Here is a 57,671-nt window from a genome sequence, read left to right as displayed (position 1 = left end):
CATGCTGTGAAGTAATAATAATTACTGTTTGCTTGCCGTCAACCGGGAAAATCAATCGATTATGCGTAACGAGAGAGCGAGTTTTGAAGTAACATAAATGAAGGCTGGGGAAAAGGGCAAAATAAGGGCTTGTGTTGTGCGGATTAAGGTGTTGAAAAATAAAGTAAAATAATTGAGTTTTGTTCTCATTCATTGATGTCTAAAAATGAAAAACCTCCCCGGTCGGTGTGTATTTCTTAGGTGAGGAGGTGTTGCCCAATAAATATGAGTTGTTAGTCTTTATTGAATTTACGAGCGAACCGATTGAATTTAGGGACCCTACGGTTTTTTCTTGTGTCACTGGATTTCAAGTGTTTACGGTAGATATTTCGTTCCGGAGTGTCACTGCGTAATATTTTTTTAAATTCAGGATTTGGTTCCAAGTATTCAACGAGGTCTTTATGGTAGCGGATAGCATCATAGTCTGAGTTTCTTAGTTCTTGTGTGAGCTCATTGCTTCTGATTACGCACACATCTTCCTGAATTGTTTTTGTAGGTATGCTCTTGGGGATTGGGTGTATATACACCAGCGAACTGGCCGGAATAGGGCGCAGATGTCTTCTGGAGTCATCGCCAGCTGATATTATGCCATGTAGGGTCAGGGAGTTTTTGCTGACAATTTCCTCAGGAGAATTGGTGATGATGACTACTATTTCTCTGAAATCTTCGCTTTCAAGGAAGAAATAAAGCTTGCGGCTGATGATAAAAGCGACACCTTTGTACTTGGTTGCGGGGGCATCTTTTTCAATCTTCCAAGTGCAGTCGACTGAGAAGTTGTGCTTGTTAATAGTGTGGATTGACATATGTCCACGGGCAATGCGTCCGTTTCCAGAAAGGCTGTGGTGGTAAATGTAAAAGTTTCCAAGAAGGTTTTTGACCCACCCTTCAGACGGAATAAGTTTTGGATTGTGTTGAATCATGCTCGGAATATATAGTGCCTCATCCGGTGCTTTGCTTCTTTCGGATATTTTGTAGAGTTCTTTTTTTCTGTCTTCTGATAATGTGTGATTGTTGTTTATTATGCTGTTTATAAAGAGGGGGACGCCTACAGATGAGGCGAAGTCTTCTGGTTTGAGATTTGTGGCTTGAGCGAGGAATATGATACTTTCTTGTTTTGGAGATATTTCCTCTTTCCGGTACTTGTCGAGAGAGTGAATTGTTATGCCCTTTACTCCATTTCTCAAATCAGATTCGGTGTGTTTGAGTTTATGGGCGAGACCGTTGCGTGAAAATGCTTTATAGAGAATTTTTATTTTGTTCGCGAAGTCGTGTTGGGATATGTCTAACATAATTTATAAATAATTAATGTTGTAGTATTGATTCGGAGATCAAATTGATGCTCGTGTATGTAAAGTTAATGTTAATATTAATGTTCAATTTTGAAAATATTATACATTTTCGAATATCACCGTCGGTGGTCTTAGTCAATAGTTGTGGCGAGTGTTTTCGTTATTAGTAGTATATATAGAGTTTTTTGAGTTTTGTACAAATATTGTAGTGTAATAAAATCAGAGAGTTACGCTTTGCGCGAGGTGTCTTTTCGTATTGTGAAAAAAAGGGCTCGTATTTTTCGTTGACCGACGGGTCAATCTGTTTTAAATAATAATCAACGGTTCGGATTAAGGGTGCTTAGTCAGGCCGAAAGGTTGTATAACAAATGAGGATAAATATGCGTAGGCTACTAATTTTAAAACCAGGGTTTCTTATATAGAAAGACCATAGAGCTTTGCATGTTTTGTGAAGGGAGGGGATGGTCAGTGTGCACACCATTTCTCCTTTTTTTTTGTCCAAGATGCGCCACTTCAAAGGAGGTAGATATGAAAAAAGTATCAAAAAACTAAAGGGGCCGCATAATGAAGCGACCCCTCGACATACCTAGTCGTGATCTCTGAAATCGAAGTTCCAACCAAAATTGTCAGAATCACGCTGGGAGACGCGATATTTAATCATAAACGCCTCCCGTGTCAAGCATGTCCTTCAAAAAATATCCTTTCTGCGGTTTTCCTTCATAATATAGTTACCTGTCTGACAGTTCGGGTGTTGGCCCGTGTACGGATTGGTTTATCCTAGTTGTTTAGTTAATGCATTGAAATAATTAACAATTTTAGGAGAAGGTGATGTCTATAATTAATAGACTTAATCAGTTGATTGATAAGGGGCAGGGGGATTTTGTCAATTGTGTAACTATCTCTAACATTAAACGGACTTCCCGGTTAGTTGCAGTCTGTGCTAACAGACTGATCAGGATTAACATCTATTGCGACATTACTCCTGTTGCACTGGGTGAGCTTGGCGGGGACTCCTTGGAAGAATTCTTTTGGAAAGTATCCTTTATTTCTTCCAGTCATTTGCTTTCATACTGTATGAAAGTTGCACGGACTGATAGGTTCGTCTGGGTCAAGGATGTACTTCCAATGATATTCTGCACAGGCTGGAAGGTTTTATTTTAAAGCTTTCTGCCGTTTAAGCTAATCAATTCGCCCCGCACGTTTACGTGCGGGGCTTTCTTATTATGGCGCGATAGAAACCTGTACCCGTCTGTTGAGTAGTTTATTGTACTTGCTCGTATTGGGCACCAGCGGGTTGGACTCGCCGAAACCTGTTGTGCCGATGCGTTGCTGCGCGATGGGAAAGTTGTCGGTCAGGTATTTCTTGACCGCTTCCGCCCGCTCCTTGCTCAGTTTGGTGTTGTATTCCGGGCTGGCATCTGAATCGGTATGACCACCGATGATGACTCTTTTATTTTTTAGTCTTTCGCTAATCAGTGCTTTGCCCAGTTCGTTCAGCAGCGGATATGATTCCGGTTTGATCTGGGAAGAGTCCACGTCGAATTGCACAGCAAGGTTGATGGAACGAGGTTTGGCTTGTTTTTCGGGAGCCTGTGCAGGGGGTGTTTTCGGTGTAGCTTTCCTTGCTGTTACGGTCTGCTTTTGCTGTGGTGCTGTGCTTTGCTGCATGGGCTGTCCGTTTTGCGGGGGGGCCTGCATTTCTACCATATTGGGCATCAGTGCGGCGACCATGCCTTTGTTGGTTTTTTCGTAACGTGCCCACGAGGTGAGTGGCACGGCCATATCTGTGGCAATGGCTTGAATGATTTTATAGAAGGCTGAGTCCGGCATGCGGTGTTCGCGTTTCACTATGATGAAGTCGTCATCCATTTTCTTTTCAATGCGTCCGCTTTGTTCAAAGGAGCAGACCAGCTGTCCGCGTTTGGTCTCGTAGATCTTAACTTGAACAGAGACAGCGGAATCGTCCATGGTGTGTCCCAGATAGAGATAGGGCACAAAACCGACTACCAGCAGGTCGTAGCCGCGTGAACGGGCGGTGAAAAGTGCTTCGTCCAGCCCCCGGTAGGTCAGGTTGTCGTCATAGACCATGGATGGGAAAACTTGCAGGCCTGTCCAGTTTTGCCAGATGCCTTTAGCTACCCGTTGTCCCCAATCACTTCCTTTGTACATGGTCTGGGTAACATGAAAGGGATAGAAAAGAGCGGAAAGCGGTCCGTAGTGCGGCTTTTCAGGCCTTGAGTAGACCATTAGCTGCGACAGTGACACCTCGGCATCCTGATAGTAGATGGATTGGGTGGCGAGCTGCGGTTCAAAATGGGTGCAAGCTGACAAGGCCAGCAGAAGGATCAGCAAATATTTTTTCATATCAGCAACCGGGGTTGGGTTTAAAAAAGTGTCTGAAAATTGACCATAAAATAGTTGCTAAAATAACAGCAATATTTATGCCGTGTGATTTACGGTAATGAAAAAGCGGTTCTTCTTTCGAAGAACCGCTTTTGATTTTTACTGTATCAGTTTGGTCGGGGATGGTGCCTCTTGCATGGATTCAAGTATCTGCTCTTTTGACTGGATCATGCTTTCTCTCAGTTCCATTCTGCGTTGTACGGAGAGTTTCTTGAATTCCGGTTGCCGGGTCAGTTCGGTCAGTTGCTCCATTTCGCCCTTAATTTTTTCTACTCTTTGCAACAGGTCGCTTTTGGGCGAGCATACTTGCGAGCAGGCATCTGCAAGTTCGGAAATTTCCCTGGCCATTACTCTGAAGCTTTTGGGATTAATTTCCTTTGCAATGCGAACCCGTTCCTTTGCATTGGCAACTTTTCCTTTGATCCATCCAAACATAAATATCCCCGGCAAGACCTAGATTGTGGGCTGGTTGAACTGCATGTAGAAGCCCAGAATGACCAATAGTAACACAATGGGCATTACCATTGAAAGAACAACTCGCATGTAGGTCGTATTATGGATATTTTTGTAGGCGATGATGGAAATAGCCACACTTATAAGCGCACCGATCATATCACCTACAATGGGGATAATACAAAGAATGATGGGAGCGTAAGAATAGGCAGTGGCCCTGAATGTGGCCTGATAACCACGGTCTCCTGCACCGAATATCATGAGCATAATGTGGGTTATGCCGATTAGCGGGAAACTGATTCCTGCCAGCATTAGCGGGTAGAGCAGCAGGGATAGCAATGCCGGCCCGGTTCCGTCTTGCAGGGAATCAGCAATTATGGACTCGTCCATGATTTGTCCTACATCGGTCCCCATAGAAGTATCGACTCCGGTCATGGCCCAGACGAAATTGCAGATTTCCTGAAATTCAGCCAGCAGAATAAAGAAGAACAAAGGCATCAAAAATCCTTTGAGCGGCATATTCTTGAAAAAAGTTGCCGGGGAAAGGATGACCTGTTTGATGGTCAGGAAAAGGCCGGGGAAAAATCCGTACGTTTCAAGATTTTCAAAAGGAACCTCGTTCCCTTCATTGTGTGACTCGGCTGCGTAAGCGTGTTCTTCATGAAGGTCCTCTTCAGGTTTCATGGAATCAAGACGCTGCCAGATGTCGGATTTTTCTTCTTGAACCGGTTCGTCGTTAATTTGGTCCTGTTGCTGTCCGAACTGTTCGTCATAGGGAGCAGGTTGTTCGTAGTTCTGTTCATCAGGAGATTGTTCTTCCTGAGTGTGTTGTTCAGCATAGGCTGCGGGATCCTGATATTCTGCTTCATCCGGTTGCGGATGGCTGATGTCTTCAGGAGCCAATCCGGGGACCGATGGTGTATCCTGATCCAGATCTCTGAATTTGAATTTGGCCTGACATTTAGGGCAGGTGGCAAGTTGCGCACTGGCCGGAATTTTATCTACTGGGATTTCACTGCTGAAATCGCACTCGGGACAAGTAACTTTCATATTAAATCCTTGAAGCTGTTTGTCTGAATATTTTGGTCAGACCTAATAAATTTTATAATGTTAGGCAATGCCAATTGTGCATGAACATTACGCCATATTTATGTCCGGGAGTAACAGGGGACTGAGTTTCCAGTCATTCCGGGGGATAACAAATTTGTTTGCAAGATGCGGAAATTCGTTACCCAGCTGATGGCTGAAATTGCCTCCGGTGGAGCTATTGAATTTTTCAAGTTTGGATTCGATCATTTTTCTGCTTTTTAATAAATGGGTTAAATGCTGGATAGGACAATTAGTAAGAATTCCTGAAGCTCCATTTATCCCCGTAAGTTGCTCATGGATTTTGTTAACAAATTTAAGACTTGGGCTATTTCTGAAAAGTCTGAGCTGGAGGTCAGGCCAGAGACCGTAGCCGATGCGGCAGTGCTCACGGTCCGGATAAAAAGTCATCCGGGGCAGATACCAGCCGTTGCATCCTTTAAAGGATGTCATGAGCCTTGTCGTATCCCAGCTTTCCTTGCTCAATCGTTCGTCCGCATCCAGATAGATGATCCAATCGCCGGAACAATTTTCCAGCATGCGGTTGCGCTGTGCTGAAAAGTCAGCCTCAAGATGATGACACACATTAATAATTTCAGCCCGGTGAAATTTGCCCAGTTGCGGGACGGGCGTTAAATCAGCGCAATCCCAGACCAACACGATCTCGTCAATCCAGTCAGGAAAATTGGTTATGAAATCTGCGAGTTCCGGTTCATCCGGGCTTAGAATCGCGGCCGCAGATATTTTGCAAGGGGAAGCGTGTTCCGGCGGATCAATCTGCTTAGTTCCAGAAAACAGCTTTTGCAGGTTTTGATGTTTGTTTTTGCTTTGACCATCCAATTCCGGATTGAGGATCAGGTGTGAATCAGTCGTCTCGTATCCGTTCTGGCTAAGCAGCAGAAGCAAAGCCCAGATGGAAGAGTCGGTTAGCAGGGTGTAGTTTTCATTCTTATTAATTTCACCAAAGCCACCCTTATTCAGCATCCTGATGTGTTCAGGGTAGAGATCACAGATTATGAGTTCTTGTTCGGAAGATTTTTTTTCAGCTAGAACTTTTCCAAGCGTTCCACTTCCGGCGCCGAAAAGAATGATGGTTTTGGCATTGCGGCGTTTTGCATAACGTAAATGTTTTTCAGCTGCTTCTTCAGGCGTGGAGGAATTTGCTTTCAATTCTTCTAATTCCTGACCGGAAAGTTGATAGGTCAGAATTTGTTCAGAATATATATCAAAGGTGTGCGTCATGGTTTAGATGATTTTTTTCATTTTAAGCAGGTCTAAGTAAATTTTGCCCAATTTGGTGGCAATGTCCTGTGCCCTGAAAAGTTTAGCAGCTTTACTCCGTCCGTTTTCACCCATTTGCCGTGCTTTTTGGGGGTTATTGATCAGGAAATGGATCGCCTGTGCAAATTCCTGTGCATTGCGGGCTATGAATCCGGTTTTGCCATGATCCACAAGTTCCAATTGGGCATTGTCCCGCAGGTCCTTGCTGGGATGGGTTATGACCGGGAGGCAGGCGGCCATGGCTTCGGCAATGACCAACCCGAATGATTCCCCGGTATCATTCGCATGCACCAGAAAGTTGATGGAATTAAGAAATTCGGCAATTTCCTTATCAGTCAGCACGGGCGGGAGGAAGTGGACGAATTTGCCTAGATTGTTTTCAGCAACAAAATGTTCAGCTTCCGGGATTCCACCGATTATTCTGTATTGGAATGGGAGCAACTCGCCGTCATCTACCTTTTCTTGAAGAATGGGCAGGAAATCAAGAGCAAGGTTGGACCATTTTCCTTTATCCGCACGGGAAATTCTTCCAAAACAGTTAGGGGGAAACGTCCTGCTTAGCGGGCAATTGTCGCGAAAGAAGTCAGTATCCACCGGATTGTAAAGTACGGAATATTTTGGCTCAACAGTGGGGATGGAGTTAACTTTTTCATATCTTTCGGCACAAAAACGGGAGACAAACAAATGACGGTCAATCTGCCTCCCCTCGGGACTGGGGTCATGATGTCCGAACACATTTGTTTCTACTACAACTGGTGTTTTTGCCAGCTTGTAGGGGCGTAATGTTCCCGGTTCAGCCCACCCTGCACGGTGAATATGAACTATGTGGGGCTGGAAATTATCAAGCACTGAAAACAGGTCTGTTCCGATAAAAGTATTGATTCCTTGTTCGCGTATAAGTTTTCCCCGTGGACCGTTGGAATGGGAGTAGACCGCTGTTTGAAATTTGTTCCTGTCCAGATTTACGGCAAATGATTGCATTACTTTTTCAGTGCCGCCCAGCCCCAGTGACGGGGAGACCTGAAGTACCCTGATTCTGTTAGTTTCCATGATTAAAATAGATGACAGATACACGGTGCTAAGTAAAGGGGGAGGTCGTTTTCTGCATTGTTTTAATTAAATAAAAAGCCCCTGCCGAAGCAGGGGCCTGTAAAGTCAAATCATCTGGAGCAAATTAAAGTTGTCGCGTTATACTCCGCCTCCATATGCGTTTGCGGCTTTTTTGAGTCGCATAGAGTTAGGGGCGGGCATATTCTGGGTTTTGGGCATGCCATACCCTGCATCGTTCACAAAGCTGCGGTTTACATTGGTTGTGCCGCTGCTTGCGGTGGCTGCTGTCTGCATAGGTACGGCTGCCTGTGCTTCTTCAGTGGGAATGATTTCCCGGTATGCGGAAGCAATACCGTCGATAATCTTGATAACTTCATCAAGCTTTTCATTATCCATCTTCAGGTTTGCTTGCAGCAGTCTGGTATTACAATAAATGTAAAGCTTGCTGAGGTTTTCTGCCAGTTCACCGCCTCTCTCTTTGTTCAGGCTGGCGGTAAGCTCGGAGATAACTTCAATGGCCTTGGAAATAAGAATCCCCTTGGCAGCGTAATCCTTTTCGTTGATCTTTACCTTGGCCTGCTTCATGAATTTGATTGCAGCATCATAAAGCATAAGGAGAAGTTCTCCCTTGGATGTGGTATGGACCTGAGTTGAAAGGTATGCTTGAGCGGCTTTGTGCATATATTTGCTCCTCCTGACTTACTAATCGGCAGGCTTTTCTGAAAACATTAGGCCTTTTAAAATTTTTTTCAATTCAGGTTAAGCTTTCATTAACTGGGTTACGCTGGCAGTAAGCTGGGCCGACTTACCCTGATAGTTACCGAGCAGGGCATCCAGTCTAGAATACTTTTGGGTAAGCATACGTTTTTTCAGTGCAATACGATCCTCTTCTGAAGCTATCTTTTTATCGATATTCTTCATGATCGAATCGTAGTTGTCTTGAAGAATTTTAAGAGGACCGTCGTCCCCGGTCATATCATCAAGAGCTTCAACCATCTCCCCGGTCTTACCGAGTTTCAGAAAGATATTGATAGCATCGGAAGCGTCGCTGTTTGAGTTGCCGTAAACTCCGTCAGTGTGGTTTTCCACCCGGATTGCCATACCTGCGGCATCCGTTCCCCCTGCACCGGTAATCTGCCAGTTTGCGGCATCAACTGCGGCTGTTTGCCCGTTAATGGTGGCTGATACGAGTTGACCTCCGGAAATTTCATACTGAACGTTGTAATCACCGGCTTTAGTGGTTCCGTTGATATGCGAGAGGTATTGGACATCAGGTGAATCGCTTGATCCTTCGTAGTTGGCGGAAAAAAGCATGGCTACTGCCATGGGATCGGCGTCCAGAGCCTTATTGAGCTCGTCGGTGTCCAGTTCCAGTAAACCCATGTTGGCACCGCCGCTATCTGCGTTGGTCAGGATTCCAAGCTGGGAAAGTGCGGAATAGCGGTCACCTGTGTAATCTCCGTTGGGCAGCTGTTCATACCAGCTGAAGCCTACTCCCTTGCTGGCTATGATATCTTTCATGCGCTGGCCGACAAGGAGTTCAACACCATAGTTACCAGTGAGAATAGAACCCTTGGCTGAGTCTGATGAAGTCGTGACGGAGGTCAGGTCCTTGATCATTTGTCGGATTTCGTTATTCTGGTCGACAAATTTCTGGACATTTTCCTTCATACCCTCTTTGTCGGTAACAACACCGATAGCTGTGGTTTGCCCAGCTGCGTTGGTGTTTTTCAGATTAAGGGTTATCCCGTCGATAACGTCACCGATGGTGTTCGTGTCACGTTCAATCCAGTCTCCTGGGGCGGGAGGATAGCCATCCACCTTGATTTGCGAGTTCAGGGCATCCTGAGTTTCGTCAAAATCATTTCTGTTGAAGACCATACCCACGGTGTTGTCGATGGTCACCTGATTGTCTGCCCCGAGATCAAGTCCATAGATTTGTAGATGATAGTTGGTACCATCATTAATGGTGGTCGCTCTGATTTTGCTTCTGGAATCAACATGCGAATTGATCAGGTTGACAAAGCCCTGAAGCGATGTGCCAGCACTGATGTTGCTCAGAGTTACGGTTTCTGAACCGTAGGTAAAAGTGAATTCTCCGGTTGAGCTGAAAATGGATTCTGTAAGGCTTGAAACACCAGAGTCTGTTACATGGATATCGTTAGTGGCAAGCTGTCCTATTTCAATTGCATGAGAAGATACCAATGCTTCTGCTGAAGCTGTGGCGGTGAGGGTCCCGGAATCAGAAGTCGTTACAGTCTTACTCATGAACTCATCAAGAGTGTCCATGGACTTGAGTGAAGTCTGCAAGCCGAGGAGGGCGGTGTTCAGTTCCTGAAATTTTTCAACCTTATCACTCCACGAGCTTTTCCAGGTTTCGAGTCTATTAATATGGACCCGTTCAAGCTTGATCAGCCCGTCAATGAGTGACTGGAAGTCGGTTCCGGACCCGAGTCCGGTAAAGTTGATATTTCCTGAGGTGTAATCAGACATAATTTTCTCCGGGAACATTTTTCCCTGGTTCTATTCTCACCTCATCCGCTGCAATCAGGATGCCAAACGTTAATTATGAATAAAGAAATGTTAATGGTTGTGATTTTTTTTCAGCCTTGGTTAAGCTGAAAGCCGGACCCGGCTGATCCGGACCCGGCTTTCCTCTTTAATCTGACTAGGTCAGAATGCTCTATGCTGCGCCGGTTTATTAACCGATGAGCTGCATTGCCATTCTGGGCATGCTGTTCGCCTGCGAGAGCATAGCCACAGCGGACTGGGTCAGGATCTGGTTGCGGGTGAACTCAGTCATTTCAGTTGCAACGTCAACGTCGGAGATGCGGGATTCCGCAGCCTGTACGTTTTCTGCCTGGATGGACAGGTTGGTAATGGTGTTTTCCAATCTGTTCTGCAAAGCACCGAGGTTAGCGCGGATCTTATCCTTGGAAATAATCGCATTATTCAGCGTATCCAGGGAAGCCTGCGCCTGTTGCTGGGTTGAAATGGAGTTGTTGGCAGCAAGACCTACACCAAGTGCTGATGCTGTGGAGGTGCCAATGGATACATAATAGTAGTCTTCGGCTGAGTCGTTTGCGGTGCCAAAGTGAACCTTGACCTTACCAGTAGACCTTAAGCCAGCTCCGCTGTGAGCTCCGGAGACGTTACCATTAAGCAGGTGAATGCCGTTAAAGTCAGTTGCATTCGCAATACGGGTGATTTCTGAAGCCATAGCCTGATATTCGGAGTCGATGATCAGACGCTGGTCAGAGTTGTAGGTACCGGTTGCGGCCTGAGTTGCAAGCTCCTTCATACGGATGAGCTTTTCATCAATAACACCGAGAGCGCCGTCAGCGGTCTGGATCATTGAAATTGCATCGTTGGCGTTACGGATACCCTGGTTGAGTGACTTAATGTCAGCGCGCATGAGTTCGCGAATTGCGAGGCCTGCAGCATCGTCAGCCGCGGTTCCAACACGAAGTCCTGAAGACAGGCGACGAGTTGATACACCGAGGTTACCATAGGATTCTGCCAAGTTACGCGAGGCATTCATAGCCATCAAGTTGTGGTTAATTACTAAAGACATGTTTTCCTCCTTGAAAAGTGATCTTTGGCTTCCTTGCCAAAAACATTGCCTTGGAACTAAAGGTTCACAAAGCTCTACTGGTCCTTCGTGCCTACTTGATCGTCTGAAACTTAGATTACTTTAGGGTCCAGATGATTTTTTTGTTTTTACAATAAAAAAAGGGACCTCCGTTTATGGAGATCCCTTCTTGGAATATTAATTTTTATAAAAAAGAGTTAACGGGGTGTAATGTCCTTCAGTTGTTCCCGCGCTGCTTCAAGGGATATACCCCGTTTACGGGTTATGGCTTCAAGGTTTTCTTCAGCATCCGATCCGCGCAGGTACATGGGCATGGGCATTTCATCAGAATATTCAGCCTGTTGGGCTGCATCAAGCATGTCCTTGTCCGCAGGAATATTAAATCTTTCAGGCATGGCTGTGTACTGTGGATGCTGGGCCATAAATTCGTCAAAGAAAGCTTTGTTCTTCAGCAATCCGCTTCCGGATAGTGCAGCTTTTTCCTGCCTGTAAGATAAAATTACCTCCGCAGCCTCCTGAATGGTAACCGGCAGGGGAGGGGTGAAGGAAGTTAGTTTTCCGTTTTCGCTGATGGGTTCAAATCCCTGAAGGTAGACCTGCATTCTTCTGGAATGAGTAACAGCCCAGACAGGCAATCCGCTGACTATAGCCGCTCCCTTGGCGAGAATTGGCAGATATTCCATGGCGCATACCGGGCAGCCGCTTCCCGCAGAAAGTCCGGCAGCAGCGGCAAAAGTCAGGCGCAGCCCGGTAAAACTTCCCGGTCCGGCCGTAATGGCAATGCGTGAAATCTCTCCGGCATTGTAGCCGAAAAGTTTCAGGGAATCCCGGATGGAAGGAATCAGGAAGTTGACCGAACGGCCCGGTACAACCAGTCTCTTGGCTTCCAGTAATGAGTAAGATTCTTCATCCTCACTACGGCGAGCCAGAACTATCTGCAAAGTTTCCTCTGCCCCGTTGATGGCCAGCAGAAGATCTTCATTTTTATCTATGGATACACTCATTTGCTGCTTAATGTTCTTACTATGTCGTTGAAAATTGCAAAGGCCATCAGGCAGAGCAGCAACAAGAGTCCAACGCGGGTTGCTGCGCCCTGAAGCTTTTCGTTAAGCGGTTTACGCAGAATGGTTTCAAGGCTGAAAAACAGCAGGTGTCCGCCGTCCAGCACCGGGATGGGCAGCAGGTTGAGGAGTCCGAGGTTGATGCTGATAAATGCCGTGAACTGAAGCAGTTCCAGTAATCCTCGTTCGGATTGCTGCTTAATGGCCTGCGCAATCATGATCGGACCGCCGATGGAATCCATGGGCACAACCCGTTCGACCATCTTGACGATGCTGGTGCAGATCAGTTTGGTTACGTTCCAGGTTTGTTCAGCCGCTGCTACAGCTCCATCCATCCCGTCCATTTCAACTGTTTTGGAATCGCCTGAAGCCACAATGCCGACCACAGGCCTGCGGATGGTTTCACCGAAGATGTTTTTAAGTTCCTGAATCTGCGGTTTGACGGAAATGTCTTTGACGTCGCCGTCTCGGTCAATGACGAAATCAAGGGTGTCGGACTGGCTGGTCTGTATGGTTTCCGCGAGGTCGGACCAGAAAACTATTTTGTGTCCTTCAATGGAAAGAACATTGTCTCCCACTTCAATGCCGGCTTGCATGGCCGGACTGTCCGGTTGCAGTTGGCCCACTATAGGAGCCAGCCCCATCTGACCGTTACTGAGGATAATTCCCCAGAAAATAAGCCATGCAAGGACAAAGTTGAATATGGGACCTGCTGCAACTACGATCATGCGGTGCCAGGGAGGACGGTTCATGAAAAGTTCTTTTTCGTTGAATCCGTTGTCCTCGTTCATATCCCGCTCTTCCCCGGCAAGACTTACATAGCCGCCAAGGGGAATCAGGGAGAGACGGTAGTTGGTGGCTCCCCATGTGAATCCGGCAAGTCTGGGGCCGAAGCCCAGAGAAAAGGTCTTCACGCCGATGCCAAGCATACGGGCAGCCAGGAAATGTCCAAGCTCGTGGAAGAAAATCAGCCCGCCGAGGACCAGAATAAAATCAACTATCCAAGACATAATTTTTCCTTAGACGATGGAGTCCATCACATCCCGTCTGGTTTTGATGTCCAGTTCCAGAACCGCTTCGGCTTCATTTACATCACATCCGGCATGGGCTTCGAGTGCCCTGCCGATTATGGCCGGAATGTCCAGAAAACGGATTTTTTCTTTCAGGAAAAGGTCCACAGCGACTTCATTGGCTGCGTTGAGCACGATGGGGTGACTCTGTCCGGCTGAAAAAGAATCCGCCGCATGTTTCAGGCAGGGGAAGACTTCAAGGTCCGGTTTTTCAAAGGTCAGGGTGCCTACTTCCGCAAGATTGAGCGGTTTGAGTTTCAGGGGCACACGCTGGGGAAAGCACATGCAGAATGCAATGGGAATCTGCATGTCCGGTACACCTAGGTGTCCAAGTTGTGAACCGTCCACATATTCCACCAGAGAGTGGATGATGGACTGGGGATGAACCACCACGTCTATCTGTTCCGGTGGCAGGCCGTAGAGATGGCAGGCTTCAATAAATTCCAACCCCTTGTTCATGAGGGTCGCGGAATCAATGCTGATTTTCGCGCCCATATCCCAGTTGGGGTGGGCCAGAGCCTGCTCGCGGGTTACTGTTTCGAGAAATTCTTTTGTCTTGCCCCGGAAAGGTCCTCCGGAAGCAGTCAGGATCAACCTGCTGACTTCATCTCCGCCGTGTCCGGCAAGTCCTTGAAAAAGAGCGTTGTGCTCGGAGTCCACCGGAAGGATGGTTGCGCCTGTGCGATGGCATTCTTCACGGATGATGTGACCGCCGAGAACAAGGGATTCCTTGTTGGCAAGGGCAATCATTTTGCCTTTTTGGGCGGCAGCAAGAGTCGGTTCAAAACCGGCTGCTCCTACGATGGAGGAGAGTACCAGTGAAACTTCATCAAGTTCGGCAAGGGTGACGTAGGCAGAGGGGCCGGTCAGGATTTCCGGTTTGTAGTCAGCCGGAAGAAGGCTCTTGAGTTCCTTTGCTGCTTCGTCATTAAGAACCGCCAGATATTGAGGGCGGTGCTTGATAGCCTGTTCTGCTAGCAGTGTGGCGTTTCTGGCTCCTGCAAGCGCGGTAATTTTGAAAAGGTCCGGATGCTGTTCAATTACTTTGAGGGTACTTGTTCCGATGGAGCCGGTGCTGCCCAGAATGGAAATTGATCTGGGGAAATCCGGTAATGTTGCTTTTGCCGGCCATGGAGAAATATATGTTTGCAAGTCTGTTGTCCGTCTTGTTTATGGGCCTTATTCTCAGGTCCGGTTTAGAAGAAAGAGTGAATCTGTCTTGCCAGAATATAAACGGGAAGAGCAAGCACGAGACTGTCGATGCGGTCCAGAACTCCGCCGTGTCCCGGCAGGATTTTCCCGGAATCTTTGATCTGAAGTTTGCGTTTGAGGGCGGACTCAAAAAAGTCTCCCATCTGGGACGCAATGTTAAGCATTGCCGCAAGGCCTATCCAGTAGAGAACCGGGGCATGTCCGAAAAAATGACCGTACAGGGTGCAGCAGAGTATGCATCCTGCAAACCCGCCCATTGAACCGGCCCATGATTTTTTGGGGCTGATCTGGGGCCATATTTTCTTTTTACCAAAGAAAGTTCCGGCATAAAAAGCGGCAGTATCTGAAGAAGAGGCCGCAAGAAGCACGAAAAGTATTTCCCAACTGCTCATGGAGGTCATGAACTGCATGGTTACGGGAAGGTAGACCAGTCCGGCAAAGAGAACCAGACTGTCATGGTAGGCGGCCTGATCCGGTTTTGCGCTGAAAGAGAACAGGAATCGAAAGTTGAAAAGCCAGAAAGCTCCCAGCAGAATCAAAAGCATCCAGACCGGGGAAACCGCTGCGGATGTCAGGATTATACCGGCCCCGGCAGCCATGCCGACAATTCTTGAGGCAAGATGTGATCTGTCCTGCCAGAACATGGCATAAAATTCGTGAAGGGCGATGGTGCAGAAGACAGCAAGTCCGCCGGTTAAAACATTTCCGCCCATGATAAGGGCTGTGGCAAGAGCTGCAACTAGGAGCAGGGAGGTGATGATTCGTTTCTGAAGGCTGCTTAAAGGCATGAAGTCCTCTGTTAAAAATTCCACAAAATGCAATTAAAATATATGGATACTGCTTTTGAAAGATGATTCCCCGCTATTTTAGAGGAAGCTTCACGTCTCGAAAGGAGTAAGAAATCAGTACCAGTCTGAAGCGGATTTTATTTTTTTATGCAAAAAAACTCCGTTTTTATAATTCATTAATAAGTAGCGGGCAAGCCGTTGACAGTTATTTTTCCATATTAATTATTTCAAAGCCATAAAGAACTTACATGCATATTAAACTTTTTTGGAAATGGTTGAGAGTGGTTTCAGAATTTTAGTCTTTATGGTATGGCTAAGAAATATGTTTACAGGTCATGTTTTGTTTCATGTGAGTTGCCAGTATCTTTAAATGTTTAATGTTGTTTTGAACTTGACCCTCGTTATTTGTGGTATATGCGGGTTTTTGTTTTTCAGGATATATATCCTTGCAGGGAGGGGATGGTGTCACGGAGCGGGAAAGTGCCTTTAGGAACTGAAGGATTAGATAAGATTTTGGAAAAAGCGTTAAGCTATTTTCAGGATACGGAATATCATGCGGTTATCGGTAAGCTGTGCCGTGATATTGAAGATGTATTTGCAAAGGATTGCGGCATTAATGATGATCTTGTCGACCGGCTGACTGAGATCGGGCTGGCCCTGTCCGGTGAGACTCGTCTTGAACGTTTGCTGGAGATGATTGTTGATGAAGCCCGTGTGTTGACCAAGGCTGATGCCGGAACTCTTTACGTTGTGGATCGTGAAGGGCGAAAGCTTGAATTTTCTATTCTTCAGAACGATACCATGCAGGTTCGCATGGGCGGCACCAGCGGCAATGAGATCACCCTGCCTCCGGTACCTCTCTATACTTCAGGTAATACTCCCAATAAAGCCAATGTTTCATCCTACTGCGGTCTGACCGGGGAAACTATTAATATTGCAGATGTTTATGAGGCCGAAGGTTTTGATTTTACCGGTCCTCGTAAATATGATGCCGCCACCGGATACCGTTCCAAATCAATGCTGGTGCTGGCTTTAAAGAATCATGAGCAGGACATTATCGGGGTTCTGCAATTGCTTAATGCCCTTGATGATGAGGGTGAGGTAATCGAATTTTCGCCCGGAGTGGTGGATATTGTCGGTTCACTGGCTTCGCAGGCAGCCATTGCCTTGACCAACGCCCAGCTTATTCAGGGTCTTAAAGATCTGCTTTATTCGGTAATCCAGAGTATTGCCGCAGCCATTGATGCCAAATCCCCTTATACAAACGGTCACATTGAAAGGGTGGTGACCATTACCATGATGATTGCCGAGAAGGTAAATTCTCTTACTGAAGGTAAGTATGCTGAAGTTAATTTTACTCCTGATGAGCTGGAGGAGTTGAAACTTGCTGCATGGATGCATGACGTTGGTAAAATTTCCATTCCCGAGCATGTGGTGGATAAGTCCACCAAGCTTGAAACCATTTTTGATCGTTCTGAAATGGTCGATGCCCGGTTCAGGTTAATCTGCGAAACCATCAGGAACAGGCAGCTTGAGGAAACTGTTGCAGCTCTCTCAAATGGGGTCGATCCTTCTAAGCTTGTTGAAATAGAGATGCGCTATGCTGTGGAGCTGGAGCAGGCGGAGGAGGACCGCCAATTTGTCAATTCCTGCAACATTCCCAAAGAATTTATGTCCGATGATCGTATTGCCAGAGTGGAGGGTATTGCCGCCCGTACTTATGAAAGCAACGGTGATACTTTTAACTGGCTGACCGAGAATGAGGTCAAAAATCTCTGCATTCGTAAGGGTACTCTTACCGACAAAGAACGTAAAGTTATCGAAAGCCATGCGGCAATCACTCATGAAATGCTTTCACGGCTGCCGTTTCCAAAGCGGCTTTCCCGTGTCCCTGAATTTGCTGCCGGACATCATGAAAAGCTGGATGGTTCCGGGTATCCCAAAGGATTGTCCGAGAATGACCTGCCCTTGCAGGCTCGGATAATGGCGGTTGCCGATATTTTTGAGGCCCTGACAGCCAAGGACAGGCCGTACAAGAAACCCATGAAGCTTTCGCAGGCGATTAAAATTTTAGGATTTATGGTCAAGGATAGGCACATAGACGAAGAGGTGTGCAAGCTCTTCATTGATTCAGGTCTGTATATGGATTATGCTGAGTCGGAGCTTGATCCTTCGCAATTGGAAGAAGACTAGTTTTATACAAATGAAAAGGGAGTGCCGATTTCGACACTCCCTTTTTTTGAGCTTAAGCTGGTTTTCTATTTGTTGTATTTGGCTTTAACAGCTTCAAATGCGTCTTCGCCACTCGTTGTTCTGACGTTTTTCAGCCATTTTTTTACTTCAGGCAGGTTTTGCGCAATCCAATTGGAGGCTACATCTGCGGCGTCTTGGTTCTTGTATCCGTGATCGTTGATCCATGCGCTCTGGGTTTTTGAAGAAATCACAAAATTTTCAAGTAGTTTTTGAACTTCCGGATACTGTTCAGCAAATCCTGCGCGAGTGACAGTATATACATCGCTTGCGCTGATCAAATCTTCTGTACCGGGGATGGCATTTAGGAACTTGATGTCCATTTGCACTGTCATCCAATGCGGTTTCCAGCAGCCGAATACGACCCATTTGTCTTGCTTTATCCGGTTGGCTGCTTCTGCCAGCATGACCGGAGTGGTGGTTCCCACATGTTCCCAGTTTCCGAGTTGACCGACGTTGTTGTCGATCATTTTAGTCATGGCAGTATGCATACCTGACCCTGGTTCAATGTCATAAATGGTTTTATTAAATTTTTCTGAGTGCTTATTAAGATCCGCAACGGATTTTACGCCGCCGTCCCATGCTGCTTTTGAAACGCATACCCCGATAAGGGCATCGCTCAAGTTTGTGCGTACTTTGATAGCCTTACCTTCTTTTACAAGTGGGTCGAGCATGGGATTTTGTTGGGGGGTCCATCCTGCAAGAAATACGTCCATATCATTTAGGGTCATGCTCTTGTAGATAATAGGAGGGCCTACTTCGAGCATTTCGCTTTCATAGCCCATGGCTGAGAGCAGCTGTACTACAACGTTACTTTTAACTGTGACTCCGGGCCATGGTGGAACCCCGAATTTAATTTTATCACCAGCAGATGCAGTGGCGGGAATAAATACTACAAGGCATAACAGAAAGGTAATCTTGATAATCCAAGATTTCATCATATCCTCCGAGGTTGTGATGTTGATCATTGTTTGAGAGATGAAAAATGAGATAACGATATGGGTTAAATTCTTGCAGGATATGTATGTATGTTTTTTTAGAATAAAAATCAAGTCCCGCCATAAAGTGTATGACGGGACTTTTGCTTTGTTGTAACGTTTAGTTATATGGTTTATCTTTTCTTATTATTTTCCTGCCAGTGGGTCAGTACGGTGTCGATTGTCCTTAAGCGGGCAATTTTGCGTGCAATATCGATAACAGCAAGTTTGATCAGCCTATCTTTCTTGGGGTGCATGTATTCCCCGGTCAGGTTCAGGGCGTATGAGGTGGGCGGGTCGAATTCCACTCCGAGAAAATCGCCGTTGATGTCCACCAGAGCTGAGTATTGCTCATAATCTTCATCATATTCAATATCAACTTCAGATGCGCCGATAACCACGTAGTCTACAGCGTTGTCACGGGCGATGCTTATGATTTCATCCTCGGTTACAGTCTGCTGAGAGGTTGCGTATGAACGTTTGCAGGAATCCAGCAGGAATCCGGTAATCATGCGGTCGCGGTGGGTTTGAAACCCGGCTTCGTTGAACTCCTGCTGCAATGACTTGTTCAGGTTACGAATCAGGTTTTCGCATTCCTGCGGGGAAAGATTTTCCCCTTTGATGCGGGGAACCAGCGAAAATACGATGGTCGGCTTTCCGGTTTTTTTGTAAATTTTGTATCCGTCTTTGCTGCCGCATACTCCGGCAGTGGCAAAGGATAGCACCAGCAGGGCGGAAATGATAAGTGCAATTGTTGATTTTTTTTTCATGGAATCTCCTTGGCTGCGTTCCGGTTAACGTTTGCAGGAATCCAGATCGGAAAGAGCATTGATCAGGCTGTTGTAAAAGTTCACATCGGATACGGACGTATGTTGTTTGGCAACGGTTACATCTACGGCCTTGATACATTTTATGACATTGCCGCTGCCTTGTAAGTAAGCGGCGGTGGTGTAGTTGCGTTCTATGAAGGCACCGAGGTCGTTGTCCTTGGTGCCGGTTTTGATGGTCAGGTTGAATACCGTTTCCGGTTTGGGCATGCGCATACTGGTCTGGTAAACGTTATCCCTTTCCGAGAATCCCGAATTTTCAGAGCCCTGTTGAAAGGATACTCCGAACATGGAAACCGAAGCGTGCAAGCCGCGGCGGATGGCGTTAAATCTCGATTTGGGGGGCAGGACCATCATTTCCTGTGAAAGAGCCTGCGAAGCCAGCATCTGGGCCAGTGATTTATATTTGGCCGGATTCCGGATGCGTTTGAGCGTTCCTTTGGAAAGATTGATATCTTTGATAGCGCAGGTTTTGGTTGAGAACAGGTAGTCCATGTTTGCTAGACATTTACCCAGCTCGTCCTGCGCGTCAGCTTTGAGCCTTTTACGGTCAGTGAAGAATTCCACAATGGAAGACCTTATCTGTCCGGCTAAAGGTTCAAGGCTGAAGTTCTTGGTTTTATCCAGATAGGGAACGGAAATGAGCATGGGGGCGGAATAAACCAGCGATTCGGACTTGGCCTGAAAAAGCAGGAAGTTCAAGCCGATGTAGACCCGTCCTTTATAAAGCCGTTGTTCCGCTGAACCGTATTCATCCACAAAGGATATGACGTTATCCACAAAGAGCAGGGGGACAAGGATGGATTCAGGGTCGAATTTATCTCCGAATCCGGCCCTTTTAAGTTTCACCCCTTCGTTTTTTGCGGCTGCCCGTTTCAGGAATCCGATGACTCCTTTGCGCAGCACTTTTTTGAATTGCTTATCTTTGAGTATGATACCCAGTTCCGTTTTGTGGCGGTCTTTTTCTTTATTGCGTACCTTGCCGATGGCGGAGGGAATGATGAACAGTTCTTTCGCCTCAGACCACGCAGGACTGATTAGCATGGCCAGCAGAACCGGAATTATACACAATAAGCGGAGCATAGTTTTACCACTGGTGTCCCTGCAAGTTATCTTGAGCTTCTTTTTCTTTGATATCTTCAGTCTTGTGTTTGGAGGATTCAGTTTCGTCTTTCAGATCCTCGGCGGATTCGCCTACGTCATGCATGGAGGTTTTGGCGGATTGAGCATGAGAGAATTTTTTAGCGCAACCGGCAAATCCGAGAAGCAGCATGGCACAGAGAATCAGCATAAGTACTTTTTTCATGAATAAACTCCTTTCATTTTTTCTAATCTAACATGTCTTCGGCCAGAGCGACAGAGGAAGCTTTTTCTTCCACCTGCTTAAAGCCGGATGCAGCTTGGCTGGAGAGTTTCTTTTTCAGCCTGCTGCTTAAGGTCAGTTTTTGCTGGTAATAGGATTCAAGCAGGGTTGTGACTTGTGTGTTTTTACGACGTGCGGTCATAATTATACTGCTTATGTCCCGTCCCTGTTGTGTGATTACAGCCGAGTTTTGTTCGATGTAGTTAAAATCGGCCTCAAAATCATTGAACAGATTTTGCATTATCTGGAATTGGTCCATAGTGTCCATCAGTCTTGGTAGTGCCGCAATTGCACCGATGGGATTGTTCTGGGCATTACTGATCTGGTTGACTAGTTCGGCAATGGACAGGCCGATGATTGTTAATTGCTTGGCTACTTCCGCACTCATCTGCTCGCCTTTTGCTGCGTACGAGCCCATGGCCCGGTCAATGCTCAGAATGATATTGCCTGATTTGTCTATGCTCATGTCATAGAGTGCGTTGGATGCGTGCAGATTATTGGAAAAAGAGCTTATGATGGAGTCAAGGTTCTGGATCTGCTGGGCGTTGAGCTGTGAAAAGTTCGAGGCCTCGGATTTGATCTGGCTTTCCAGTGCCTTGAGCATCTTCCCGTTTTGAGCAATTTTTATCGCCGCACCTTCAATAGAGTCAGTGGGTTCGTATGAAAGGTCTTTGATGAAAGCCTTGATGGATATTTTTTTCATACCGGTGGAGCTGACCCCGCGCGCGGTATCGGCTGCCGCCTTGTAGTTCTGGTTCATGGCGGAGACAGTAGCACCGACCAAAGATTGCAGAGCGCGGGTCTCGTTCAGTGCGTCCAGCATCTGCTCGCGTATTTCAACTGTTTTTTTGGCCAGTTCCTTACTTGCATCCAGAGTTTTTAGTATGTCTATTATGCTGTCGTTGGTGCTTTGAGGCTGCTGGGCCTGCATATTCTGCTGTCCACCGCCGCTGAGCAGGGCGTTTGCGAATGCCCCGAATATGGCCATTGCAGCTTGATTATCCCCACTGCTTCTTTTTTTGGTAGTGGTTTTCTTTTTAGTTTTGCTGCTGGTCCTGATTTTAATTTTTTCTTTTTTGGGCTTCGGAGTTACAGCTGATTTTCTTTTAGCCGCTGCAATGTTGGTAGGACCGGAATCTTCAGGAACAGCTTTGACGGTGATAGTCCTGGTTTCTGTTTTGGCAATAGGGCTGAGCGGATTGGCTACACACAGTTTGGTCTGGGCGTATCCCTCAAAGTCTTCACCTTTGATCTTGTAAAAATTGTTTTCAATACCGAGGATGTCAAAAGTGGTCTGCGGCTGTATGACCCGAACGGTCTGAGATTTTCTGTTCGGGGCTGCATAGACAACTGTTTTTTCTTTGTTTCTGCCCCGTGTGCCGAGGTAGTTCCCGAAATCAAGGTTGATCAGTTTATGGTAGACGAAACCGGCCTTTGCGCTGTCGTCCATGCGCTTGATTTTGTACCAGTTGCCATTTTTCCCGATCAGTTCCACTTGCGTATTTTTGGCGAGGATATCGACTATATCAGCTTTAGATGACGACACTTCGCGGACATTGCTTTTTAGAAGGGTTTTGCCTGTTACAATGGGGGTAACAACAACCGTTTCAGTTCTGACTGTTGTTTTTACCGCATTGTTTTGCGTATTCTTTTTGGGGACACATCCTGCTACAAGCAAGCAGGCTGTTAGGCAGACTATCAGGATGGAAACCAATCTTGATGACATGAAAAACCTCCCTGTATTCATGTGAACGCGCTGGCTGTTAAGGTATATGCAGCTGGAAGATTATTGAAATCATTCCAAGCATAATTCATTGCATGTTTTTTAGATAGAATAAAGTAGTTTACCTGATTTTGTCGATAAAAAAAAGAATTTGTCGAAGAAGGTTATAAGAGGGAGGATTAAGACATTAAAAAATCCCGCAGAGAGAATCTCTACGGGATTTGTTTTATACTTGTTCGCTGGTTTTACCGAATCTGCGTTGCCGCTGTGTATAATCATCAAGAGCCTTATCCAGCTCTTCAGGGCTAAAATCCGGCCAGTAGACATCAGTAAAGTACAGTTCCGAGTATGCAGCCTGATAGAGCAGGTAGTTTGATAGCCTCTGTTCTCCGCTGGTGCGTATAATCAGGTCCGGGTCCGGCTGTCCGGCTGTGTAAAGGTAGTCGGACAGTGATTCCTCGGTGATCTTGTCTTCACTGATACCGTCAGAAACCATTTTTTTGCAGGCCCGCACCAATTCGTCCCGCCCTGAGTAGTTCAGGGCCAGATTGAGGGTCATGGACTTGCAATTTTCCGTTTTTTTCATGGTGTGGGCCACAACCTGCCTCACGCCGAAGGGGAACTCAGAGAGTTCCCCTAGTATTTTCAGGCGTATGTCCTGCTCGCGCAGGCTGGACAATTCCTTTTTCAGGAAGACTGTCAACAGGTCGAAAAGCGTGCTGATTTCATCTTTCGGTCTGGCCCAGTTTTCCTTGGAAAAGGTGTACAGGGTCAGGTGCTTGATGCCGAGTTCACGGCACCGGGTGACGATGTTTCTTGCCGCTTCTGTTCCGGCCCGGTGACCTTCACTTCTGGAAAGTCCGCGGGCCTGTGCCCACCGTCCATTGCCGTCCATGATGACGGCTAAATGTCGGGGCATCATTGTATTAGATTTCCAGAATTTCCTTTTCTTTATCGCCGCATGCTACGTCGCACTTTTTAACGTAATCATCAGTTATTTTTTGAACATCATCCTGAGCTTTGCGCTGTTCGTCTTCGGAAATATCCTTGTCCTTTTCCAGCTTTTTCAGGGTGTCATTCATATCGCGGCGTACGTTGCGCAGAGCAATTTTGGAGTCTTCAGTGTACTTTTTAGCGATTTTTACCAGATCCTTACGGCGTTCCTCAGTGAGGGGCGGAATGGTAATGCGCAGCATGATGCCGTCATTAACGGGGTTCAGGCCGAGATCAGACTGTTGCAGGGCTTTCTCAATAAGAGGGAAAGCTCCTTTGTCCCAGGGCTGGATGGAGATGGTACGGGAATCCGGTATGGAAACGGAAGCCATCTGGTTGATGGGAGTAGGGGTTCCGTAATAATCAACGGAAACGTTATCCACCAGCGAGGTGGCCGCGCGACCGGTGCGCAGCTTTGCGAAATCGTTTACCAGCGAGGTAAGCGCGCCTTCCATTCTTTTTTTGCCGTCGGCAAGAACTTCATTAATCATTATTATCCTCCGTGAACAATTGTTCCGATCTGCTCACCTTTCACAACCCTTTCAATGTTTCCTTTCTCAAAAAGGTTGAAAACAATGATGGGCATGTTGTTGTCCATAGCCAGTGAAGTGGCGGTGGAGTCCATTACACCCAGTCTCTTTTCCAGAGTTTCAAGGTAGGTGATAGATTCAAATTTTACTGCATCGTCGTGCTTCATCGGGTCTTTGTCGTAGACACCGTCAACCTTTGTTGCCTTGATGATGGCCTCGGTTTTCAGTTCCATAGCCCTCAGTGCTGCTGCGGTATCGGTAGTGAAATAGGGGTTACCGGTGCCGGCTGCACAAATGACCACCCTTCCTTTTTCAAGGTGGCGGACGGCCCTGCGGCGGATATAAGGCTCGGCCACGGCCTGCATGGGAATAGCAGACATAACCCTTGTGTCACATCCCATTTTTTCGAGAGCATCCTGAACAGCAAGTGCGTTCATGATGGTTGCGAGCATTCCCATGTAGTCGGCGGAAGCGCGGTCCATGCCTTTTGCAGAATCAGACATGCCGCGAAAAATATTACCGCCGCCGATAACCAGAGCGACCTGAAGTCCTTTTTTTGCAACTTCTGCAATCTCGCCTGCAAACTGGCTGATTGCTGAAGGTTGGATACCGAACTGCTGGTCACCTGCGAGTGCCTCACCGCTGAGTTTGATCATTACCCGTGAATAGCGCAATTTGTCCATAGTTTCTCCCGTTTTTCCGCGGATCTTGTCCGGTTATGAGTAGATAAAGCAGCCGTAAGTTTATTTAGTTGGCGCGCAAGGGGGCTTCCCTTCAGTTCCGGCTGTATTAAAATCGTTGTTATCGGTTTTCTTTCCGTTTCCCGATGTTACCAGAAAAACCATGCTTCAGGTAATCGATCAGGTAAAAATTACCCCTTTAAAAAGCTCAAACCCATACGACCATGTTCGTATTGATTTGAGCTTAGAAAAATATCCACCGCTGAACTTCCTTCAGTCTTCTTAGCTGGATTCGCTTGTGAAGGGGAGTTCGTTTTCGCGGGGTTCCGGTGCTGTGGGGGGCAATTGGTGTTTGTTTCAAACCTGTCCTTGGTAAGTGCGTATCTGCTTGTTAAAAAAAGGACAAAAAAAACGGGCCTTGCGGCCCGTTTTAATGAAGTCTTATTCAGCTTCGCTTTCTTCAGCGACTGCTTCCGCGAGGTTGATGCGGGCGAAGCGGCCGATCTGCATGTTCTCACCGAGAACTGCGATGGTGTCGTTGAGAAGGTCTTTAATGGTCTTCTTGTCGTCCTTGATGAAGGGCTGTTCAAGAAGGCATACTTCTTTGTAGTATTTGTTGACACGGCCTTCAACAATCTTCTGAGCGATGTTTTCAGGCTTGCCTTCAGCAATTGCCTGCTGGAGGTAGATGTCTTTTTCTTTTTCCAGCAGATCCTGAGGCAGATCTTCGGGCTTTACACAAACCGGGCTGGTTGCTGCAACCTGCATAGCGAGGTCTTTGGAAAGCTGGATGAACTGTTCAGCTTTAGCAACGAAGTCGGTTTCGCACTGGAGTTCAACCATAGCAACGAGTTTACCGTTGCTGTGGGTGTAGGTGCCAACCAGACCTTCGCTGGTTGCGCGGCCTGCTTTCTTAGCAGCCTTGGCGAGACCTTTTTCACGCAGGTGTTTGATTGCTTTTTCTTCATTACCATCGCATTCAGCGAGAGCTTTTTTGCAATCCATCATTCCTACGCCGGTTTTTTCGCGCAGGGCCTTAACCATCTGTGCGGTAATAGCCATGATTATTTTGCCTCCTGAGGAGTTTCTTCTTTAGCTTCAGTTTCTACAGCTTTCTCAGCAGCTTTGGTTTCTTCTGCTTCCATAGCTTTGTCTTCCTTGCGGCGAGCTGCGCCTTCGAGGCAGGCATCAGCCATGTGGGAAGCGAAGAGCTTGATGGCGCGGATAGCGTCATCGTTACCGGGAATGATGTAGTCAACCATATCAGGATCGCAGTTGGAGTCTACTACTGCAACTACGGGGATACCGAGTTTGCGGCATTCCTGAATAGCGATCTGCTCACGCTTGGGGTCAATTACGAAAGCAACAGCGGGGGAACCGTTAAGGTCTTTGATACCGCCGAGTGCGAGGTTAAGTTTTTTAACCTCACGACCCATCATTACGATTTCCTTTTTGGGGAAACGTTTGATGGAACCGTCTTCGAACATTTCTTCGAGCTTTTTGAGGCGATCGATGCTTTTCTTGATGGTCTGGAAGTTAGTGAGAGTTCCGCCCATCCAGCGGTGAGTCACGTGGAACATGCCTGCACGGCTTGCTTCAGCAGCGATAGCTTCCTGAGCCTGACGCTTGGTGCCGATGAAAAGAACTTTGCCGCCTTTAGCTACGTTGTCAGCGATGAAATCGTGAGCCTTGCGGAAAAGTTTAACAGTCTGCTGAAGATCCATGATGTGGATACCGTTACGTGCGCCGAAAATGTAAGGACGCATTTTGGGATTCCATCTGCGGGTCTGGTGACCGAAGTGAACACCGGTCTCAAGCATCTGCTTCATAGTTACGTATGCCATAATTTCCTCCTGGGTTTTTCCTCCATTCCGGCGGTAAAGAACCTGCAACCGTTGCAGGCACCCATCGTGATGCCGGAATGTGTGATTTGGCTACGCACGTTTACGGGATATAGCCTGAAAAGGCAACCCTGTGCGTGAGGTTTTTTGAAAATATTTACTGTACAGGCGCCTTCAATGAATCATCGTCAACTACCGGGTTGCTGAGAGTGCCGATTCCTTCAATCTCCACTTCCACCCGATCCCCGGCAGCAAGTGTGCCGATTCCCGGAGGAGTGCCGGTCATAATCACATCGCCGGGATTGAGGGTCATGATGCGCGAGATGTAGCTGACCAGTTCCGCCGGGCTGTACTGCATGTCTGCAATAGTGCCTTCCTGGCGGACCTTATCATTAACTATAGTTCGGATGCCCAGCCCGCTGACATCAATATCTGTTTCAATGCAGGGGCCCACCGGGGCGAAAGTGTCAAATCCTTTGGCCCGGGTGAATAGGGTGTCCTTGCGCTGGAAATCCCTTGCGGTAACATCATTTGCGCAGGCGTAGCCGAAGATGCGCGGTGCAATGTCCTGCGGAAGTACATTTTTTGTTGTCTGGCCCATAATTACAGCCAGCTCGCCTTCATAATCCACCTGCTGGGAAGATGAAGGGATGATAATGGCGTCGTTGTTTCCTACAACCGCAGAGGGTGGTTTGAGGAAAATCATGGGTTCATCCGGTATTTTCATATCAAGTTCAGCGGCGTGAGCCTTGTAATTCAGGCCTACGCAGACAATTTTGGAAGGAACCACAATAGGCAGGACCGTGCATTCCGATGCCGGGATGGGTACAGAACCGGGCTGCCCTGTAACGAGGCTTTTGAAATGCCCGTCTTCCTGAGTGGCATAGAACACCTGTTCGCCATGTCTGATTCTGTAAACTTTCATTTAATCTCCCGGCATGATCTGGTTCAGTCGCAAAAATAAATATAGCACAAATGGGAAAATCAGCCAAACATGGTTTGGATTTCTAGAGCATGCATTTCTCGCATTTGGCGTCGATGTCTTTGTCTTCATCTCCGGTAAGGGAAATGACAAGGGGAATGACCACAGGATCGCGACCCAGTACCTTGCGGAAAAATCTGCGCAGGGCGGAGCGGATGCGCTCCTTGAGCTTGTTGGTATGTCCGGGAGGAATGTTTTCAAAAACATCAAGCACAATGCATTTGGCATCTTCGAGCAGGTGTGAATACTGCTGTTCAAACACAAAGCCCTTGGAGGTTACTTCCGGTCCTTTCAGAATTTCACCGGTATTAACATCAAGCACCAGCGCGACAATGACCAGACCTTCACCGGCAAGCAGCTGACGTTCCTTGAGTACCGTCTGTCCAACGTCGCCGACACCTTTGCCGTCAACCAAGGTGCATTGTACGGGCACGTTTTCCTCAAAACGGATTCCGTGCAGCAGGAAGGTTACCGGCTCGCCGTCTTCAATGACCAGTGCCCGCTCCGGGGCTACTCCGGTTTCAACTGCCAAACGGGAATGTTTGATCAGGTGCCTGTATTCTCCGTGGACCGGGATAAAATATTTGGGACGTACTGTCTCCAGCATGGTGCGCAATTCTTCACGGTGGGCGTGCCCGGATGCGTGGATGCCCTGAACTTTTTCGTAAAGGACTTCCGCGCCGAGCTTGTACAGTCTGTTGATTACTCGGGTAATGGCCTTGGTGTTGCCGGGAATAAAACGTGAAGACATGAGTACAAGGTCGCCTTCTTTAATAGAAAGCTGGCGGTGGTCCCCTGTAGAAAGGCGTGAAAGAGAGGCCAGTGATTCACCTTGCGATCCGGTTACCAGCAGCACTATTTCATCATCACAATAGTCTGGTAGGTCTTCAAGATCGATAAGTGTCCCGCCCGGAAAACGCAGCTTGCCCAGATCGCGGGCCAGATCAATATTGCGGGCAAGTGATTTACCGCTGACTCCTACCTTGCGTCCAGTTTCCACAGCAAGGTCGAAAATTTCCTGCATGCGCTGGATATGGCTGGAAAAGAGGGTGACCAGAATACGGCCTTCCGCTTCTTCAAAAAGATCGCGCATGGTGTTTTTGATTTCACTTTCAGTGAGAGCATGCCCGTCCTGTTCCACGTTGGTGGAGTCGGAGAAGAGCAGAGTGACGCCTTGTTCGGAAAATTTGCTGATCGCTTCAAGATCAGTGGCATGCCCGTCCAGCGGGTTGCGGTCGATCTTGAAGTCCCCGGTATGAATAACTCGGCCCACAGGGGTTTCAATGCCCAGTGCGAATCCATCAATGATTGAGTGGCAGACCGGGAAGAAGTTGAAAATCATGTCGCCTAGTTCTATGCGGTCATGAGGTTTCACTTCACGCAGATCTACATAATCTTCAAGATTATGTTCGCGTAGTTTGTTTTCCACCAGTCCTAGGGTGAATTTGGAGCCATAGACCGGAACATCTATATAAGGGAGCAGCCACGGCAAAGCACCGATATGGTCCTCATGTCCGTGGGTTAAAACAATCCCTTTAAGAGTGTTTTTCATAGCCAGAATATGATCGAAGCGGGGGATGGCGATGTCTACGCCGAAAAGTGAGTCATCCGGGAAGATCAGGCCGCAATCGACTACCACAGTGCTTTCAGCAGTGCTGAGCATCATACAGTTCAGGCCGATTTCACCAAGTCCGCCAAGCGGGCATACAGTAAGTTGAGGATCACTCATTTTTCAGCTCCGCGTAGGCTGCGCCCATGACTTCTTCAAGCTGTTCCTTGAGTTTGACACGGTCACGCACTTTGTATTCTGAAATATCAATGGGAGGCAGAGCCTTGATTTTGATTTCCTGAAAAGGGTTCATCCACAGGCTGTGTTTTTTGCAGACCCGGTTGACCCCGTACATAACTACCGGGGCGATGGGTTTCTTACATTTAAGGGCCAGCACCATTCCGCCGGTTTTAAATTCCATAAGTCCGTCTTTTTCAGGGGCGGGGTTACGGGTGCCTTCAGGGAAAATCAGCGGGGATAGTCCGCTGTCGGCGACGTTAATGGCGTTCTGGATGTCGCGCATGCCCTGTCTGCGGTTTTCACGGTCAATGGAAATGTGATTTCCTGCGGACATAGCATGTCCAAAGACCGGGAAATCGAAAAGTTGCTTTTTGGCAACAAATTTGAATTCCCAAGGAGCAAGGTGCTTGAAAAGCAGGGGGATATCGTAAAAGCTCTGGTGGTTTACCATGAACACGTAAGTCTGGTTTTTATCCAGTGCGCTCAGGTCCACCCGATCCGTGCTGGCACAAAGCCAGGTGACGACCTTTCCCCAGTTTCGTTCACTCCAGTGGGCGGAAGTCTGGTTGCGTCCGATGATAGCCACGATGGAGAAGAATATGGTGGCCGGGAAAAATACAAGGTAGAAAAATAAGGTTCTGATTAGGCTCACGATTATACTTACGGTTAAACTGTTTGCGGTAAAAATATGTTCATGGCCGGGAATTTCTTTGCCCAGCCGGACGATCATTAATTAATAACAAATAAGCAGTCCATTAAGTAGTTTAATTTTCCACGCTGGACAAGGGGGCGAGGGAAAATAATGAAAATGAGAGAAGTTGTAGATTAGATTTTAGGGTATGCGTTTGTATGAACTTGTCTGAGTTGATTTAATTATTGAGTTTTTTTCGAATTAGGGCACAGTTAAATAAAACTCTAAAAGGATAAAGTTGTATGGAAAGCGGAAAGGATAGTTTGTGGAAGGCCAAATATCTGTTGGATATTGATGATATTGATAAACAGCATCAGCAATATTTTTCAATTTGCAGTAAAATCGCTAGTCTATGTGATCTTGCTCGGGCGGGTAAGAAGATAACCATTGGGCAGCTTCTTATCTCAATTTTTGAATTGCGTAGTTACGCATTCAAGCATTTTATCACTGAGGAAGCTCTGCTCGCCAAATATAATTACCCCAAGGCGTTTGCCCATATTGAGCTGCATGATCTCTACTTGGAAAAGATTAGAAGCTACACCAAGCAAATCAAGGCACATCATAAGAAGACTAAGGTTTCTGCTGATCATGATTTTGTTCGTGAGGCGGAGAAAATATCAAAGTTTGCCATTGGCTGGTGGAGCAAGCACATTTTGGAAGATGATAAGGAATATGCTGAATTTATTGAAAAAGTCGGGCGCGAGCAGGCCAGAGACGAACGTCATTTCGGGGTTAAGGAAGAATAGAAGATTTTTAACGATTATTTATTGCAACAACGCGGCGTATCAAAATGGTGATACGCCGCGTTGTTTATGTGGTTATGTTATATTTATCTCAGCTCAAACCGGTCCAGATTCATCACTTTATCCCAAGCGGCGATGAAATCGTTCACAAACTTTTCTTCAGAATCTTCACATCCATAGACTTCGGCAATTGCCCGGAGCTGGGAATTGGCACCGAAGATAAGGTCGATGCGGGTGGCGGTCCATTTGAGCTCGCCGCTTTCCCGGTCGCGGCCTTCAAACAGTTCGGCATCTTCGGAAGTGGGTGTCCAGACAGTGCCGATATCGAGCAGGTTGCTGAAGAAGTCGTTATTCAGGCTTTCCGGTTTGTCAGTGAATACGCCGTGTTTGGAGCCGTCAAAGTTGGCATCCAGCACACGCATTCCCCCGATGAGTACGGTCATTTCCGGCGCGGTCAGGGTCATGAGTTGGGCCTTATCTATCAGTAATTCTTCCGGGGTAACGGAATACTTAACCTTCTGATAATTGCGGAAACCATCGGCGGCAGGTTCGAGCACGGCAAATGAATGGACATCGGTCTGTTCCTGCGATGCATCGGTGCGTCCCGGAGTGAAGGGTACGGTTATATTAAAACCTGCGTTCTTTGCTCCCTGTTCCACTGCGGCGCAACCGCCCAGCACGATCAAATCAGCAATGGATATTTTTTTGTTACTGGGCTGGCTGTTGAATTCATCCTGAATCTTTCCCAGAATTTTGAGCAATTCAGGCAGTTGCAGAGGCTGGTTTACATACCAAGCCTGTTGCGGTGCAAGACGGATTCGTGCGCCGTTGGCACCGCCGCGCTTGTCGGAATCGCGGTAGGTGGATGCGCTGGCCCATGCAGCAGAAACCAGCTTGGAAACAGACAGGCCTGATGCCAGAATCTTTGCCTTCAGGTCGGTAATATCTTTCTCATCAATAAGCTCGTGATCCACAGCAGGAACAGGGTCCTGCCAGATGAGTTCTTCTTCGGGAACCATGGAACCGAGATATCGGGAGCGTGGTCCCATGTCGCGGTGAGTCAGCTTGAACCATGCCCGTGCAAAGGCGTCCGCAAATTCTTCCGGGTTATCATGGAATCTCTTGGCAATGGGCGCGTAGATCGGGTCCATGCGCAGGGAGAGGTCCGCGGTGGTCATCATGGGCGCGTGGGTCTTTGACGGATCGTGGGCATCGGGCACTGCCTTTTTCGCTTCAGGATCGGAGGGATGCCATTGCCATGCTCCGGCAGGGCTTTTTTCCAGATTCCATTCATAGTCGAAGAGGGTCTCGAAATAGCTGTTGTCCCACTTGATGGGGGTGGGAGTCCAAGCTCCTTCAATGCCGCTGGAAATGGTATCTCCGCCTTTGCCGCTGCCGAATCTGCTTTTCCAGCCCAGTCCCTGATCTTCGATGGGCGCGCCTTCCGGCTCCGGCCCCACGTTGGCTGCGTCCCCGGCTCCGTGACATTTACCGAAAGTGTGTCCCCCGGCCACGAGGGCCACGGTTTCTTCATCGTTCATGGCCATACGTGCAAATGTAGTGCGCACGTCCTTGCCGGATGCCACAGCATTGGGTTCCCCGTTGGGACCTTCGGGATTCACGTAGATGAGTCCCATCTGAACTGCTGCCAGCGGATTATCCAGCTTACGGTCACCTTTATATCTTTCGTCACCGAGCCATGTGTCTTCGTCACCCCAATAAATATCTTCCTCCGGCTCCCAGATATCTTCGCGCCCGCCAGCGAATCCGAAAGGCTTAAGTCCCATGGATTCAATGGCGCAGTTTCCGGCAAAGATCATCAGGTCGGCCCATGAAATTTTATGTCCGTATTTTTTCTTGATGGGCCAGAGCAGCCTACGGGCTTTATCGAGGTTTACGTTGTCCGGCCAGCTGTTCAGCGGCGCCAAACGCTGGCTACCGGACCCGGCACCACCGCGTCCATCTCCGATGCGGTAAGTCCCGGCACTGTGCCATGCCATGCGTATGAAAAACGGTCCGTAATGACCGTAGTCTGCGGGCCACCAATCCTGCGAGGTGGTCATCAGTTCGAAGATGTCTTTTTTAAGGGACTCAAGGTCCAGTTTTTTGAACTCTTCAGCATAGTTGAATCCCTTGCCCATGGGATCGGATTTTGTTGAATGCTGATGCAGGATATGAAGGTTGAGCTGATTGGGCCACCATTCTTTATTTGATGTGCCGCTTCCCGCAACTTGGCTTGCAGTGCGTCCGGTTACCGGACATTTTTTTTCGTCACTCATTTTCTTTCTCCCGTATTTGTGAGTTCGGAATTTTTTAGACTGTCGGCATAATATCACTTATTTGCGGTTTAAGTCACGGGAGATTTAGTTATGTGACTTTGAATGCTTAGTATATCTGGATTTCTTTTTTACCGTCTTTTTCAATAACTACTACACTGGTTGCTTTTACCGAGAACAAAGTACGATAATCAGATTCTCCGTCATATGGTCCAAATTCTTTTTCCAGTGCTTTGAGAGCAGTTGCAAGTCCATTTATCTGGCCTGTGTTTCGGCCCAGGTCGAACCATTTTTCACGTACATGCATGTAAAACGGAATATATCCAGTCAGGGTTATGAATACGCCGAGAAGAAAGGCGGTGATTGTTTTTTTCATGATATTCTCCTGAATGATAAAGTGGGATAGTAAGTGTCCATTAAAGTCAGGGTAGTTGCAACTTAGGTATGATCCAACGTAAAGAGCGGTTCCGGATCAATTGATACTCCACGCACGAAAACACTTAAGTGCAGGTGCGACCTTGTTGCCCGTCCTGTGGCCCGGAGAATCCAATCTTTTGTCCCGGTTTCATAGGGTTTCCTTCTTCGGCAAGTACTTTGGGGATGAGGAGGTCAGATTATTTTTTGTGGTTTTTTATTCTGATCCATGCAGTGAGCAGAGAGCCGGCGCAAACAGCAATTATAAATAAGATATGGGATTCTTGGGTCCAATCAATATCCTGTTTTCCAAAGGTGGTCAGCTTGTCTCCGGTATTAACTTTCAATGAAGCTACTAGTGCACCTAGCTGATCCAATTGTTTATGAAACTTCACCAATGCCAAGTGGTTGTTGATACAAAAAATGAGGTAGGCTGCGATAATTACCAAGGGTTCCTTCATTGTCCGCACAGCCTTGTCGCTGTTCAATATTATTCCCACAACAGTAAGAGACACAACGCTGAAGTAGTTCCAGATTTTGTCAACTTGATCAATTTGAGCCTGATATACACTGACCGCATTCAGAACGAGTTCTAAATTATCCATTTTTTTTCTCCGTTATTGGAACTTATAAAATATAATTATTTTAATAATAGGGCTGAGATTAGGCAATAAGAAAAGGCCGGAACTCGCGTTCCGGCCTCAATTATTCAAACTTTATGGAGGGGCTGTTTTTATTCTTCCTTACCTGCATTGAACTCTTCAATAACTTTATCAGCGATGGGCGGCGGGCATTCCTCGTAGTGAGACAGTTCCATGGTGAATGTTCCCTGTCCACCGGTCATGGAGCGCAGGTCCGGTGCGTACTTGAGGATTTCGGACATGGGCACGTGGGCCTTAACTTCGGTTACGCCAGCGGTGGAGTCGGAACCGAGCACCTTACCGCGGCGGGAAGAAAGGTCGCCGATGATATCGCCCATGAATTCATCAGGTACTTCGACCACAACGTTCATCAGCGGTTCAAGCAGAGCAACCCCGGCCTCTTCGCAGGCTTTCTTGAAAGCCATTGATCCGGCAACTTTGAAGGCCATTTCCGAGGAGTCAACGGAATGGTAGGAGCCATCGTAAAGAGTGACCTTGAAATCAATAATCTGGGAACCGGAAAGGATTCCTTTCTGAGCAGCCTCCTGTACGCCTTTGTCGACTGCGGGAATGTACTGCTTGGGAATCACGCCGCCAACAATTTTATTGACGAATTCGTATCCTTCGCCCTTGGTCTGCGGCTCAAGTTTGATCCAGCAATCGCCGAACTGTCCGCGTCCACCGGACTGCTTCTTGAAACGCCCGTTGACTTCAGCAAAGCCCTTGATGGTTTCGCGGTAGGGAACCTTGGGTGCGTTGAGCACGATTTCAGCCTTGTAGCGGCGTTTTGCTTTCTCTACGGAGATTTCAATATGGTTCTGGCCCATACCGGAAAGCAGGATGTCAGCGGTTTCCTCATCGCGGGAAAGGCTGAGATTTACGTCTTCGGCAAGCAGTTTTTGAATAGCCTGGAAGACCTTATCTTCGTCACCTTTTTCCGCTGGGGAAAGGGCGAAGGTGATCAGCTGCGGAGCAAGTTGCGGCTTTTCAAGGGTGAACTTGTTAGCGTCATCGCAGAGGGTGTCGCCGGTGAAGGTCTCCTTGAGCTTGGCAAGGGTGATGATTGCACCGGGGCCTGCGGGGCTCTTGAGCGGTTTTTGATCCTTGCCGACCATGAGCTGGATGTTGCCCATTCTTTCTTTGGCTTCGGTGTTGGTGTTGGTCAGAGTCATGTCGCCGCTGACGGTTCCGGAGAGAACGCGGCAGACGGTAAGCTGTCCGGCAAAGGGGTCAGCAATGGTTTTGAATACAAAGCAGGCCACAGGTCCGTCAGCGGAAGATTTGCGGGTTTCACCGTCTTCGCCCTGCCAATCGGCATGATCCAGCGGGGAGGGCAGATAGGTCTGGATCATATCCAGCAGGAAGGAACCGCCCTTGTTTTCCAGTGCGGCACCAACGCAGACCGGGAACAGGCTGCGGTTCATTACACCGGCGGTTAATCCTTTGGCGATTTCTTCAGGGGTAAGTTCACCTTCTTCAAGGTATTTTTCCATGAGATCTTCATCACTTTCAGCGATGTTTTCGATCATGGTTTCGCGCAGAATTTCAATTTCATCTGCGATATCGGCGGGAATATCGCCCTTGGAGACTTTTCCGTCCTCTTCGAACAGATAGGCCTGACCTGAGAGCATATCCACTACGCCCTTGAAATTTTCCTTGATTCCGATTGGATAATGCAGCAGTACGGGGCTGATGCCGAGAGCAGAGTTTAAGCTGTCGAAGGCAGAATCGAAGTCTGCACGGTCTCGGTCCATCTTGTTGATGTAAATAACTGTGGGGAGGTTTGCATTTTCAACTGCTGCCCATGCTTTGCGGGAAAGGGGCTTGACTCCGTCCACGGCGTCAATGGTAAAGACAACGCCGTCGGACGCGGCTAGAGAGTAGGGGCGATCTCCGCAGAAGTTTGCATCACCCGGAGTGTCGATAAGATAGTGGTCGTTTTTGTTCCACTTGTATCCGGCGAAACCGGACTGGATGGAACCGCGGCGTTTAATTTCTTCAGGCTCGGTATCGAGGGCGGTGGTGCCTTCCTCAATCTTGCCGAGTCTGTCAATGACGCCCGCATTAAAAAGAATCATCTCGGCGGTAGAGGTTTTGCCACAACCGCCGTGGCCCACAAGTGCAAAAGTCCTTTGGTTTTGTAAAGCTTCAGACATTCAACAACTCCGTTTCTCTGAATGTTCACAGCCGGGACCGTTGACCCGGCATGTACAGGTCTAAAGGTGCAACTTATAATTCTTCCTAATAATCCCTATAGGTACAGCCGCCCTAACATGTCAAGCGTAGATAAATAATAAAATTTCGTGCATAAACTATAATTGAGCACGACCTTATTCCGTTTTTCGGAGGTTAAATAAATTGAGTAATCCTAATGTTTACAGCCTTTCTCCGGCTGATATCGATTGTTCCGGTCCATGGCTTTTGCATCCTGAATCACCGGTAGAGAAGCTCATTCCCTCGCTTAAAAAGCATGGGCAGCTTGTTCCGGTGCTGGCGGTTGAAGATTCCGGCAAGAAACTGCTCGTTGCAGGCAGGGCAAGGGTTGCCGCTGCTGAAAAGCTCGGAATGGATGTTTTGGTCCGTTATATTGATGCAGCTGATGATATTTCAAAAGCGGTGTTACATCTGGAAGAAAATGGCGCGCGTGCCGCTGACGAATTTTTAAAGTTGGTGACAATGCGTTTTTTCTCTGCCCGTATGGATGCTGCCGATCTTCCCAAAACCGTGGCTCCGCTGCTCGGTCTCAAGCCCAAATCCCGGGACATGAAATTCTGGCTGGATTGGATGGAACTTGAGCCGGAGTTTGATGAATTGCTGGGGCTCGGGCATATCCCTTTGGCTGCTGTTTCCGTGCTTTCAAAGCTTGATGAAACAGACCGCGCCGCGCTGGTCCGGTTTTTTGAAAAGCTGAGCTGGTCCCGTTCTAATGCGGTGAATTTTCTGACTTGGCTGTACGAGACCTCCCGCCGTGAGAACAAATCTATTGCTGATTTGGTTTCCGTGCCCGCATTTGAGTCTGCAGGTGAAAGCGAATCACCTAAAGATGCGGTTTCTCGTTTTTGCAAGGCCGCAAAGGAATTGCGCTATCCCCGGCTGAGCGAGCTGGAGAAGACCCACAACAAGATTGTTTCCGAAGTTTGTGCCGGGACTAAATGGCGAGTTGAGCCTGTGGGCAACTTCGAGACCGGGGAGGTCCTGATCCAGACCAGATTCAAGAATCGCGAGATGATGGATAAGGCCATGGCCGATCTTGAATCCATTTCAAAATTCAGCGGCTGGGAAGAATTATTTGAATTGGGCCGTGATAAATAAGACGTTTGAATAAAATTTAACGGCGAAGCCCTAATAAAAGTTTTTGGGATTCTTAAACCCTTTTTACAAAAAGAGTTTAAGGCCCCCGGCAGGGCCGCCGGAGGCTAGTTATAAATGAGTAGTGAATTCATACTTCCCGATCATCTGAAGGGAATTGAAAAAATATATATTGATCGCAGTATGCAGAAAGTTCCGCTTACTGAGCGCGTGATTTCGCGTATGCCTGATCTCCCGGTGGAGATCGTGGACCCGGATAATTTCCCTCACGGGGAGCTTGGCGGCAAGCAGTCTTTGTATCTGAAAGAGTACAAGGGCAAGTTTCTGCGCTTCTGCCCCGGCACCCGCTATTATCACTGCTGCGGGTACCGGATCATTCACATTGGAGAGGGCTGCCCCATGGCCTGCTCTTATTGTATTTTGCAGGCTTACTTTCAGGATAATGTACTTAAAGTCTGGGCTAACCAGAATGATCTTTTTGATGAGCTGGGCAAGGCTTTTTCTGCCGACCTTTCTACCCGGTATCGTATAGGAACAGGTGAATTTACCGATTCCCTCGCCCTTGAAGCGGTAACCGGATACAGCCGCGATCTGATTGAGTTCCTCGGTGATTATCCGAATGTGTCTTTGGAGCTTAAGTCCAAGATTATCGACCTTTCATGGATGGATGTAGTCAAACGTACCGACCGTCTGCTTCCGGCATGGTCTCTCAATGCACCGTTCGTCAATGAGCATGAGGAGTTCGGGGTTTCGACTCTCAAGGAGCGGCTCGAAGCTGCCCGCACCTGTGCTGAAGCGGGCTTCCGGGTCTGTCTCCATTTTGATCCCATAATTCGTTTTGAGGGCTGGCGCGAAGGATACGCTGAAATCATTGACATGATTTTTGATTACGTGAAGCCGGAGCAGATCGCTTATTTCAGCCTCGGATCGTTCAGGCATATGCCGCATCTCAAGTCGATTATTGAACAGAACTTCCCGGAAACAACCTACATCTACGATGAGTTCATCACTGGGAACGATAATAAAATGCGCTTGTTGCGGCCTTTGCGTCTGCGCCAGTTCAAATTTATTGTGGATCGTCTGCGTAAGCACGGCATGGGCAAACAGCTTTATTTCTGTATGGAATCCACTGAGAACTGGCAGGATGTTTTTGGTTACACCCCGAAAGATCTGGGCGGGCTGGGTAAGCATCTTATGAAGCAGGCCTTCGCTGATTAGATTCGTTTCGTATAGTTCATATCTGCAATTCAAAACAAAACCCCGCAGCATTTTTGTGTTGCGGGGTTTTGTTTTGCACAAAATAGTAAGCGACAATGCACATGGTTTGTTTAGGTCGTGCAATATATTGCATATAGTAAAATTTAGTTAAAATTAACAGCGTGTTAAGTTGATTTCTAATTGCCGTGGATCAATCATTTTTTTGTTTCTGGCATGCCGCGTGTAATTCTATTTAGAAAAATTACGAGGTATGAAATGGAAATATACGATATTGCAGTTAATGTTATGGACCTATTTATTTCTGATGGGATGATGGGAACAATTGTTTGGGTTTTGGCTGTGCAGCTGACATTTGCAGTTGCTGTAATATGGTCGGCTATTAGACTTTTCAGGAAGTCCGCGGATGATTCTGAGTTTTCCACGGCATTTTATGTAAAGAAAAAACGTTACGGGATTAATGTTATGGATGATCAGCCTTACGATTACCTGAAGTAGTAGTGAGGGATATGCAATGATTATGCTGAATGAACTAATCGTTTTTCTCTTCTTTTTATTTTTTGCATACCATGCCTTGTTCACTGGGGCATAGTTTGTTGCAAAGAAAGATAGGTGTGCAATTTTTGGTCATTCTTTTGTGCATCTGATTGCACTGATTTGTGTAGTGGTTTTTGTAACTAGCTAAGTTGTTACACTAAATTTTATGGCATGGTATATGCTTTGATTGAAGCGTAATCAAAATATACGAGGTGAGGACATGGAATTTATCAGTGCATTAGGCAGTTGGTGTGGCGGTCCCGGATTCGGTCATGGTGCCGGGTATGGAATGAGTGGCTGGATGCCTTTCCATTTTGGCGGTATTTTGCAGCTTATAGTGATCGGGTTGATCATATATTTTACCGTGCGCATGTTTCGTAGGCCGGATACCGGCCCTAGTGCTCCTTCCGCTCAGGATGTCTTGAAGAAGCGTTACGCAGCAGGTGAGATAGACGAGGACACATATATCCGCATGAAGGATGAATTGAAATAAGGTGCACCACCAGACAGTTGCGAAGGTGCCAGATGCAAGGCGTAGTGAAACACTGAAACGATGCGTATTTAGACATACGCGAGTTTCAGTGTTTTTTTTGTAGGAACATAGAAGATTGTGCTATCTTCGCTGTCTGTTTGATATGCGATTAAACTTGGTGTAATAACTAGATTAAAGGGGGATTACACCAATGTCCTTACAAGATTATAAAATTCGAATTGATCGCCTTCAGGAAGGGCTGGGCAAAGCTTTTGTCGAAAATCCGTTTATCCTGAACATTCCGGGCAAATCCATCGCACTCAAGGTGGACCCCTATTATTACGTGGCCTTTGAGCCTGCATTCTCTGAGAACCTGAGCCGTTTTGCGGTCATGTTGCCCAAAAACGTGCGCGATACTTTAGTGCGTACAGGTAACCTAGTTACTGATCAGGAATCTCGCAATCCGATCATAAAAATCCGTATGAAGTGGAATGACCGCTCCTATGCCATGAATGTCTGCTTCGTGGAATCCGGCTTCATTGACCAAGCCCTGAAAATATATGGCGGGGTAAAAGAAGAGGTAGGGCTGTCCGAAATTCGCATCCTTGAATCAGAGCGCGAGAGGCTGGAAAAATTTTTTGGCGAGCGTACTCTTTTGAAGAGTGTGGCGTTTGTGGAGTAAAGGCTACATCCCAATAGCAACTGCCGCAATATCATCATGAGTCTTGAACCGGGGATAGGTGCAGCAATTGAGGTCGGTGGCTTCAATGCTGCGAATGCGGTCACGGAGTCCTTTGAGGCCGGACTTATGGAACAAGTCGACTTGTTCGTTGTAATCCCGTTCTTCGCAAGGGTTCTCATTGGGCATTAGCAGGCCGTCTGTGAATAAAAGGATGTTACGGACTCCCTCAAGATCATGTATCCCGGTATTGAGAAAATTTATTGCTTCGGGTTCTCCGTTGAATACTCCGTAATCGAGATTCATGCGGCAGCGAACTTTGGATATCTGATCATGCAGGGCAACGCCTATGGATGATTCAGCAGACGGGCCTACTTCTTTCCACATACTCAGAGTAACCCTGTCCTGATCCGGGCATTTGCAGAGAAATTCGAAATCGCCGTTATCGTAAATACATACTATCCTGCAATCTCCAATCTGCGCCCATTCCATCTTGTTCTCTTTAATACGAACCACTGCCGCGCCGGTGCTCCATAAATTTCTTTTGCTGGACATATTGACGTTACGTTCAGCCATGCCCTTGCGGATTTTCTGGTTGGCGCGCTGTGCCAGTTCCTGCATGGTTCCGCCGTTTTTTCTGAACTCTTCACCTGCAAGGTTTGAAGCTAGAAAGCCGCCGGTATAGCCGTGTTCATATGTTTCATGGGTCAGGCTGGTTGCTCCGTCAAAAACGCCGAAGATATTATCCTCCATCAGGAGATAATCTTCATTCAGGACTCCGGTTCCGTGTTCTATGAGTGATTCGACCTGCATTGTGTTCATCTTGTTTAATACGTATCAGAAAATTAAAAACCATATCAAATAGGTATATTTAATTCTTCAGTCAGGTTTCCATTGTTAATCTTGATGGGTTCTAGGCTTTCAACTCATGCGTAAACTTTGATCTGTTGACCGGATAGTAAATCCTGCCTATGTTTTAGCCATGAGAATTCTTCATCTTTTGAGCCAGATTCCCGATGCCACCGGGAGTGGTAAATATGTTCAGGAAATGATTCGGCAGAGCCTGCACTGTGGACATTCCCCGTATCTTGTCTGCGGAGTACCCGCTTCGTTTGACCTGAAAGATACGCCGCTTGCCGGGATGATTGCGCCGGAGCATTGCCTTTTTGTACGTTTTGAAGATCGGGACCTTGAATTTAAAGTGGTGGGGATGAGCGATGTCATGCCTTATCCCAGCACTGTATGCTCTCATTTGGATGCGGAAGATATTTCGGCGTATATGGAGGTGTTTGAGCGGGTGGTCGGAGAGGCTGTAGACCGTTTCTCACCGGACTTGATTCACTCCAATCATCTATGGATGGCTACTGCCGCAGCAAGAAGGGCTGCTCCCCATATTCCGCTCGTCGCTACGTGTCACGGTACATGTTTACGCCAGCATAATTTGTGTCCTGAACTGGGGCGTTCACTGTTGGATGATCTGTCGGGAATTGACAGGGTTATTGCTCTTTTCGGACAGCAGAAGCGGGAAATTTCTACATTGCTGGGCTTGCCTGAAGAGCGGGTGACAACAATCTGCGGCGGTTTTAATAGCGAATGTTTTTATGCGGACTCCTGCAAACCGGATCAGGACACAGTGCATATACTGTATGCGGGTAAACTCAATCGGGCCAAGGGTGTTCCTTGGCTGCTCCGGTGTCTGGCTGGTCTTGGTGATCAGAAGTTTCATCTGCATTTAGTTGGCGGGGGCAGTGGTCCGGAAAAGCAGGAATGTCTGGATCTGGCTTCAACATTGGGCAAGCGGGTCACAGTATATGGTATTCTTTCGCATCAGGAATTAGGGAATTTGATGCGGCGTTCGCATATTTTTGTGTTGCCTTCTTTTTTTGAGGGCGTTCCTCTTGTGTTGCTGGAAGCATTGGCTTGCGGTTGTATGATCATTGCCACTGATTTGCCCGGTGTGAAGGAGTTGTTTTACGGATGCCCTGCGGATGTTGTGCGTACTGTTGATTTACTTCCATTGCAGACCATTGATAGGCCCCGGACTGAAGATTGGCCTGAGCTTGATAAACGCTTGAGTGTGGCACTTGAGGAGGCCATTTCTGCTGTGCATGCTGGAGTATGTCAGCATGCGGAAGTGGTAGATGAACTGACAGGCACTTATACTTGGGGCAATATTTTTAAACGCATAACGGCTGTGTATGAGCAGGCTGTTGAGAGTCGAAAGTAACTTCTGTTTGACCATAAAAAATCCGCTACACTAAAAAGTGCAGCGGATTTTTTAATAGCTAAAACGGCGAAGCCAAACTAAAAAGTTTTGGGATTCTTAAACCCTTTTCCAAAAGGGTTTAAGCCGCCGGAGGCATTCTTAATTCTGACGGGTCTGGCTCTTAGGGCAGGTGTCTTCAAGATAACAGACTTCACAACCACCGGAGTAGGGGAAGGGAGTGAAGACAGCGTACTGACGGTTTACGGTACCTTCTGCGTTCCAGGTCAGATCGAGTGATTCGAAAGCCTTGAGTACTTCTTCACCCGGCTTGGGCAGCGGGGCACATTTGCCTTCTTCCAACTGCGGAATTAGAGACTGAGCAGCGGACATTACCATGGTGATGGCAAGGTTGTGATGCGCAAGACCCTCAGTGGGGGTCTCCTGCCAGATTTCTTCAACCGCATCTTCTACTTCTTTTTCAAGGAAGAGCAGCAGAAAATCGGTTCCCTTGCCGCCTTCAGGCTGTTTCAAGGTGTAGGCTTTGAGATGGGGCAGCCATTCGTTCCAGTATTTTTCGAGGCTTTCCATGAGGGAATGCTCGATACGGGTGGAACCGTTCAGTTCCGCGAAATAAAAAATATTGAAATCCGGGTTCGGTTTTGCTTCGACGATTTTAAAAGCACTCATATTCTATATCTCCTGACTTGCGTTCTGGTTGGTGAACAGTTTCTTTACCCGCTAAAACGTTTTGTCTCAAGTGTAAAAAAGTCCCCGGAAGTCGAAACTTCCGGGGACTTTCAAGTCTGTGTGATTCAGGGCTGCTTAGATTTTGCAGGCAGTTCTGAGATCGTCTACAGCGTCGGTCTTTTCCCAAGTGAAGTTGGGGTTGTTGCGACCGAAGTGTCCGTAACAAGCGGAAGGCTTGTAGATGGGACGACGGAGGTCGAGACGCTCGGAGATGTACCAGGGGCGCAGGTCGAATACTTCCTTGACCGCTGCGGTCAGGGTTTCATCGGAAACTTCGCCGGTACCGTGGGAGGTAGCCAGAACGGATACGGGCTCTGCAACACCGATTGCGTATGCAACCTGAACTTCTGCGCGCTCGGCAAGGCCGGCAGCTACGATGTTCTTGGCGATGTAACGAGCCATGTATGCGCCGGAGCGGTCAACTTTGGACGGGTCCTTACCGGAGAAAGCGCCGCCGCCGTGGTTACCCATGCCGCCGTAGGTGTCGTTGATGATCTTACGACCGGTCAGGCCGCAGTCACCCATGGGGCCGCCGATTACGAAACGACCGGTGGTGTTGATGTAGATTTTGGTAGCATCGTCGATCATTTCTGCGGGCAGGGAAGCCAGCACAACTTCACGTTTGATGTCTTCGTAAATCTGTTCCTGTTCGATGCCGTCATCGTGCTGGGCAGCGATAACAACGTCGGCGATGCGGACGGGCTTACCATCAAGGTATTCGAAAGCAACTTCGGTTTTTCCGTCAGGGCGGAGGTAGTCGAGGGTTGCGTCTTTACGAACTTCAGTCAGTCTGCGGGAGAGCTTGTGTGCATAGTGGATGGGAGCAGGCATGAGGGTTTCGGTTTCTTTGCATGCGAAACCGAACATCATGCCCTGGTCGCCGGCACCCTGACTTTCGGGGGTATTGCGGTCAACACCCTGTGCGATATCAACGGACTGTTTATCAATAGAAGAAATAACAGCACAAGTATCAGCGTCAAAACCCATATCGGAGTTTACGTAGCCGATTTCACGAATAGTGTCGCGAACGATTGCCTGAAAGTCTGCATAACCGGTGGTGGAAATTTCACCTGCGATGAATGCCATACCGGTGGTTACCAGTGTTTCACATGCTACACGGGCATCTTTATCCTGAGCGAGAATAGCGTCAAGAATTGCATCGGAAATCTGGTCAGCGACTTTGTCGGGATGACCTTCGGTTACTGATTCAGAGGTAAAAAAGTACTTGCCTTTGCTGCTGATCATTTAAAAGTTCCTCCTGGAATTAATTAGCGGGGGTAATTGTTTACCGAAACCTTTTCTCGATAACTACCCGAAATTTATAGCTCTAAATTGCTATATAAATAAATTTGCATATAAGAATAAAAGCACCTTACACTTTTATGAGCAGATTGTCTATCAATCTGGCATTACCAAGCTGTAATGCTACCGCACAAAGTGCAGAATCGCCCACATTTTTAAGGATATTGATATTTTCCGGGTCTACAATTTCGATATAGTCAACTCGGCTGGAAGGAATTGTTTCAGTATAGAATTCAACAAGATCTGATTTAAGCTTGTCTGCATCGGCTTCTCCGGCAGCTACCCAGTCGCGCATTTTCTGCAAACCTTTCTGGATATTGGGAGCTACGGACTTTTCTTCCTCGGTCAGGTAGACGTTGCGGGAACTCAGGGCCAGCCCGGATTCCTCGCGCACAATTTCATGGCCCTGCACATCCACGGGAATGTTCAGGTCGCGGACCATTCTTTTAATGATCGCCAGTTGCTGCCAGTCTTTTTGCCCGAACACAGCTACGTGCGGCTGGGCGGTCATGAAAAGCTTGGTGACCACAGTGGCCACGCCCCGGAAATGTACCGGACGCGATTTGCCGCAGAGATTGGTGGCAAGGTCGGGCACTTCCACCCAGGTTGAGTGGTCGTCAAAATACATGTCATCGCGCACCGGGGTGAAAAGTATGTCCACGCCGCGCTCTTCGGCAAGCTTGGAGTCCCGTTCCAGATCATGGGGGTAGGCATCAAGATCCTCATTTTCCCCGAACTGGGTGGGGTTCACAAACAGGCTGACGATAAGCACGTCACACTGCTTGCGGGCGGCGTCCATGAGGCTGAGGTGACCTTCATGAAAATAGCCCATGGTCGGCACTAGGCCTATCTTTTTGCCCTCAGCGCGAAGCATAAGGCAAAGATTTTGAAGTTCTTGCGGATTGCTGATTGTTTCCATTTTATAAACCCTGATAATTTGGTTTTGATGGCCTGCGACCGTCATTAACATATGGAAGGCTGGGAAATCCATTTACGCTGATCGCTACCTGCTGTCTATAGCATGGTGGGGAAATTGTTGTCGATATAGTTTAGGGATCCCGGGACATTTGTTCGTGTACTGCTCTCCATTGGGTCAGCAGATTTTGTGACTGTATAATATCTGTTATTATTGCGCTCTGTGTTTTTGTATTTTGAATATAATTATGTTGACTTGCACGTAATTTCAATTAATTGATAAATTTCAGTGTCGGATTTTGGTTAATTATGTTGGTTTTTTAGTTGTATGCCATAATTTGTTTTGAAAGATTTGCGTATTTGATAATCATTCATGATGTATGTGCTGCGGAATGTAGATGCTTCTTTTGTAAGGGGTTGGCTATGAAGGTCTTTTGGATATGTATATTGCTTTTCTGTTTACTCGTTTTGCCCTTGTTCCGTAATGCCGCAGTTGCCAATGCCGATGTTACTCCAGTCATTGCTTCTAAAGCAATTGAGTTGAGCAATGTTCCAGCGGACGTGACTTCCAAAATACAGCGTAGCCTGAGTGATGAACTTAAACAATTTGAAATGTCTACTGCTGGAATAGTAACAGCTGCAACAGTAGATGGTTTGAGATTTCGTGCGGACGCAAATAATGTCCGTTTCAAAAACGGGGATAGCTGGTTTGCGCTAAATCTTGAGGGCTTCGGACGTAAAGGTTCGATGCAAAAATCAGGTACCCCGAGCTTAAGGACCGTGGGTGCTCAACTTAATTTTGAGCAAAAAGGACTGACCGAATGGTATATTAACCACGGCTCCTCTTTTGAGCATGGTTTGCTGCTTGAGCAGAGGCCTGTTGGCGATGGTCCTCTTCAATTCTCCTTTGCTGTTTCCGGTAATCTCAGGCCTGAACAGAACGGGAACGATATTGTTTTTGCTGGTGACAACTCCCTTAATTATTCAGGCATCAAGGCCTGGGATGCATCCGAAAATCAACTTGTCTGTTCCATGTCCGTTGCGGGCGGGCGTCTTGTCTGGTCCGTTGATGACCGCAGTGCCGTTTATCCCATAACTGTTGATCCCACTGTTTCCATCGAAAATAAGTTGACTGCACTCACCGATGCCGGGGCGGATGATACCGAAGCAAACGCGTATTTCGGGAACGAGATATCAGTTTATGGTGATGTTGCCTTGATAGGGGCACAGAGTAAGGATGAATCAGGCAAAGGTGCAGCTGGGGCAGCCTATATTTTTTATAGGGATCAAGGCGGTGCGAACAATTGGGGCATAGTAAAGAAACTGACTGCTCGCACTGAAGCTGATGTGGATGATACGGAAGCGAATTCCCGTTTCGGCTATAGTGTCTCGATTTCCGGTGATTGTGCTGTTGTGGGAGCTTATTGGAAAAATGAACCGGGGAAAGATGATGCCGGATCTGTTTATATATTTTCGCGGAATCAGGGCGGAGCGGATAATTGGGGTATAGTTAAGAAACTTACTGCTCGTACCGATGCTGATGGGGATGATACGGAGCTTAATGCATACTTTGGCTGTAGTGTATCCATTTCCGGGGATATTGTTTTTGTCGGAGCTTATTCCAAGAATGAACCCGGTGCGAATAATGCCGGAGCAGTCTATGTCTTTTCCAAAGATCAGGGCGGTACCAATAATTGGGGTATAGTTAAGAAGCTGACCGCGCGTACCGATGCTGATGTGGGTGATACCGAAGCGGATGCCTATTTCGGACGTGTCGTATCTGCCAGCGGTGATCTTCTTCTTGTGGCAGCTACTTTTAAGGATGAATCAGGTGATACCAATGCCGGGGCAGCCTATGTTTTTTCAAAGAATGCGGGTGGTGACGATAACTGGGGCATTGCAAAAAAATTGACCGCACGCACTGAAGCTGATTTGGGTGATACTGAAGCATATGCTTACTTTGGATGGAGCGTATCTATTTCCGGTGATATTGCTCTCATTGGTGCACATCATAAAGAAGCCTCCGGTAAAGGCAGTGCCGGAGCAGCCTATGTTTTCTATATGGATCAGGGCGGTGCGAGCAATTGGGGCATAGTTAGGAAATTAACTGCGCGTAACGATAGTGATGGGGATGATACAGAGGTAAGTGGATATTTTGGCAGCAGCGTATCAATTTCCGGTGATCTTGTTGTTGTGGGGGCAGACGGTAAAGATGAGTCTGGTAAAAATGAAGCTGGTGCAGCTTATGTCTTTTCCAAAGATCAGGGTGGTGCGAATAACTGGGGTATAGTTAAGAAGCTTACTGCGCGTACTGATACAGATGGGGATGATACAGAAACGGAAGCTAAGTTTGGCAATTGTGTAGCGGTCTCCGGGGAGCTTGCTCTTGTAGGGGCCGATGAAAAAAATGAAATTGGTAAGAATGGTGCTGGAGCAGTCTATGTATTTTCAATACCTATCGCTAGGGATAAAATTATTGCTCCTGCATCGGTTCAGCCATCCGGAACTACGGTGGCAATAAATTCTAATGCCAAGCTGGTGCGTACCAAAGAAGAGATCGAAGATGAATACCGTTCTGTACAATTGGACGCAATGCTCGGTTCACAAATTTATGAATTTAATGCCACGGTAACTTACGGTAAGGTCGCTTACTTTTGCTTCAATAGTTCAAGTCTTGGAGAACGTGCGGTTGGCTATCTGACTCTTGCCAAACTTTTTTCTGATAAGCCCAGCAAAACATTTATTTACAGCCCTGATAAAACTCCATCCGAGGAGGGGTATTTCTGGCTTACGGACGAAGCCAACAGCGGGCAGTATCTTCCCCAGAGCGCGGTCCTGACCGGCGGGCAGGTATATACCGTGAATTATTCAGTGAAGGATAACGGGGAGTATGACTCTAATCCCGTGGTGGGTAGAGTTACCGACCCTGTGGTTCCTGGTAGGGTTGCCGCTTGTGGTTGCGTTTTTAATCCCAATGTAGATAGCTCTGTAGAATTGGCAGCACTATTGTTGGTTGCTCTGATGGGCATATTTCTGCGGTTTAGGAGAAAGTAATCATTATATTAAGGGCGGTGCTTAAAATTACCGTTTTTTGGGGAGGAGCTATGCCAATAAAACGTGAAGTGAAATATGTTTATTAAGCATAGCTATTGTTTTTGTTTTAAGGTAGTCGGTTCACAGTCTGGCGTTTTTTGTTTGTTTTTACTGTGTGTAACTTTACTGGTTGATCATTATGAGTGCTTATCTTCTCCTTCTTTTGTCCTTTGTATCCGGCTTTTTCTATATTCGTTTCCTGCAATCATATGACGTTCACGAGAAAGAACCTTTCGGTAAAATGGCTCTTGTTACCGTTGTCGGTGGGGGTGTTTCATTTTGTCTGGCTATATTTTTGTATATCTGGCTTGAGTCGTTCGGTATCAGTGAGATCAAAAATGGATTTGGCTCTCTCTTTGTTATTGGGCCGGTGGAGGAGATTTCGAAGCTCATCGCTATGGTTCTGTGTTTGATTTTTGTTCGGAAGGAAATAAATGAACCGACTGACGGCATGATTTATATGGCTTGTGTCGCGCTCGGTTTTGCTGTGATTGAAAACTATTTTTACGTAGCCGAAAGTGAACAGCCATATGTTACAATGGTGCTACGCTTATTGCTTTCTACTCCAATGCATATAAGTTTCAGCCTGTTTATGGGACTTGCTGTTTATTCGCTGCTTAAAAACAAAATTGGCTGGGGGTTGTTGGTTATAGCATTTCTCTATGCCGTTTTGGCCCACGGGTTGTATGACTTGATTATTTTTGAAGATTTAAGTTCTATTTTCATGTTCTTCATTATCTATATGAGTCATGGATGGTCCCTTTCGCTTGCCGGATATTGTGCCGCAGTTTCTCCGAATAGGACTAGTTTTAAGGATTTTGTGAAGGAGTTTGAAAACCCTGCGGAAGAGGAGGGTCTCGAGTGTGTGAATTGCGGGGACAAAAGCAGTAAGCTTACTTACAACGTAGATGGTATTAGTGTGCAGAAATGCCCCTCCTGTGAATTTTATCTTACCCGGAAGAAATCTCTTTTCCTTATTTTTCGTAGGTTCGGTTCTACTTTTCGTAAGCTCAGTAAATATTACTGGCCGGCGGATAACAGCAAAGCCGCTTTTTCAGTACTATACGATGGGAACTATATTTCTGATGAAAAGAAAATCGCTTATTTTGATCTCGATAAATTAAATGATGTGCTGGAAAAATTCACGCTGGATACGATTAACGCTGCTCCTGGAATAATCCGGTCCGCGCTTCGACCTCCGCAATTTACTTTTGAAAGTGTGGAGAAATCTGCTGTGCGAAGGCAGCAGGAATTTCAAGCTGTCAGTTGCCTGCCCGGACCGGAGGTTGTTGGTGAGCAATTTGAATTCAGCAACGCTGATCCTGAAGTGGAATCAGTAACAGAAGTAGTGGAAGATGTTGTTCTGACGGGTGATCCGGACCTACGGGATGAACCCGTAAAACGTGCTCCCCGCCCTAGGGTAAAACTAAGCCTGAAAGATTCATTTTTCCGTTTCCTGATCTATCCCCTTGAAGGCGGAAGGACTCCTAAAGTTCTCCATGCGCCGGTTGAGCGTGGCCCGCTCATTTGTTGGGGCGGATTGATTATGCCGGAATTCTGGTTCCTGTGGCATGATATCTGGGGAGCTTCTTTTCTTGTCTGGGTAGCAGAAATTATAATTATTTATACTGCTTCCCGATGGTTGGGTTTTATGGATTCATTACAGGTGGCACTTGTTGTTGTCCGGGGCACGGGGGCTTTGATTGGACACCGTATTTATTATTACCGCCACGGCTACTGGTGCGGACGTTCGTCTTAAATGAGCACCCGCACAATACAAAGTACATCATTTTTATAGTCACCATCCCGCTTGTATTCTCGGTATCCGGATGAATGCGCACAGCCGATAGCGTAGAGCGAGCCGTCTTCCTCGATCAATTTTACGCTGGATTCTCCTTCGGTGAGCTGGGTGAAATCATGATCCAGATTTATGGTTTCACCCGGATTGCGATCAGGATTGGTGCTGGCAATCAGTTTTCCATTCGGCTCAACAAACATTCCTTCAGCACCTTCAATTATCCGGCCCTGTCCGTCCTGCGGCAAGACGTCGGTCAACATTGCTTCAAATTCCGGTTCCGAATCAAAAACAATACCGATGCCGCCCAGTACATGGGATGAATCCTCGTGTGAGGTGATGGATGCATTATATATGTAAGTGTAACGCTCCTTCCCGTCTGTGGCATAGAGATCCGTCTTGAAGAAGTCGGAAACGCAGTAGAGCTGCGAATCTGTAATTCTGATTGTTTGGCCCACGTAGCCTGTGTTTAATATCCGACCTTCCTTGTTATATTCACCGGGATTGGAGCAGGCCAGTATCTTCCCCGATCTGTCGTAGATGAACAGGTTGGTGTAGACTGTGTAGAGACTGTTTATGTAGCCCAGAATCTTACGCATCCGGTCACGGTCGTTTTCATCTATGGTTTGTTTTGCAAGGATGAGTTTGAAGTCGGAAGTCAGTGCCCACCAGCGGCAATCGTTGGCTCGTTCGTAGAGGTTGCGATCCATAATATCGATAGCGAGCTGGGCAAGAAACTGGGTATCGTGCAGTCTTGAAGAGGTAACAAGTTGCAGGAGTTCGTCAGTGGAATACTGAAAAACATTTTGGACCTGATCTCCGATTTTTTTAATTTCGTTGAGAATGTGGGGGAGTGCGCGCCCTTCCATCTGCTCAACAAGGTTTGGTTCAATGCATTTCTTGGCAGCCATGATTTCGCCGTTCTGAACTACCAGTTCAAGGTCCGAGAGCACGTTTTCTGAAGCATCTTCCACATGGGTCAGCCGTCCTGAAAAGTGGGCTTTATCTCTGATGGCGGCAGCGTTGAAGGAATTGTCGCTGCTGTGGCTGAAGGCGGTGTCCAGTTTTTTCAGGACATGTCCATACCAAGGTAAGCCGAAGAATCCCTGATATCCTTTGGTCTTCACCGTCTTAGAAAGGTATGTGGTTTTGTTTATGTTGATAATTTGAAAATCTTGATCCAGATTCATGCTGAGTCTTTTATTTGTGGGAACTGAATCAGTATCGCTGGAAGCAATAGCATAACCCCGTTCATCCAGCACAATCAGGATTGTATCTTTGGATAACTCACTCAGGTGTTCGAAAATTCCGTTCATTTCACCGGCAAAATCAAAAATAAGGCACAGTACGCCAAGGCATCCCCCTGTGTCCGGTGACTTGATAGCCTGAGAGTATATCAGGACTTCTCCTGTGTTCAGTGCTAAATCGCTTTTTCTGTATGTTTCTACGTAGTCTGCGGCCTCAAGCGTTTCGGCGATAAGCGGGTCTGTCGAAGTTGTGATCTTGTTTGTGGGATCAAGGTGGGCACAGACATAGCCGTCAGTGTCCAGTATGATAATCTCATTGTATACTGTGTACTTATCTCTGTACTCGCGGAGTCTGTCTTCGATTATAGATACATCCTGGTGAGTCCTTTCCGGATTGGACAGAAAGCGGACTAAGTCATCATCAGTTGCCAGAAAGCCAACATCGGCAGTTCTTTCAAAGAGATTTCGTTTAAGGATGTCGATGACGACCTGCGCGGCTGCGGATATCTCCTGAACCACTTTATGGGTGTTTTCTTTAATCAGGATTTCAATCAGGTTTTGTTTGAGACCGGAAAAGTTTTCTTGAGTTTTGATAATAAAATCAATGAGTGTCTGCGCAATTCGGCTGCAATTGATTTTTCCGGTCATGGTAGCCATGGTCCACTGTCTGTCCAGCCGGGTCAGTCTGGACATGCAGTTGGAGGTGTTGGGCATTACTTGCAGAAGCTGTTTCGAGTGTTTTTCAATAAGTGTAGAATTCATGGAAGGCTCGTTTTGAAGGATTTTTTTTGTGAGTTGTTTTGCAAAATTGTGTAAATTCAAGCTGCAAAACTGTCTTTTATGGTTATATGTTGCAAATTGTGTGCAAGAGGGTGCGTTTGAATCATTATTTCAATTCAAAGTTGTATTTAAAGATTGGTAGAGCAGTAGAAATAAGAAAAATATGAGAAAGGATGAATGGAAAAAAAAGTGGAGAATGCTTTAAGATATAATGTAAAATATTTCAATTGTGTATTTAGTTACTAAAGATGTTTAGCTTGATTTACAAAAATGTGTAATTGGTAAAAAATAGGGAGATTGTTTCTTAAAGCCTAATTAATCAGTCTGTCTCTAACTCCCCGCTTGTCTTGAATCCGCATGCGGGTTATGTCCCTGCTTATGAACAAGGATAACCTCTTCACCGCCGGAATCAGTCTTTCCCCGCAGGATTTGATCCTCTACGAGCACACCCTTAAGGATCTCATTCAGGAATTCCTGCCTTTCGAATCCTACAGCCTTTACTTTCCCAAGCCGCCCAAGGGGCAGTTTCGGGCTAAGCTTGAGGCCCGCTACAATGCCGAGGAAGCCCAGCTTATGCTGCCCTTGCGCTTGCGCGGGCGTGATCTCTGCTATTTTATCGCCAGAGGTGTGGAACTGGAAGCCCCGGAAGCTTTGCCGCCCTACCTTGAGGCATTGGCTGCCTGTTCGCTGGAAAAAATTCTACTTTATAAAGGTTCCATCACCGACCGACTGACCGGTATGGCGACTCGCGATTATTTCATGTCCAAGCTGAATAAAGAGCTGGATCTGATCCAGAACTGCATGATGCCTACTACCGGCGGATGCAAGGACCCCGGTATCCCTACTTTTAGCGGTTCTGTGGGGGTGGTTGTCCTTGATATGGATTATTTTCAGCGTATCAATGACCGTTACGGCTACGGATTGGGCGATAACATTATTGCCGACCTTGCCGCGCGTATTAATGAGGTGGTGGTCGAGTCCGTAATCTGTGCCCGTATTTTCGATGACAAGTTTGCTTTTCTGATCCCGGACGGACGGCCCAAGGCTTGTGCTAAGCTGGCTGAAGAATTGCGTGCGCTGGTGGAAAGTTTTCCGGTTGAAGATCCGGTTACCGGGGATGTGATCAAAATCAGTGTCAGTGCCGGATACGCCAATTATCCGCAGTCTCTTTCCGGTCCTCATTTCAAGCGTTCCGCAGACGAGCAGGCCCGTATCCTTATGCGCAAAGCCGCCAAAGCCGTAGCAACTGCCAAGGATTTCGGGCGTAACTGCGTTTTCGCTTATTCCGATATCCTTCAAAAGGGTGCTAAGGTTTTGGAAGTGCTGCCTTTGCAGCGTCTGGCCCTGTCCATCGGGCAGAGCGTTGATGCCCGTGAAGGTGCGCGTTTTCTGGTTTGGTCCCCGGACTATCAGGCGGGCACACAGGCCCGTCTTACTGAAGATGAACGTATTTCCGGTACTTACCCGACCATGTATAAGGCTGAGGTGGTTATCATCGAGGTGCAGGAAGAAATCGCCTTTGCGGAAATCCTGCATCTGAGCGATCCGGCATGGCCCGTCACCGAGGGTGATCGTCTGACTCTGCTTAATGAAAAAGATAGTTTTTTTGATGCGCAGGCCGGCCCGGAAGCCAATGCTTCCCCGCAGCGGGATATGGTTACCGGGTTGTACAGCTATAAGGAATTCATCGGACGCTACAGCCGCATGCGCCAGAATCTGGATAAATTTTCTGTGGCTGTGCTGCGCCTTGTTGCTAATCCGGCGGAGCAGGGCGGTAATTTTCAGAAGCTCACCGATGCGCAGGTTCAGAAAGTGGCCTCAAGGGCGGAGACGTTCTTTGATGAGTCCTGCATGGGCGGGCGATACAGCCTGAACAGCTTGATCTACTTTTTCCCGGACGGGGAATCCGATGCGGTGATGGAAAATATTTTGCGTCTGGTGCGTGAGTGTTCAGATGATTTTGAAATCGAGCTGGGAGCCGGGGTGGCTTCCTTTCCTTTCCTAAATTACCGGCGCAGTGAAATTCTTGATAACTGTCGCAAGGGTCTTGATCATTCTCTCATGCTGGAAAAGCCCATGGTGGCCCAGTTTGATTCAGTTTCACTGAATATTTCCGCTGACCGCTTTTACGTGGATGGTGATATTTACGGTGCAATCGAGGAATTCCGTCTCGCTCTGCTGGCTGACCCGGACAACATTCTCGCCCGTAACTCGCTTGGTATCTGTTACGCGCAGGTGGGTAAGCCGGAGCAGGCCCGCAAGCAGTTTGAGGAAGTTCTCGATATCACACCCAAGAACATCATGGCCTTGTACAACCTCGGTTGGACCTGCCAGATGCTGGGCAGTATGGACAAGGCTCGCGCGGCCTATGAGAAGTGTCTTGAACTGGAGCCGGAAAATGTCTTTTCCCTCGTGCGACTCGGCGTACTTTCCGAGCAGGACACGGGGCTGGACGAGGCTGAACAATATTATCTCAAGGCTGCCAAACTTAAGGGCGGGGATGCTTTGAGTATGCGTCATCTGGCCCGTATCTCCTATGTCCGTAAGGATATGGATAAGGCTCGCGAATATCTGCATCAAGCCCTGAATGCAAACCATAACGATGCCGCAGCCATGAATATGCTGGCCCGTATCTATTTAGAAAGCGGAGAAGATCCGCAGGTCGCAGAAGTTCTGGCCCGTCAGAGTGCTGCTCTTAAGCCTGCAAAAGATCAGTTTTGGGAGACTCTGGCAAAGGCCCTTGAAGTGCAGGAAAAGTTTGATGAAGCCGAACAGGTAAGATCCAGATTTTAGGCTGTTGACCGTTAATGACCAGATTTATTGTTGCCTTGTATCTCATCCTCAGCGGGGCTATCGTGTTCCGTATGATCATTCCCTTTGATGTGGAACGGGAGTTCTCGCCTTCGCAACGGCGTGAGGTTCAGCAGCGGATAAAGGTTGCGGATCGCGAACGGGTTCCGGTTCCTCCGCTTTTCGGACAGGTTGCCGAGGAATTTTCCCTGCACCCGGAAATTCTGAACGCTATTGCGGACCATGAGAGCGGCTACAATCCGTGGGCCTTGAATATTGAAGGGCGGAGCGTGTATCCTTCCTCTCGCGAGGAAGCTCTTGCCATCATTGAGAAATACAGGGGCAGGAGTTATGATGTGGGACTGATGCAGGTAAATTCATACTGGATCAGGAAATTTGAGCTTAGTCCTGCCGAGGCACTTGAGCCGGAAGAAAATTTGCGGCTGGGGGCATGGATATTGCGTTATTGCCTTGATCGGTATGGCTACAACTGGCGGGCCATCGGTGCCTATCATACCGGTTCGCCCAAGAATCTTCCGGGGCGTTCGCGGGCTTATGCCGTTAAGGTGATGAAGAAATACAATGAGCTGATGGAACAATCTGCACGCGGGAAGTAAATTTTTATGACGAATAATGAATACGTTATTTTTGAGGTTGATTCCTGTAAGTTCGCCTTGCCTTCCGATGCTGTTGACCGGGTTGAGCGTGCGGTAATGCTTACTCCGGTGCCTGATGCTCCCGCTCCGGTTTTGGGGGTCGTCAACCGAGGCGGCGAAGTTATCCCGGTGCTCGGCTTGCGGGGCAGGATAGGTGGTGAGGAGCGCGATATCATCCTCAGTGACAGACTTGTTTTCAGCACAGCCAACGGACGGCCCATGGCTTTGCTTGCGGATCGCATCGGTGATGTCGTGGGAATTGATAGTGATGTGGCACGCGATGCAGATGAAATCTGGCCTGGAATTTCCCTTTTGAAGTCATTTGCAGGACTTGGTGCTGATGTGGTTCTGGTGCAGGATATGAGCGAACTGCTTGATCCTGATCAGGAACGTAGCCTGCTTGCGGCTATTGCTGCCATGAGTGAAGAGGAGGATGTCGCAGTTGATGAGTAATTTCTTGACTGAAGAGAGGATTGGCGAACTTGCGGCTATGGTCCGTGAAAGGTTCGGCCTGAATTTCGCCTCTGAGAGATGGAAGGATCTGCGTACCGCAGTACTCCGTTTTCATCGGGAAGACTCTTCATTTTCAACTGCTGCTGAATGCCTTGATTACATTCTTTCCCCCACAGTGGAAAATAAGGATCTGGAACAATTCATCAACCGGTTAACCATCGGCGAGACATTTTTCTTTCGAGATAGCAACGCACTCAGAATTCTTGAATATGAAATCCTGCGTAAATTAAACGGTAAGGGGAGCGGACTTAACGGTGCCGTCAGGGTCTGGTCCACTGCCTGTGCTACCGGGGAAGAGCCGTATACCCTGGCCATGATCTGCCGCCGGACAGGTGTTCATGCTGAGATTTTCGGTACGGATATAGACAGCAAGGCCCTGATCAAAGCGCGTGAGGGGTGTTATCGTAAATGGTCGTTCCGTTCTGAGGATACGGGATTCAAGGATATTTTTTTCCGCAAAGTCGGCTCCAACTCATATCTGCTTGAACCGTCCATAAAACGGATGGTCAACCTTTCCCGTTTGAACCTTATGGATGCGTCCGTCCCTTCTTCTTTGAAAGATATGGATGTAGTTCTTTGTCGTAATGTCCTCATGTATTTTGCCTCTGATGGAGTGAATGCCGTACTGGATAAAATCTGGGATTGCCTTACTCCCGGAGGCTGGCTTGTGGCCACACCCAGCGAATCCGGGTTGCTTAGCTGTTACGGCAAATTCGAGCCTGTCAATTTTGATGGGATTCTTTTTTACCGTAAAAATGAAGATTACGAGCCTCAGTGTCCGTTGCTTTTTGATGATTCAAAATTTCAGGAAGTAGAAGATTTTTCAAACTCTCCGGTTTTTCCTGTTGCCGATCTGGATGATCAATTTGATTTTGAACCGCAACCTAAGACCGCTGCGGCTGAAATTGATTTCAGGGCTGAAGATTCAGACTTTTTGAGGGATAGGGTCGAGCCTGAGCCATTAATTCTTCTGGCTGAATTTAATGATGGGGAAAATTTAGTTGCGCAGGCTGCTGATTTGCGTGAGCAGGGTGATACTGCCGGGGCCGTCTGTTTGTATAAGAAAATGGTTGAGCAGGATTATCCCCCTGAGACCAAGGCGGCCGCACTTTTAGGAATTGCCGGGATCAAAGCGGATTCGGGTCTGGCGGATGAAGCTGCCTTGTGGTGTGCTAAGGCTCTTGAATTGGACCGTGTTTCTCCGTGTGCTCATTTTTTGCTCGGGCAGATAGCCCTGCAACAGGGAGAACGGGAGAAGGGGCTTGCCCATATGCGTAATGCTGTTTTTCTGGAAAGTGAATTTATCATGGCGCATGTGCTGCTCGGGAATATATATATGGATAGCGGCGATAATAACGGAGCTTTGAGACA

General features: G+C 47.4%; 50 protein-coding genes (1 of these 50 only partly in view). 15 read left to right on the top strand and 35 right to left on the bottom strand.

What is annotated here, in order from left to right; all coding sequences use genetic code 11:
- Positions 1-272: 272 nt before the first annotated feature.
- On the bottom strand, positions 273-1,223 hold the full coding sequence (locus FMS18_RS18130; RefSeq protein WP_163296083.1) for a hypothetical protein: 951 nt from the start codon (positions 1,221-1,223) through the stop codon (positions 273-275).
- Positions 1,224-2,156: 933 nt separating this feature from the next.
- Between FMS18_RS18130 and FMS18_RS18125 the strand changes: the two genes are divergently transcribed.
- Positions 2,157-2,489: a hypothetical protein gene (locus tag FMS18_RS18125; protein ID WP_163296082.1), complete on the top strand. Its 333-nt coding sequence runs from the start codon at positions 2,157-2,159 to the stop codon at positions 2,487-2,489.
- A gap of 60 nt (positions 2,490-2,549) precedes the next feature.
- Here the strand turns inward: FMS18_RS18125 and FMS18_RS18120 are convergent, their stop codons facing one another.
- The 12 genes from FMS18_RS18120 to FMS18_RS18065 form a co-directional block, all read right to left on the bottom strand.
- Complete coding sequence (locus FMS18_RS18120; protein WP_163296081.1) at positions 2,550-3,692, bottom strand: OmpA family protein; 1,143 nt, start codon at positions 3,690-3,692, stop codon at positions 2,550-2,552.
- A gap of 138 nt (positions 3,693-3,830) precedes the next feature.
- Positions 3,831-4,166, bottom strand: a complete 336-nt coding sequence (locus tag FMS18_RS18115; protein WP_163296080.1) for a hypothetical protein — start codon at positions 4,164-4,166, stop codon at positions 3,831-3,833.
- A gap of 18 nt (positions 4,167-4,184) precedes the next feature.
- Positions 4,185-5,234 (bottom strand): zinc-ribbon domain-containing protein, encoded by a 1,050-nt coding sequence (locus FMS18_RS18110; RefSeq protein WP_163296079.1) that lies wholly within the window; start codon positions 5,232-5,234, stop codon positions 4,185-4,187.
- A gap of 87 nt (positions 5,235-5,321) precedes the next feature.
- Positions 5,322-6,440 (bottom strand): glycosyltransferase, encoded by a 1,119-nt coding sequence (locus FMS18_RS18105; protein ID WP_239061097.1) that lies wholly within the window; start codon positions 6,438-6,440, stop codon positions 5,322-5,324.
- 75 nt (positions 6,441-6,515) lie between these two features.
- Positions 6,516-7,601 (bottom strand): glycosyltransferase family 4 protein, encoded by a 1,086-nt coding sequence (locus FMS18_RS18100; protein ID WP_163296077.1) that lies wholly within the window; start codon positions 7,599-7,601, stop codon positions 6,516-6,518.
- A gap of 138 nt (positions 7,602-7,739) precedes the next feature.
- Positions 7,740-8,282 carry a flagellar export chaperone FliS gene (gene fliS / locus FMS18_RS18095; protein ID WP_163296076.1) on the bottom strand — a complete coding sequence of 181 codons (543 nt, stop codon included), beginning with the start codon at positions 8,280-8,282 and terminating at the stop codon, positions 7,740-7,742.
- A gap of 78 nt (positions 8,283-8,360) precedes the next feature.
- Positions 8,361-10,094, bottom strand: a complete 1,734-nt coding sequence (fliD, locus tag FMS18_RS18090) for a flagellar filament capping protein FliD (RefSeq protein WP_163296075.1) — start codon at positions 10,092-10,094, stop codon at positions 8,361-8,363.
- 208 nt (positions 10,095-10,302) lie between these two features.
- Positions 10,303-11,175, bottom strand: a complete 873-nt coding sequence (locus tag FMS18_RS18085) for a flagellin (RefSeq protein ID WP_163296074.1) — start codon at positions 11,173-11,175, stop codon at positions 10,303-10,305.
- Positions 11,176-11,390: 215 nt separating this feature from the next.
- Positions 11,391-12,197: a tRNA (adenosine(37)-N6)-threonylcarbamoyltransferase complex dimerization subunit type 1 TsaB gene (gene tsaB / locus FMS18_RS18080; protein WP_163296073.1), complete on the bottom strand. Its 807-nt coding sequence runs from the start codon at positions 12,195-12,197 to the stop codon at positions 11,391-11,393.
- Positions 12,194-13,264: an RIP metalloprotease RseP gene (rseP, locus tag FMS18_RS18075; protein ID WP_163296072.1), complete on the bottom strand. Its 1,071-nt coding sequence runs from the start codon at positions 13,262-13,264 to the stop codon at positions 12,194-12,196. The genes tsaB and rseP overlap by 4 nt, the downstream gene beginning before the upstream one ends.
- A gap of 9 nt (positions 13,265-13,273) precedes the next feature.
- Positions 13,274-14,476 carry a 1-deoxy-D-xylulose-5-phosphate reductoisomerase gene (locus tag FMS18_RS18070; RefSeq protein WP_163296071.1) on the bottom strand — a complete coding sequence of 401 codons (1,203 nt, stop codon included), beginning with the start codon at positions 14,474-14,476 and terminating at the stop codon, positions 13,274-13,276.
- 44 nt (positions 14,477-14,520) lie between these two features.
- The gene (locus tag FMS18_RS18065; protein WP_163296070.1) at positions 14,521-15,324 is read right to left on the bottom strand and encodes a phosphatidate cytidylyltransferase; all 804 of its coding nucleotides are present in this window, start codon (positions 15,322-15,324) and stop codon (positions 14,521-14,523) included.
- Positions 15,325-15,804: 480 nt separating this feature from the next.
- On the opposite strand from FMS18_RS18065, the gene FMS18_RS18060 reads away from it, so the two are divergent.
- Entirely contained in the window at positions 15,805-17,517 is a 1,713-nt protein-coding gene (locus tag FMS18_RS18060; protein ID WP_368854186.1) for an HD domain-containing phosphohydrolase, read from the top strand.
- 65 nt (positions 17,518-17,582) lie between these two features.
- Here the strand turns inward: FMS18_RS18060 and FMS18_RS18055 are convergent, their stop codons facing one another.
- The 13 genes from FMS18_RS18055 to FMS18_RS17995 all read right to left on the bottom strand — a co-directional run bounded on the left by FMS18_RS18055 (position 17,583) and on the right by FMS18_RS17995 (position 29,931).
- A complete protein-coding gene (locus tag FMS18_RS18055; protein ID WP_239061096.1) occupies positions 17,583-18,512 on the bottom strand; it encodes a glycine betaine ABC transporter substrate-binding protein in 930 nt (309 codons plus the stop codon).
- Positions 18,513-18,685: 173 nt separating this feature from the next.
- Positions 18,686-19,321 (bottom strand): hypothetical protein, encoded by a 636-nt coding sequence (locus FMS18_RS18050; protein WP_163296067.1) that lies wholly within the window; start codon positions 19,319-19,321, stop codon positions 18,686-18,688.
- A 24-nt stretch (positions 19,322-19,345) separates the two neighbouring features.
- Complete coding sequence (locus tag FMS18_RS18045) at positions 19,346-20,461, bottom strand: hypothetical protein (RefSeq protein ID WP_163296066.1); 1,116 nt, start codon at positions 20,459-20,461, stop codon at positions 19,346-19,348.
- Positions 20,462-20,465: 4 nt separating this feature from the next.
- The gene (locus tag FMS18_RS18040; protein WP_163296065.1) at positions 20,466-20,684 is read right to left on the bottom strand and encodes a hypothetical protein; all 219 of its coding nucleotides are present in this window, start codon (positions 20,682-20,684) and stop codon (positions 20,466-20,468) included.
- Positions 20,685-20,706: 22 nt separating this feature from the next.
- On the bottom strand, positions 20,707-22,467 hold the full coding sequence (locus FMS18_RS18035) for an SH3 domain-containing protein (protein ID WP_163296064.1): 1,761 nt from the start codon (positions 22,465-22,467) through the stop codon (positions 20,707-20,709).
- 223 nt (positions 22,468-22,690) lie between these two features.
- Positions 22,691-23,386 (bottom strand): isoprenyl transferase, encoded by a 696-nt coding sequence (locus FMS18_RS18030; protein ID WP_163296063.1) that lies wholly within the window; start codon positions 23,384-23,386, stop codon positions 22,691-22,693.
- Between the two features lie 4 nt (positions 23,387-23,390).
- Entirely contained in the window at positions 23,391-23,948 is a 558-nt protein-coding gene (frr, locus tag FMS18_RS18025) for a ribosome recycling factor (RefSeq protein ID WP_203544692.1), read from the bottom strand.
- A gap of 2 nt (positions 23,949-23,950) precedes the next feature.
- Entirely contained in the window at positions 23,951-24,670 is a 720-nt protein-coding gene (gene pyrH, locus FMS18_RS18020) for a UMP kinase (protein ID WP_163296062.1), read from the bottom strand.
- Between the two features lie 438 nt (positions 24,671-25,108).
- The gene (gene tsf / locus FMS18_RS18015; RefSeq protein WP_203544691.1) at positions 25,109-25,729 is read right to left on the bottom strand and encodes a translation elongation factor Ts; all 621 of its coding nucleotides are present in this window, start codon (positions 25,727-25,729) and stop codon (positions 25,109-25,111) included.
- A 2-nt stretch (positions 25,730-25,731) separates the two neighbouring features.
- Entirely contained in the window at positions 25,732-26,511 is a 780-nt protein-coding gene (gene rpsB, locus FMS18_RS18010) for a 30S ribosomal protein S2 (RefSeq protein ID WP_163296061.1), read from the bottom strand.
- A 154-nt stretch (positions 26,512-26,665) separates the two neighbouring features.
- Positions 26,666-27,433, bottom strand: coding sequence for a fumarylacetoacetate hydrolase family protein (locus FMS18_RS18005; RefSeq protein WP_163296060.1), 768 nt, complete (start codon positions 27,431-27,433; stop codon positions 26,666-26,668).
- 82 nt (positions 27,434-27,515) lie between these two features.
- On the bottom strand, positions 27,516-29,219 hold the full coding sequence (locus tag FMS18_RS18000; protein ID WP_163296059.1) for a ribonuclease J: 1,704 nt from the start codon (positions 29,217-29,219) through the stop codon (positions 27,516-27,518).
- The gene (locus FMS18_RS17995) at positions 29,212-29,931 is read right to left on the bottom strand and encodes a lysophospholipid acyltransferase family protein (RefSeq protein WP_163296058.1); all 720 of its coding nucleotides are present in this window, start codon (positions 29,929-29,931) and stop codon (positions 29,212-29,214) included. Before FMS18_RS17995 ends, FMS18_RS18000 begins: the two co-directional genes overlap by 8 nt.
- Positions 29,932-30,212: 281 nt before the next feature.
- On the opposite strand from FMS18_RS17995, the gene FMS18_RS17990 reads away from it, so the two are divergent.
- The gene (locus tag FMS18_RS17990) at positions 30,213-30,716 is read left to right on the top strand and encodes a bacteriohemerythrin (protein WP_163296057.1); all 504 of its coding nucleotides are present in this window, start codon (positions 30,213-30,215) and stop codon (positions 30,714-30,716) included.
- An 83-nt stretch (positions 30,717-30,799) separates the two neighbouring features.
- Here the strand turns inward: FMS18_RS17990 and katG are convergent, their stop codons facing one another.
- From katG to fusA, 4 genes are all read right to left on the bottom strand, one after another.
- On the bottom strand, positions 30,800-32,992 hold the full coding sequence (katG, locus tag FMS18_RS17985; protein WP_163296056.1) for a catalase/peroxidase HPI: 2,193 nt from the start codon (positions 32,990-32,992) through the stop codon (positions 30,800-30,802).
- A 106-nt stretch (positions 32,993-33,098) separates the two neighbouring features.
- Complete coding sequence (locus FMS18_RS17980) at positions 33,099-33,365, bottom strand: hypothetical protein (protein ID WP_163296055.1); 267 nt, start codon at positions 33,363-33,365, stop codon at positions 33,099-33,101.
- A gap of 238 nt (positions 33,366-33,603) precedes the next feature.
- Entirely contained in the window at positions 33,604-34,008 is a 405-nt protein-coding gene (locus FMS18_RS17975; RefSeq protein ID WP_163296054.1) for a hypothetical protein, read from the bottom strand.
- A gap of 128 nt (positions 34,009-34,136) precedes the next feature.
- Positions 34,137-36,200, bottom strand: a complete 2,064-nt coding sequence (gene fusA, locus FMS18_RS17970) for an elongation factor G (RefSeq protein WP_163296053.1) — start codon at positions 36,198-36,200, stop codon at positions 34,137-34,139.
- Positions 36,201-36,402: 202 nt separating this feature from the next.
- On the opposite strand from fusA, the gene FMS18_RS17965 reads away from it, so the two are divergent.
- The 5 genes from FMS18_RS17965 (at position 36,403) to FMS18_RS17945 (ending at position 40,259) form a co-directional block, all read left to right on the top strand.
- Positions 36,403-37,356, top strand: coding sequence for a ParB N-terminal domain-containing protein (locus FMS18_RS17965; protein WP_163296052.1), 954 nt, complete (start codon positions 36,403-36,405; stop codon positions 37,354-37,356).
- Positions 37,357-37,470: 114 nt separating this feature from the next.
- Positions 37,471-38,571 carry a spore photoproduct lyase family protein gene (locus FMS18_RS17960; RefSeq protein ID WP_163296051.1) on the top strand — a complete coding sequence of 367 codons (1,101 nt, stop codon included), beginning with the start codon at positions 37,471-37,473 and terminating at the stop codon, positions 38,569-38,571.
- A 255-nt stretch (positions 38,572-38,826) separates the two neighbouring features.
- On the top strand, positions 38,827-39,066 hold the full coding sequence (locus FMS18_RS17955; RefSeq protein ID WP_163296050.1) for a hypothetical protein: 240 nt from the start codon (positions 38,827-38,829) through the stop codon (positions 39,064-39,066).
- A gap of 259 nt (positions 39,067-39,325) precedes the next feature.
- Positions 39,326-39,598, top strand: coding sequence for an SHOCT domain-containing protein (locus FMS18_RS17950; protein WP_163296049.1), 273 nt, complete (start codon positions 39,326-39,328; stop codon positions 39,596-39,598).
- A gap of 190 nt (positions 39,599-39,788) precedes the next feature.
- On the top strand, positions 39,789-40,259 hold the full coding sequence (locus FMS18_RS17945) for a hypothetical protein (protein ID WP_163296048.1): 471 nt from the start codon (positions 39,789-39,791) through the stop codon (positions 40,257-40,259).
- 3 nt (positions 40,260-40,262) lie between these two features.
- On the opposite strand, the gene FMS18_RS17940 is transcribed toward FMS18_RS17945, so the two are convergent.
- The gene (locus tag FMS18_RS17940) at positions 40,263-41,069 is read right to left on the bottom strand and encodes a protein phosphatase 2C domain-containing protein (RefSeq protein ID WP_163296047.1); all 807 of its coding nucleotides are present in this window, start codon (positions 41,067-41,069) and stop codon (positions 40,263-40,265) included.
- A gap of 169 nt (positions 41,070-41,238) precedes the next feature.
- Between FMS18_RS17940 and FMS18_RS17935 the strand changes: the two genes are divergently transcribed.
- Complete coding sequence (locus FMS18_RS17935; RefSeq protein ID WP_163296046.1) at positions 41,239-42,483, top strand: glycosyltransferase family 4 protein; 1,245 nt, start codon at positions 41,239-41,241, stop codon at positions 42,481-42,483.
- A 138-nt stretch (positions 42,484-42,621) separates the two neighbouring features.
- Here the strand turns inward: FMS18_RS17935 and FMS18_RS17930 are convergent, their stop codons facing one another.
- From FMS18_RS17930 to panC, 3 genes are all read right to left on the bottom strand, one after another.
- On the bottom strand, positions 42,622-43,149 hold the full coding sequence (locus tag FMS18_RS17930) for a hypothetical protein (RefSeq protein WP_163296045.1): 528 nt from the start codon (positions 43,147-43,149) through the stop codon (positions 42,622-42,624).
- Positions 43,150-43,284: 135 nt separating this feature from the next.
- Positions 43,285-44,454: a methionine adenosyltransferase gene (gene metK / locus FMS18_RS17925; RefSeq protein ID WP_163296044.1), complete on the bottom strand. Its 1,170-nt coding sequence runs from the start codon at positions 44,452-44,454 to the stop codon at positions 43,285-43,287.
- 127 nt (positions 44,455-44,581) lie between these two features.
- A complete protein-coding gene (gene panC / locus FMS18_RS17920) occupies positions 44,582-45,430 on the bottom strand; it encodes a pantoate--beta-alanine ligase (protein ID WP_163296043.1) in 849 nt (282 codons plus the stop codon).
- Between the two features lie 443 nt (positions 45,431-45,873).
- Between panC and FMS18_RS17915 the strand changes: the two genes are divergently transcribed.
- The gene (locus FMS18_RS17915; protein ID WP_163296042.1) at positions 45,874-48,480 is read left to right on the top strand and encodes an FG-GAP repeat protein; all 2,607 of its coding nucleotides are present in this window, start codon (positions 45,874-45,876) and stop codon (positions 48,478-48,480) included.
- A 178-nt stretch (positions 48,481-48,658) separates the two neighbouring features.
- Entirely contained in the window at positions 48,659-50,278 is a 1,620-nt protein-coding gene (locus tag FMS18_RS17910; protein ID WP_368854185.1) for a PrsW family intramembrane metalloprotease, read from the top strand.
- Here FMS18_RS17910 and FMS18_RS17905 read toward each other — a convergent pair.
- A complete protein-coding gene (locus FMS18_RS17905; RefSeq protein ID WP_163296040.1) occupies positions 50,275-52,323 on the bottom strand; it encodes a chemotaxis protein CheW in 2,049 nt (682 codons plus the stop codon). The two genes, FMS18_RS17910 and FMS18_RS17905, sit on opposite strands and share 4 nt — an antisense overlap.
- Before the next feature lie 384 nt (positions 52,324-52,707).
- Between FMS18_RS17905 and FMS18_RS17900 the strand changes: the two genes are divergently transcribed.
- The 4 genes in view from FMS18_RS17900 to FMS18_RS17885 are tightly spaced (at most 14 nt apart) and all read left to right on the top strand, a layout consistent with a single transcriptional unit that may run on beyond the window.
- On the top strand, positions 52,708-55,134 hold the full coding sequence (locus tag FMS18_RS17900; RefSeq protein ID WP_239061095.1) for a tetratricopeptide repeat protein: 2,427 nt from the start codon (positions 52,708-52,710) through the stop codon (positions 55,132-55,134).
- A gap of 14 nt (positions 55,135-55,148) precedes the next feature.
- Positions 55,149-55,748, top strand: a complete 600-nt coding sequence (locus FMS18_RS17895) for a lytic transglycosylase domain-containing protein (RefSeq protein WP_163296038.1) — start codon at positions 55,149-55,151, stop codon at positions 55,746-55,748.
- Between the two features lie 6 nt (positions 55,749-55,754).
- Positions 55,755-56,240, top strand: a complete 486-nt coding sequence (locus FMS18_RS17890) for a chemotaxis protein CheW (RefSeq protein WP_163296037.1) — start codon at positions 55,755-55,757, stop codon at positions 56,238-56,240.
- Positions 56,233-57,671: the 5' portion of a protein-glutamate O-methyltransferase CheR gene (locus FMS18_RS17885; RefSeq protein WP_163296036.1), read on the top strand. Its footprint extends 124 nt past the window's final position; 1,439 of the gene's 1,563 nt are visible here — the first part of the coding sequence; it begins with the start codon at positions 56,233-56,235; the stop codon falls past the right edge of the window. The genes FMS18_RS17890 and FMS18_RS17885 overlap by 8 nt, the downstream gene beginning before the upstream one ends.

This window comes from Desulfovibrio sp. JC022 (assembly GCF_010470665.1).
GTDB lineage: Bacteria > Desulfobacterota > Desulfovibrionia > Desulfovibrionales > Desulfovibrionaceae > Maridesulfovibrio.
Note: the sequence above shows the minus strand (reverse complement) of the source record. Positions and strands in the feature narration are given on the sequence as shown.

What these genes read in the sequence shown, in the direction of transcription:
- FMS18_RS18125 (WP_163296082.1), top strand. Translation starts at nt 2,157, where the DNA reads ATGTCTATAATTAATAGACTTAATCAGTTGATTGATAAGGGGCAGGGG.
- FMS18_RS18120 (WP_163296081.1), bottom strand. Translation starts at nt 3,692, where the DNA reads ATGAAAAAATATTTGCTGATCCTTCTGCTGGCCTTGTCAGCTTGCACC.
- FMS18_RS18115 (WP_163296080.1), bottom strand. Translation starts at nt 4,166, where the DNA reads ATGTTTGGATGGATCAAAGGAAAAGTTGCCAATGCAAAGGAACGGGTT.
- FMS18_RS18110 (WP_163296079.1), bottom strand. Translation starts at nt 5,234, where the DNA reads ATGAAAGTTACTTGTCCCGAGTGCGATTTCAGCAGTGAAATCCCAGTA.
- FMS18_RS18100 (WP_163296077.1), bottom strand. Translation starts at nt 7,601, where the DNA reads ATGGAAACTAACAGAATCAGGGTACTTCAGGTCTCCCCGTCACTGGGG.
- fliS (WP_163296076.1), bottom strand. Translation starts at nt 8,282, where the DNA reads ATGCACAAAGCCGCTCAAGCATACCTTTCAACTCAGGTCCATACCACA.
- fliD (WP_163296075.1), bottom strand. Translation starts at nt 10,094, where the DNA reads ATGTCTGATTACACCTCAGGAAATATCAACTTTACCGGACTCGGGTCC.
- FMS18_RS18085 (WP_163296074.1), bottom strand. Translation starts at nt 11,175, where the DNA reads ATGTCTTTAGTAATTAACCACAACTTGATGGCTATGAATGCCTCGCGT.
- tsaB (WP_163296073.1), bottom strand. Translation starts at nt 12,197, where the DNA reads ATGAGTGTATCCATAGATAAAAATGAAGATCTTCTGCTGGCCATCAAC.
- rseP (WP_163296072.1), bottom strand. Translation starts at nt 13,264, where the DNA reads ATGTCTTGGATAGTTGATTTTATTCTGGTCCTCGGCGGGCTGATTTTC.
- FMS18_RS18065 (WP_163296070.1), bottom strand. Translation starts at nt 15,324, where the DNA reads ATGCCTTTAAGCAGCCTTCAGAAACGAATCATCACCTCCCTGCTCCTA.
- FMS18_RS18055 (WP_239061096.1), bottom strand. Translation starts at nt 18,512, where the DNA reads ATGAAATCTTGGATTATCAAGATTACCTTTCTGTTATGCCTTGTAGTA.
- FMS18_RS18050 (WP_163296067.1), bottom strand. Translation starts at nt 19,321, where the DNA reads ATGAAAAAAAAATCAACAATTGCACTTATCATTTCCGCCCTGCTGGTG.
- FMS18_RS18045 (WP_163296066.1), bottom strand. Translation starts at nt 20,461, where the DNA reads ATGCTCCGCTTATTGTGTATAATTCCGGTTCTGCTGGCCATGCTAATC.
- FMS18_RS18040 (WP_163296065.1), bottom strand. Translation starts at nt 20,684, where the DNA reads ATGAAAAAAGTACTTATGCTGATTCTCTGTGCCATGCTGCTTCTCGGA.
- FMS18_RS18035 (WP_163296064.1), bottom strand. Translation starts at nt 22,467, where the DNA reads ATGTCATCAAGATTGGTTTCCATCCTGATAGTCTGCCTAACAGCCTGC.
- FMS18_RS18030 (WP_163296063.1), bottom strand. Translation starts at nt 23,386, where the DNA reads ATGATGCCCCGACATTTAGCCGTCATCATGGACGGCAATGGACGGTGG.
- frr (WP_203544692.1), bottom strand. Translation starts at nt 23,948, where the DNA reads ATGATTAATGAAGTTCTTGCCGACGGCAAAAAAAGAATGGAAGGCGCG.
- pyrH (WP_163296062.1), bottom strand. Translation starts at nt 24,670, where the DNA reads ATGGACAAATTGCGCTATTCACGGGTAATGATCAAACTCAGCGGTGAG.
- tsf (WP_203544691.1), bottom strand. Translation starts at nt 25,729, where the DNA reads ATGGCTATTACCGCACAGATGGTTAAGGCCCTGCGCGAAAAAACCGGC.
- rpsB (WP_163296061.1), bottom strand. Translation starts at nt 26,511, where the DNA reads ATGGCATACGTAACTATGAAGCAGATGCTTGAGACCGGTGTTCACTTC.
- FMS18_RS18005 (WP_163296060.1), bottom strand. Translation starts at nt 27,433, where the DNA reads ATGAAAGTTTACAGAATCAGACATGGCGAACAGGTGTTCTATGCCACT.
- FMS18_RS18000 (WP_163296059.1), bottom strand. Translation starts at nt 29,219, where the DNA reads ATGAGTGATCCTCAACTTACTGTATGCCCGCTTGGCGGACTTGGTGAA.
- FMS18_RS17990 (WP_163296057.1), top strand. Translation starts at nt 30,213, where the DNA reads ATGGAAAGCGGAAAGGATAGTTTGTGGAAGGCCAAATATCTGTTGGAT.
- katG (WP_163296056.1), bottom strand. Translation starts at nt 32,992, where the DNA reads ATGAGTGACGAAAAAAAATGTCCGGTAACCGGACGCACTGCAAGCCAA.
- FMS18_RS17980 (WP_163296055.1), bottom strand. Translation starts at nt 33,365, where the DNA reads ATGAAAAAAACAATCACCGCCTTTCTTCTCGGCGTATTCATAACCCTG.
- FMS18_RS17975 (WP_163296054.1), bottom strand. Translation starts at nt 34,008, where the DNA reads ATGGATAATTTAGAACTCGTTCTGAATGCGGTCAGTGTATATCAGGCT.
- fusA (WP_163296053.1), bottom strand. Translation starts at nt 36,200, where the DNA reads ATGTCTGAAGCTTTACAAAACCAAAGGACTTTTGCACTTGTGGGCCAC.
- FMS18_RS17960 (WP_163296051.1), top strand. Translation starts at nt 37,471, where the DNA reads ATGAGTAGTGAATTCATACTTCCCGATCATCTGAAGGGAATTGAAAAA.
- FMS18_RS17955 (WP_163296050.1), top strand. Translation starts at nt 38,827, where the DNA reads ATGGAAATATACGATATTGCAGTTAATGTTATGGACCTATTTATTTCT.
- FMS18_RS17950 (WP_163296049.1), top strand. Translation starts at nt 39,326, where the DNA reads ATGGAATTTATCAGTGCATTAGGCAGTTGGTGTGGCGGTCCCGGATTC.
- FMS18_RS17945 (WP_163296048.1), top strand. Translation starts at nt 39,789, where the DNA reads ATGTCCTTACAAGATTATAAAATTCGAATTGATCGCCTTCAGGAAGGG.
- FMS18_RS17940 (WP_163296047.1), bottom strand. Translation starts at nt 41,069, where the DNA reads ATGCAGGTCGAATCACTCATAGAACACGGAACCGGAGTCCTGAATGAA.
- FMS18_RS17935 (WP_163296046.1), top strand. Translation starts at nt 41,239, where the DNA reads ATGAGAATTCTTCATCTTTTGAGCCAGATTCCCGATGCCACCGGGAGT.
- FMS18_RS17930 (WP_163296045.1), bottom strand. Translation starts at nt 43,149, where the DNA reads ATGAGTGCTTTTAAAATCGTCGAAGCAAAACCGAACCCGGATTTCAAT.
- metK (WP_163296044.1), bottom strand. Translation starts at nt 44,454, where the DNA reads ATGATCAGCAGCAAAGGCAAGTACTTTTTTACCTCTGAATCAGTAACC.
- panC (WP_163296043.1), bottom strand. Translation starts at nt 45,430, where the DNA reads ATGGAAACAATCAGCAATCCGCAAGAACTTCAAAATCTTTGCCTTATG.
- FMS18_RS17910 (WP_368854185.1), top strand. Translation starts at nt 48,659, where the DNA reads ATGAGTGCTTATCTTCTCCTTCTTTTGTCCTTTGTATCCGGCTTTTTC.
- FMS18_RS17905 (WP_163296040.1), bottom strand. Translation starts at nt 52,323, where the DNA reads ATGAATTCTACACTTATTGAAAAACACTCGAAACAGCTTCTGCAAGTA.
- FMS18_RS17900 (WP_239061095.1), top strand. Translation starts at nt 52,708, where the DNA reads ATGTCCCTGCTTATGAACAAGGATAACCTCTTCACCGCCGGAATCAGT.
- FMS18_RS17895 (WP_163296038.1), top strand. Translation starts at nt 55,149, where the DNA reads ATGACCAGATTTATTGTTGCCTTGTATCTCATCCTCAGCGGGGCTATC.
- FMS18_RS17890 (WP_163296037.1), top strand. Translation starts at nt 55,755, where the DNA reads ATGACGAATAATGAATACGTTATTTTTGAGGTTGATTCCTGTAAGTTC.